This is a genomic window from Candidatus Allofournierella merdipullorum, assembly GCF_048426865.1.
Taxonomy (GTDB): Bacteria; Bacillota; Clostridia; order Oscillospirales; family Ruminococcaceae; genus Allofournierella_A; species Allofournierella_A merdipullorum.
This window is the reverse complement of record NZ_DBFNWJ010000014.1, coordinates 1-45,942: the sequence shown is the minus strand read 5'-3', so window position 1 is coordinate 45,942 and position 45,942 is coordinate 1. Positions and strand designations below refer to the sequence as shown.

Here is a 45,942-nt window from a genome sequence, read left to right as displayed (position 1 = left end):
GTGCATATATATACTACATCATAGCGGCAAAGTTTACCCTTGTCAAACGGCGCTGCGCCCCGAAAGGGGCGTTTTTGGCCCGAAAAGGCGGCGCAGAGGGCCGCAGGCGGCGCTATTTTGCAAACAAAGGGGCAAAAAGGGGCAGGAAAGTAGTTTACTTTGCACATTGGTTTTGATAAAATAATATACAGCAGAAGCTGTCCGCGTTTGCGGAAAACCGGCGCTGCCGGTTTTTCGTGCGCGCGGGCAGAGATGACGCAGACCTGCCAGCGATGGCAGCAAACGTTAAATCACATGCTATGGAGGAAGAGAAATGCCTAGAGCGAAACAGTCCATGGATGGCAACACCGCGGCGGCGCATGTAGCCTATGCGTTCACCGAAGTTGCGGCCATCTACCCCATCACCCCGTCGAGCCCCATGGCCGACTACGTCGACCAGTGGTCCGCCGCCGGCCAGAAGAACATCTTCGGCACCCAGGTCAAGGTCATGGAGATGCAGTCTGAGGCTGGTGCCGCGGGCGCTGTGCACGGCAGCCTGGCCGCCGGCGCCATGACCACCACCTTCACCGCCAGCCAGGGCCTGCTGCTGATGATCCCCAACATGTACAAGATCGCCGGCGAGCTGCTGCCCAGCGTGTTCCACGTGTCTGCCCGTACCGTGGCCAGCCACGCGCTGAACATCTTCGGCGACCACAGCGACGTCTACGCCTGCCGTCAGACCGGTTTCGCCATGCTGGCCGAGACCAATCCCCAGGAAGTCATGGACCTGTCCGCTGTTGCCCACCTGGCCGCCATCGAGGGCCGCGTTCCCTTCATCAACTTCTTCGACGGCTTCCGTACCAGCCACGAGATCCAGAAGATCGAGAAGTGGGACTACGCCGATCTGGCCGAGATGGTCAACTGGGACGCCATCCAGCAGTTCCGTGACCATGCGCTGAACCCCGAGAACCCCTCCATGCGCGGCAGCCACGAGAACGGCGATATCTTCTTCCAGCACCGCGAGGCCTGCAACAAGTACTACGAGGCTCTGCCCGCTGTGGTCGAGAAGTACATGGCCAAGGTCAACGAGAAGCTGGGCACCGACTACCAGCTGTTCAACTACTACGGCGCCGCCGACGCCGACCGCGTGATCGTTGCCATGGGCTCCATCTGCGACGTGGCCGAGGAAGTCATCGACTACCTCACCGCCCACGGCGAGAAGGTGGGCCTGGTGAAGGTGCGGCTGTACCGTCCCTTCGTGGCCGAGAAGCTGCTGGCCGCCATCCCCGCCACCGCCAAGAAGATCGCCGTGCTGGACCGCACCAAGGAGCCCGGCAGCCTGGGCGAGCCTCTGTTCCTGGACGTGGTCACCGCCCTGCGCGAGGCCGACAACGACGCCGAGGTCATCGGCGGCCGCTACGGTCTGGGCAGCAAGGACACCCCGCCCTCCAGCGTGTTCGCTGTGTATGAGGAGCTGGCCAAGGCCGAGCCCAAGGCCCGCTTCACCATCGGCATCGTGGACGACGTCACCGGCCTGTCCCTGGAGGAGAAGCCCGCGCCCAACACCGCTGCCGAAGGCACCAAGGAGTGCAAGTTCTGGGGTCTGGGCGGCGACGGCACCGTTGGCGCCAACAAGAACAGCACCAAGATCATCGGCGACCACACCGACAAGTATATCCAGGCCTACTTCCAGTACGACTCCAAGAAGACCGGCGGCGTGACCATCAGCCACCTGCGCTTCGGCGACAAGCCCATCAAGAGCCCCTACTACATCAACAAGGCTGACTTTGTGGCCTGCCACAACCCCAGCTACGTTGTGAAGGGCTTCAAGATGGTGCAGGACGTCAAGCCCGGCGGCGTGTTCATGATCAACTGCCAGTGGTCTGACGAAGAGCTGGCTCACCATATGCCCGCCGAGTCCAAGCGCTACATCGCCCAGAACAACATCCAGCTGTACACCATCAACGCCATCGACAAGGCCGTTGAGATCGGCCTGGGCAAGCGCACCAACACCATCCTGCAGTCCGCGTTCTTCGCGCTGGCCGGCGTGCTGCCCCGCGAGGACGCCATCAAGTATATGAAGCAGGCCGCCGAGAAGACCTTCGCCAAGAAGGGCCAGGCCATCGTTGAGATGAACTGGAAGGCCATCGACGCCGGCTTCGACGCCTACCACAAGGTGGAAGTTCCCGCCGACTGGGCCAACGCCGCCGACGAGGCCGCCGGCGCCGCTCTGGAGGGCAACCCCGCCACCGTGGAGATGGTGAAGAACATTCTGGAGCCCGTCTCCAAGATGGACGGCGACAGCCTGCCTGTTTCCGCCTTCGAGAAGTACGTGGACGGCCAGTTCGAGCAGGGCGCTTCCGCCTACGAGAAGCGCGGCGTCGCGGTGAACGTTCCCGAGTGGAACCCCGACACCTGCATCCAGTGCAACCAGTGTGCTTTCGTCTGCCCCCATGCCACCATCCGTCCCTTCGCTCTCACCGCCGACGAGGCCGCGGGGGCTCCCGCCGCTCTGAAGAGCAAGGCCATGAACGGCAAGGGCTGCGAGAACTACGTCTTTGCCATGACCGTCTCTCCCCTGGACTGCATGGGCTGCGGCGTTTGCGTGAACGTCTGCCCCACCGCCGCCAAGGGCACCCTGAAGATGGTGCCCCAGGAGAGCCAGGCCGCCCAGCAGGAAGTCTTCGACTACTGCGTCGAGAACATCCGCAAGAAGGACGGCATGATGCCCGAGACCAGCGTGAAGGGCAGCCAGTTCAACCAGCCCCTGCTGGAGTTCTCCGGCAGCTGCGCCGGCTGCGCCGAGACCGCTTATGCCCGTCTGGTCACCCAGCTGTTCGGTGAGCGTATGTACATCTCCAACGCCACCGGCTGCTCTTCCATCTGGGGCGGCCCCGCTGCCACCTCTCCCTACACCACCAGCAAGGTGAGCGGCCATGGTCCTGCCTGGGCGAACAGCCTGTTCGAGGACAACGCCGAGCACGGCCTGGGCATGTATCTGGGCCAGAAGGTGATCCGCGAGTCTCTGGCCGCGAAGCTGCACGAGCTGGCTGAAGTGACCACCAGCGAGAGCAAGAAGGCTGCCATCGAGGAGTACTTCGCCACCTACGAGGACGGCAAGGCCAACACCCCTGCCACCGAGAAGCTCATTGCCGAGCTGGAGGCCGATCCCGACTGCAAGTACAGCAAGGAGATCCTGCCCAAGAAGAACTACCTCTCCAAGAAGAGCGTGTGGATCTTCGGCGGCGACGGCTGGGCCTACGACATCGGCTTCGGCGGCCTGGACCATGTCCTGGCTTCCGGCGAGGACGTGAACGTCTTCGTGTTCGATACCGAGGTCTACTCCAACACCGGCGGCCAGGCTTCCAAGGCCAGCCAGATCGGCCAGGTGGCTCAGTTCGCCGCCGCCGGCAAGGCCATCGGCAAGAAGAGCCTGAGCGAGATCGCCATGAGCTACGGCTACGTCTACGTTGCCCAGATCGCCATGGGCGCTGACATGAACCAGACCATGAAGGCCATCACCGAGGCCGAGAGCTACCATGGTCCCTCCCTCATCATCGGCTACGCTCCCTGCGAGATGCACGGTGTGAAGGGCGGCATGACCAACTGCCAGGCCGAGATGAAGAAGGCCGTGGCTGCCGGCTACTGGAACATGTTCCGCTTCGATCCCCGCAAGAAGGCCGAGGGCGCCAATCCCTTCAGCCTGGATTCCAAGCCCGCCACCGCGGACTACAAGGAGTTCATCTCCAACGAGACCCGTTACAGCCGCCTGAAGCTGGCCTTCCCCGAGCGCGCCGAGGCGCTGTTCGACCTGGCCGACAAGAAGGCGAAGGAGCGCTACGAGTACCTGGAGAAGCTGGTCAAGCTCTACGAGTAATCGAAACGCCCGAACAGCATAATAAAAGGGCCCCCGCGTTTTGCGGGGGCCTTTTTTGTGCGCCCTTCATCTAAAGAAAAGCCTGCCCCATGTTTTTGTACGCCCTTCATCGAAAGGTCAACTGGTCCCATATTTTTGTACGCCCTTTATCTAATGGTCAGCCTGTCCCATATTTTTGTACGCCCTTCATTCAGCTTTTGCCCGTCCTCTGTTGAAAGGCCGGCATTTCCCAACATTCCTGCCCGCCCGTGTTGAAAACCCCGGGCGTTCGTCCGGCGCGAAAAAAGCCGTCCCCTCCCCTGCTTTGCCTGTCTCTTTAAAAACCGCTCACAGCCGGGCGCACAGGTCCCGGATGTGCTCAAAGAGATATTGCTCCTGTCTCGCGAAGGGGCTGTCCGGCAGGGTGACGAAGGTGAAGGGCCGGGTGAGGGAGAAATCCTTCTCCGCCAGCCGTGCCAGCCGCCCGCCGGCCAGAAGGGGCGCGGCGGCCACTTCATAGGCAAAGGTCACGCCCTTGTCCGCCGCCGCCAGCTCCAGCAGCACCGGCACGCTCTCGAACACGTGGCAGCCGGCAAAATCCTCCGCCGCAAGGCCCCGGGCCGCCAGCGCGCTCTCCAGAATCTCCCGGCTGCCGCTGCCCGTCTCCCGCACCAGCAGCGGCGCGGAGCACAGCGACGCCAGCGTTTTGCACCCCGCCCAGCGGCCCTCCGCCGCCCCCAGCGCCGAGAAACGGGCGGTGTAAAAGGGCCGGCAGCAGTAGCGCCGGTGGCTGGCGTTGCCCTCGATGAGGGCGAACTCAATTTCTCCCTTGTCCAGCTCCTCCAGCAGGGTGCGGGTGTTGTGCAGGCGCATCTGCAGCGACCGTTTGGGCAGCGCGTCCAGCATCGCCGGTGCCAGCCGGGGCATCAGCCCCTCGCCGATGCTCCGGGTCACCCCGAAGTGCAGCGGGGCCGCCTCCCCTTGGGCCAGCGCCGCCCGCAGCTGGGCCTCCATCGCTGGCAGCCGCCGCGCCAGCCGGTAGAACCGGGCCCCCGCCTCGGTCAGCGTCAGCCGCCGGCCCTCTTTGGCGAACAGCTTCACCCCGTACTCCGCTTCCAGCGAGCGGATGTGCTGGGTCACCGCCGGCTGGCTCAGATGCAGTGCCTCGGCGCAGCGCACCGTGGTTTTTTCCTCCACCAGCGTGAGAAAGGTGGTCAGCTTCGGGTCCACCATCTCCCGTTCCCTCCTTTTTCCATAATGTATAAGAAAACGTGATAGTTTCTCGCCTGTCTCTAAATTGATTTTATATGAAACGGGCCGTATAATCAAGGCGAGCCGCCCCGAAAAGGGGCAAAAAATCAAGAGGAACGGGGAAAAACAATGGTGAAGGAACACGTTTTGAAAAAAGCGCCGGGCTTTGCGGCCTGTCTGGTCATCGGGCTCATCGCCCAGGGCATCGCCAAGTTCGTGCCTTCGGTGGGCGCGGCGCTGTTTGCCATCGGCATCGGCATGGTGTGCGGCAACACCTTTTTGAATAAATCCTGCATGGACGAGGGCACCAAGTTCTCCGAGCGCAGCCTGCTGGAATATTCCATCGTGCTCACCGGCGCAACGCTGGTGCTCAGCGACATCATCGCCGTGGGCCTGGGCGGCGTGGGCTTCATCGCCTGCCAGATGGCCCTCACCATCACCGCCGCCTATCTCATCGGCCGGCGGTTCGGCTTCGGCCGCCGCTTCTGCCTGCTGATGGGCGCGGGCAACGCGGTGTGCGGCTCCAGCGCCATTGCTACCGTCTCCCCGGTGGTGGGCGCCGACAGCAAAGACAAGGGCATCTCCATCACCATCGTCAACGTCACCGGCACCGTGCTGATGGTGCTGCTGCCGGTCATCACCGGCCTGGTCTACGGCCACGCCATGCTGCCCACCACCGCCATGATCGGCGGCGTGATGCAGTCCATCGGCCAGGTCATCGCCTCCGCCGGCCTGGTGGGCCCCGAGTATGTGCCCGACGCCACCATCTTCAAGATCATCCGTATCGTGTTCATCGTGCTGGTGGCGCTGGCCTTCTCCCGCCTCAACCCCGAGGAGGAGGGCAGCCTCTTCGCCGGCGGCAAAGCGGCGGGCGGCGTCAAGGCCGGCGTGCCCTGGTTCATCATCGGCTTCTTCATTCTGGCGGTGGTGAACACCCTGGGCGTGGTGCCCGCTCCGGTGAGCGCGGCGGCCAAGTTCATCAGCGGCCAGTTCGAGATCATCGCCCTTGCGGCCATCGGCATGCGGGTCAAGTTCCGGGATCTGGTCAAGGAAGGCCCCCGCGCTTTGGGCTACGGCCTGTCGGTGGGCGCCTGCCAGGTGCTCTTCGCGCTGGGTCTGATCCGGCTGTTCCTGCTGTAAAACAAGCGGCGTTTCCCCACCGGGAAACGCCGCTTTTCATTTTATCCGGCATAGGATATAATGGGTCTGTATCCTGCAAATAAAGGAGGGGGCCCCATTGTCCGTGAAGCGCAGAACGTCCCGCTGGAAGGAACAAGTCACCGATCTGGCCTTTGATCTGGCCGGCAGCGTTCTCATGGGGGTGGGCGTCTACACCTTCGCCCTCAAGGGCGGCTTTGCCACCGGCGGCCTGTCGGGCATGGCCCTCATCATCAACTATCTGTGGGGCCTGCCTGTGGGCACGGTGACGCTGCTTTTGAACGTGCCGCTGGTGCTGCTCACCTGGCGCACCCTGGGCCACGTCTTTTTCCTCAAAAGCCTGCGCACCATGGTCATCAGCACCGTCATCATCGACCTGGTGCTTCCCCTCTTCCCCGTCTACGAGGGCAGCCGCCTGCTGGCGGCGGGGTTCAGCGGCGTGCTGATGGGCGCGGGGCTGTCCCTCATCTATATGCGGGGCTCCTCCACCGGCGGCACCGACTTCCTCATCCACGCCGCCAAGCGCAAAGCCCCCCACATCAGCTTCGGCAACCTCAGCCTTGCCATCGACGCGTCGGTCATCCTGCTGGGCATCCCCGCCTTCGGCGACATCGACGCCGCCCTCTACGGCATGGTCAGCGCCTTCGCCCTCACCATCGTGATGGATAAAATCATCTACGGCGCGGGCAGCGGCAAGCTGGTGCTGGTCATCACCAACGAGGGCGCGGCGGTGGCAAAGGCCATCAACGACGCGGTGGAGCGGGGCAGCACCCTGGTGGACGTGACCGGCAGCTACTCCGGCCTTGCCCGGCAGATGGTGATGTGCGCCTGCTCCAACAACGAGGTGTTCAAGGTGCGCCTGGCGGCCCACCGGCTGGACCCCGGCGCGCTGGTGATGATCTGCGAGGCCAGCGAGGTGTTCGGCGAGGGCTTCCGCCCCCCGGAAGTGAATGAAAAAAGCGGCTAAAGCCACATCAAATCTCCATTTTTCTTGCAAAACCGACCCGCTCCGTTTACAATGTGTATAAACCCCGACTTTCCACAGAGATGTTGAAAACCCTGTTGAAAGTGTTGGAAACCCCACCACAACCCATTAGTTTTCAACAATTCAGGCCGGAAATTCAAGGTCGGATAACTTTTTGTTGAATGGAAAGCCTGAAAATGCCAAAAATGCGGGTGAAAGAGACACCTGCAAAGCATACAACAAAACAACAACCCGCGGCCCCGGCCGCAGCCTAAGGAGGACAAACGCCATGAATTGGCTGGCAAAAATGCAGTACCGTTACGGCCGCAAAGCGCCGAAAAACCTGATGCTGGTGGTGGCCGGCGGCCAGATCGCCGCCTGGCTGGTCATCATGCTGGTGAACAGCAGCGTGTATTACCTGCTGCAGCTCACCCGATCGGGCCTGGCCCATCTGGAGCTGTGGCGGCTGGTGAGCTTCGTGTTCAGCCCGTCCCTCACCATGAACCCGCTGTTCTTCGCCCTGGAGGTCTACCTCGTTTACTGGATCGGCACCTCCCTGGAGCGGGCCTGGGGCGCTTTCACCTTCGACGTCTACTTCCTGTTGGGCATGGCGGGGGCCTGGGCCTCCTGCCTGATCACCGGCTGGGGCAGCAGCGAGGCGCTGTTCTATTCCCTGTTCTTCGCCTTCGCCTGGCTCTTCCCCGATATGCAGCTGATGCTCTTCTTCGTGATCCCTGTGAAGGTGAAGTGGCTGGGCTGGATCGCCGGCGGCCTGTATGTGCTGCAGGTGGCCTCTCTGCTCATCACCTTCCAGTTCGCCCAGGCGCTGGCCACGGTGCTGGGGCTTGTGAACTTCATCGTCTTCTTCGGGCCGGACATCTTCCGCCGCCTCAAGAATGACGCCGAGACCCGCCGTCGCCGCCGTGAGTGGGAAAACCAGTGGCGGGGCCGCTGAAAAAAGACAAAACGAGCGCAGGCGCGCCGGGGCAAAGGGCTTCGGCGCGCCGTTTTTTGTGGAAATCCGCGATGTTGTGTGGTATAATGAAAGAACAGAAACGGCTTTGCCGCCGCGGCAGGCCGGAAAGGGGTATGATACCATGAAACTCATCACTGCCATCGTCAACAAAGAGGACGCGAAACAGGTCTGTAACCACCTCATCCAGGAGGGCTTCTCCGTCACCCGTCTGTCCACCACCGGCGGCTTTCTGATGGCCGGCAACATGACCCTGATGATCGGCACCGACGATGAGAAGGTGGATCCCTGCATCCAGATCATCGCCCAGCACTGCAAGCAGCGCACCGAGGTTGTGCCCAGCACCGCCAGCTACGGCATCGGCGTGGCCACCGCCTATCCGCTGCAGGTCACCGTGGGCGGCGCCACCATCTTCGTCACCAACGTGGAGCGCTTCGAAAAGCTGTGATGCTGGAGCGCATCCGGGGCAACGAAGCCTTTAAAAAAAGCGTTCAGGCCGCCCTGCAGGCAGGGCGGCTTTCCAATAGTGTGCTTTTGTGCGCCGAGGAGGGCTGCGGCGCGGGCTTTGCCGCCCGCTGCCTTGCGGCCGACTTCCTCTTCCCCGAAGGGGGCGACGCCGCCGAGGCGGTGCTGGCCGGGCGCAGCAGCGAGTGCATCGAGGTGCGGGGCCAGGGCCAGCGGGGGGAGATTTTGGTGGGCCAGGCCCGCCAGGTGCGCAGCCTTGTGCACGAGACCGCCCTCTCCGCCGCGGGCCGGGTGGTCATTTTTTACGGCGCCCATCACATGAACCCCTCCGCCTCCAACGCCCTGCTGAAAGTGCTGGAGGAGCCCCCTGCCGGGGTGCTGTTCCTCCTTACCGCCCCCAGCGCCGCCGCCGTGCTTGCCACCATCCGCAGCCGCTGCGGCCTGTTCCAGCTGAGCCCGGTGAGCACGGCCCAGTGCGAGGCATATCTCAAAGAGACCTGTCCCGCCTGCCCCGACCCGGCGCTGCTGGCCCGGGTCTACGCCGGGCGCATCGGCCCCGCGAAGGCCGCCGCCTCCGACCCTGCCGCCCGCCGCACCCTGGACGAGGCGCTGGCGCTGGCCAAGGCCGTGGGCAAAGCCGACCGTTACGAGACGCTGCGGCTGCTCTCCGCCTTTGAAAAGGACCGCGCCGCCGCCGCCCGCCTACTGGAGGGCCTGGCCTGCGTGGCCGCCGCCGTGCTGGAGGGCGCCGAGGGGCTGGGCCTTTCCCTGCCTGCCGCCGCCCGCTGCGCCCGGGGCTGCACCGAGGCCCGCCGCTCGCTGGACCGCAGCCTCAACCAGAAGCTGCTGTTCACCCTTTTGGCGGCAAACCTCTGCGAAGCGGCCGGCTGAAGGCCGGCCCCGTGTTTTTGATTTTTCTTCGGGCGGACGAAGTGTCCCCCACCTTTCTTCCCTCTTTCGCTCTTGCCCAAAACCTGCCGCGGGCAAGGGACCTGACACCCACGCCCGGCGGCCGGGCAAAAGAGAGTTGACCCCATGAAAACAGTCATTTCAGTGCGCTTCAAGGCCAGCGGAAAGGCCTACTATTTCGACCCCACCGGCTTTGACGTCAAGGAGGGGGATTACGTTGTGGTGGAGACCGCCCGCGGCGTGGAATGCGGCGAGGTGGTGGCCGGCCCCCATGACCTGCCGGACAGCCAGGTGGGCCGGGAGCTGAAGCCCATCCAGCGGATGGCCGACTCGGTGGACGTGCGCCGGATGGAAAAGAACCGGGCGGACGAAAAAGCCGCCTTTGCGCTGTGCAACGAGCGCATCGCCGCCCACAAGCTGGAGATGAAGCTGGTGGAGGCGGAGTACAATCTGGACCGCGCCAAGATCGTCTTCTTCTTCACCGCCGACGGCCGTGTGGACTTCCGGGAGCTGGTGAAGGACCTGGCCAGCGCTTTGCACACCCGCATCGAGCTGCGCCAGATCGGCGTGCGGGACGAGAGCAAGATGAAAGGCGGCCTTGGCATCTGCGGCCAGCCCTTCTGCTGCAGCCGCTTTTTGAAGGACTTCCAGCCGGTGTCCATCAAGATGGCCAAGGAGCAGGGCCTGTCCCTCAACCCCACCAAGATCTCCGGGGCCTGCGGGCGGCTGATGTGCTGCCTTGCTTACGAGCACAAGGCCTATGAATACCTCAACAGCATCACCCCCATGAACGGCAGCGTGGTGCGCACGCCGGACGGCGAGGGCGTGGTCATCGAGGCAAACCCCGTCAGCGGTATGCTGAAGGTGCGCTTTGCCAGTGAGGCGCTGGCCCCCAAATACTACAAGCGCAGCGAGTGCGTCTACCTGCGGGGCGGCAAGCGTCCCCCCAAGACCCCCGACCCGGACCAGCCCTGATTTTTCAGGATTGCCCCTTGTTCTTTTTCGTTTTTATGCTACAATAATGGCATAAAGGGGGCCTGCCCCCTTTGCACCCGGGCATGCGGCTCGCCGCGCAGGCCGCCCCGTTGCCCGGGCATCCTATGGCGCGGAGAAAAAGGAGAGAATGACCATGGCCTACAAGATCACCGATTCCTGTGTTTCCTGCGGCACCTGTGAGGGCGAGTGCCCCGTCGGCGCCATCAGCCAGGGCGACGGCAAGTACGAGATCAACGCGGACGCCTGCATCGATTGCGGCACCTGCGCTGGCGCTTGCCCTGTTGGCGCCATCGAAGAGGGCTGATTTCAGCTTTTTCTTCGCCGGCAAAACACAAAAAAGAGCGGCGGGGCACCCTGTTCGGGCCCGCCGCTTTTTTGGTTGCAGACCATGGGAGGTGACGGGGTGGAGACAACGGCGGAAACGCTGGCCAACGGCACAAAGGTGTACATCAGCCGGGCCCACCGCTTCGGCACCGACGCCATGCTCCTGTCGGGCTTTGCCCGCCCCCGCCGGGAGGAAACGGCGGTGGACCTGTGCAGCGGCTGCGGCATCGTGGCCCTGCGCTGGCACGATCTGGGCCACCGGGGGCCCTGCCGTGCCGTGGAGGTGGACCCGGAGGGCACCGGCCTGCTGCGGCGGGCGGTGGCCGAAGACCCGGCGCTGGCCCACATCGCGCCGGAATGCGCCGACTTGAACGACCTTCGGGGCGACGGCCTTGCCCATCTGGTGGCGGCCAATCCCCCTTATTTCACCGGGGGCTTCGTCAGCCCCAAAGCCGCCCGGGCCACCGCCCGCCACGAGGGCGGCTGCACCCTGGAGCAGGTGGCCGCCGCCGCGGCGGCCCTGCTGCGGGACGGCGGGCGCTTTGCCCTCTGCCACCGGGCGGACCAGTTCGCCCGGGTGTGTGCGGTGCTCTCCGCCGCGCATCTGGAGCCCAAGCGGGCGGCCTTTGCAAAGCAGGAGGCGGGCGGCACGCCCTGGCTGGTGCTGGTGGAGGCCCAAAAGAACCGCCGCCCCGGCCTGCGCTTCGAGCCGGATGTGCTCATGGCGGACGAGGGCGGCCGCCCCTCGGCCCAGCTTCAAAAAATCTATCGGGAAGGGATGTGACGCCCATGGCCGGCACACTCTATATCGTGGCGACCCCCATCGGCAACCTGGAGGACATGACCCCCCGGGCCGCCGCCACCTTCGGCAGCGTGGATTTCATCGCCGCCGAGGACACCCGGGTCACCCTGAAACTGCTGAACCACCTGGGGCTGAAAAAGCCGCTGGTGAGCTATTACGAACACAACCTCAAGGAGCGGGGCCGCTACATTCTGGACCGCATCCAGGCGGGCGAAAACTGCGCCCTGTGTTCCGACGCGGGCATGCCCGCCATCTCCGACCCCGGCGAGGTCATCGTCACCGACGCCCTGGCCGAGGGCATCAAGGTGGTGCCGGTGCCGGCGGCCAGCGCCTGCGTCACCGCCCTGGCGGTGAGCGGCCAGGCCACCGGGCGCTTTGTGTTCGAGGGCTTTCTGCCCACCAATCTGCGCCAGCGCAAGGAGCGGCTGGACAAGCTCAAAGGCGAGGAGCGCACCGTCATCTTCTACGAAGCGCCCCACAAGCTGCGCATGACCCTGGGCCACCTGCTGGAGACCTTTGGCCCCGACCGCAGCATCACCCTGGCCCGGGAGCTGACCAAGCTCCACGAAGAGGTGGTCAAGACCACCCTGGGCGCGGCGGTGGAATATTACGAGAGCAACAACCCCCGGGGCGAGTATGTGCTGGTGATGGCCGGCGCGTCGCCGGAGGAGAACCGGCCCCAGCCCCCCACCCTGGACCAGGCGGCTGAAACCGCCCGCGCCCTGATGGAGGGCGGCATGAGCGCCAGCGCCGCGGCGAAACAGGCGGCGCAGAATACCCCGTTCAGCAAAAGCCAGATCTACCGGCTGCTGACGCGGCAGGAGGAAGACGAATGAAAACCATCCTTGTACTTTCCGACACCCACGGCTCGGCCAGCGCCTTCACCCGGGTGGCGGCGAAAAACCCGGGGGCCGACGCCCTGATTTTCCTGGGCGACGGCTGCAAAGATCTGGAAAAGGTGCAGGAGCAGCTGCCCATGCCGGTCTACCCGGTGCACGGCAACTGCGACTTCGGCGCCCTGGAGCCGGGCGAGGGCCTGGTGGCCTTTGAGGGCGTGCTGTTCTACTACGTCCACGGCCATCAGTACAACGTCAAATGCGGCTACGAGGACCTGGCCCGCAACGCCATCTGCCGGGGCGCGGACGTGGCCCTGTTCGGCCACTCCCACTGCCCGGACCTGGTGCAGCTGGATAAAGTGACCCTGTTCAACCCGGGCAGCGCGGCGCTGCCCCGCACCGGCCGGCCCACCTACGGCCGCATCACGGTGGAGCAGGGCAAGGCCCCGGTGTTCGAGCATCTGGAGATGCCGGACTATGAGTGAGCCGAAGCTGACAGCGCTGCCCCAGGCGGACAGCACCAATCTTTACTGCAAGGCCCATCTTTCCCAGATGGGCCATTTTGACGCGGTGTGGACCACCTGCCAGACGGCGGGCCGGGGCCGGCGGGGCCATGTGTGGCAGAATGCGCCGGGCGAGGCCCTCTATTACACCATCCTGTTCAAGGAACCGCTGGCCGACCCGGCCTGCCTGTCGCTGGCCTCGGGGCTGGCGGCAGCCCGGGCGCTGGAGGAGTGCTTCGGGGCAGAGTGCGCCCTCAAGTGGCCCAACGACCTGCTGCTGGGCGGCAAAAAGGCGGTGGGCATCCTCTGCGAGGGCTTCGGCGGCGCCTTTGTCAGCGGCATCGGGGTGAACCTGGGCCAGACGCCGGAATTTTTCGCCGCCGCCGGCCTGCCCCACGGGGTGAGCGTGGCGGGGCATCTGGGCCGTCCCCTGCCCCCCGACGCGCCCCAGCGGCTGGCCCAAAGCCTCAGCCGCCATTTCATGGAGGACGCCGACCTGCGGGCTTTTTACCGGGAAGGCTTCGGCCCCCTGCGGGCGGACTACCTGCCCCGCTGCGTGAACCTGGGCCGGCAGGTCTGGTTCGAGGGCGGTGAGGGCGTGGCCGAGACGGTGGACGAGCAGGGCCGGCTGGTGGTGGCCGCCCAGGGCGGTCTGCGGCATGTGCTCAGCGGCGAAGTGAGCGTGAAAGGCATCTACGGCCGGGTGTGACCGGCGTGTGCCCCGCATTTGCCGCCGGTCGCGCGAAAAAGGGCAAAAAACAGGATTCACAAAATGTTAACAATGGCTTCAAAATTCTTCCTTAACTTATGGGTATACTAAAATCACAGAACACGGAGCCGCAACCGCTGTTCTGTACATGATTCCTCCTCACACCAAAGCGATACCCCTTAACCGCCTCCCCGTGGTCCGCAAACACGGGGAGGCAATTTTTTTACGCTCCGCCCGGCCCATCTCCTGCTGCCGGCTGTGCCGGCCGCGGCACTGCCGCCGCGTAGTGCGCCTCGGAGCGAACACGCTGCACGGTGCGAGGGCAGCGTGTCCGAAACGCCGCGTGCGGCGGCGGACAGCGACGCGGCCACCCCCGCGCCAAATTCCTTGACCCCTGCGCCGCTCGGGCAGGAACAGGGGCGGCTTTGCGGGAAATGCTCCGCCCGGCCCTCCCCACCGCACGCGGCATCCCGGACATTTTCCACGCCGACGGAAAATGTCCGTTCTGATGCGCACTACGTGGGGAGGCCCGGGCTTCGCCTCGGCTTGCGGTGCCTTTTGCGTCCGTCCGCTCGGCCCTCTCTGCCGCCCCCCTCCCCCGCTGTTGGAATTTATGTCGAAATCTGCTACAATAAAAATACGACTTCCGTCGGCCGCGGCGGGCGCAAACCGTTTGCGCCCCCTTTCCCGGCTGGCCTGAAAACACACACCGCCGCTCCCGTGCGGGGCAGCGGCAAAAGGAGGATATGAGCTATGCAAAACTATTCCGGCGAAGAAGGCCTGCAGTACCATCTTCAGATCCGCCCCGGCGACGTGGGCCGTTATGTGCTGCTGCCCGGCGACCCCAAGCGCTGTGCCAAGATCGCGGCCTACTTTGACAACGCCCGCCTCGTGGCCGACAGCCGCGAGTACGTCACCTACACCGGCACCCTGGACGGCGTGCCCGTGAGCGTCACCTCCACCGGCATCGGCGGCGCGTCCGCCTCCATCGCCATGGAAGAGCTGCACAAGTGCGGCGCCGACACCTTCATTCGTGTGGGCACCTGCGGCGGCATGGAGATGAAGGTAAAGGGCGGCGACATCGTGGTGGCCACCGGCGCCATCCGCATGGAGGGCACCAGCAAGGAATACGCCCCCATCGAGTTCCCCGCCGTGGCCGACCTGCAGGTCACCAACGCCCTGGTGGATTCCGCCCGGGAGCAGGGCTTTACCTGCCACGCCGGCGTGGTGCAGTGCAAGGACGCCTTCTACGGCCAGCACGAGCCCGAGACCAAGCCCGTGAGCTATGAGCTTCAGAACAAGTGGCAGGCCTGGCTGCGTCTGGGCTGCCTTGCCAGCGAGATGGAATCCGCCGCCCTGTTCACCGTGGCCGCCTGGCTGCGGGCCCGGGTGGGCTCCACCTTCCTGGTGGTGGGCAATCAGGAGCGGGAGGCCGCCGGTCTGGACAACCCCATCGTCCACGACACCGACGCCGCCATCCGCGTTGCGGTGGGTGCGGTGCGCCGCCTCATCGCCCAGGACAAGGAAGCCCAGGGCTGAGAGCGGCCCCAAAGCCCTCAGAACGAACAGAACGGGCGGGAGCACCCAAGGGTGCTCCCGCCCGTTTCGTCGTTTTAAAGGCCCTCTCAGCCCTGCTGGCGAAGGGCAGCCGCCACCGGCTCCACTTCCACCTTTTTGTCCTCCAGAAAGTGATTGGTCTTCAGCCAGGCCAGGAAGGTCTTTTCGGTGTAGTGCCCGGTGGATCGGGGCAGACTCAGCGAAGCGCCGGCGTTGGTGAACACCACAACGGTCTCCACCGGCACGTTTTTCAGCTTCGCGGCGAACAGCACGTCCCGCACCGCCCGGGCGCTCTTGCCCGCCCGGGTCATGGGGTTCTCAAAGGTGCGGCGGCCCTGGGGCAGCACCTGGGTCCACTCTTCCTGGTCCAGGCTGCCGTAGACCTCGCCGCCGTAGCCCAGGCACTTCACGCCCAGCACGCCGAACCAGCCCACCAGCAGGAAGTCCAGGTCGGCGGCGTCCTTCGAGCCCTGCAGCGCCACCGGAGCGATGACGGCGTAGTCCTCGGCGGCGGCAAAGCGGCGCACCGCCCGCAGGATCTGGTCCGCGCCCTTGTGCTCGTCGTCGGGCATCGCGCCCTGTTTCTTTCCGGCGGGCGCAGCGGCGGAAACGCCCTGCTGCTTCTGGCGGAACAGGCCGATCACATACATGGTCACGGCAAAGGCCAGCAGGCCTGCGCCCACCACGATGATAACAAAGATCAAAACGTTCAGGTCCATAGAACTATCCTCCCGCCGCCTCCGGGCGGCTGCTCAAAATGCTTAATAGCACCATTGTAGCAAATCCCGGCCCCCATTGCAACCGAGCCGCTCCACCGTCCCCGGGATACAAAAAAAGAAGGACATCCTTTCGGATGTCCTTCTTGGTGCGCTGGAAGAGATTCGAACTCCCGACCTTCTGATTCGTAGTCAGACACTCTATCCAACTGAGCTACCAGCGCAGGTGCAAGATATATATTACCATTGACATAGGGGTTTGTCAACGGTTTTTTGAAAAAAATTCAAATTTTTTTTCGAAAAGCCAGAAAAGGCAGATCTGCCCGGCGGCGGGCGGGGTTGTAGGATGTCTCTTTCACCCAGCGGCGAGCGGGGTGGCCAGGTGCACTTCCGCGCGGTGGCGGGCAGTCGTCGGAGGGCCTCTTCCTCCAGCGACGGGCGAGGTTCTCGGGCGCCTCTCCCCGGCGGCGGGCGGCCGACGGCTTCCTCGTTCGCGGGAAGGCAGGCAGCTGACAGGAGGCCCTCCCCCGCCCTGCGTCGGGCCGTCCGTTATGCGTCTTTTTCGTCCTGTGCCGACGGGCAGCCGCCGCACGCCACTCCCGCCCTGCGTCCCGTTTCTTTTGCCGCCTCCGTGCCGGACGGTTTCTCCGGCCCCTGCGGCCCTCTCCCCCGCCCTGCCCGGCAGAGAAAAAGCCCGGCCGCCCCTTTCGGAGCGGCCGGATCTTGTTCATTTCGCTGTCAGGCGAGGATGCTCAGGTGAGCGATCAGGCCTGGGGACGGCCGAACTGGCAGTCGTTGTTGCCGGAATCGGAAGTCCACATCTCCAGCATGTTCAGAGGATCGTTGAAGTCCATCAGCCAGCCGTTACGGGCAACGTCGAAGTTGCCGGCCTTACGGTCGTTCAGGAACACGTTCCACTCCATCTCGGAGATCTGCATGTCGATGCCAACAGCAGCCATATCGGCCTGGATGGCCACGGCCACGTCAACGTTGCCGCCCGGGGTGTTCACCAGGTAGGTGAAGCTCAGCGGGGTCTCGGCGCTCAGCATGCCGCTCTCATCGAACTTGTAGCCGATGGACTCCATCATCTCGATGCCCTTGGCCACGTTGTCCTCAAAGGCCTCGGCGGAGGGATCGTAGTAGTCCTTGTTCTTGAACTCGCCGCCATTGCCGTCCAGGCAGCCGGCGGGGATGAAGGAACCGGCGGGCACCTGATCGGCCTGGCCCACGTTGGTGACCAGGTAGTCACGGTCGATGAACAGGGCCAGAGCCTTGCGCAGGGTGGCAGCATCCTCGGGGCTCATGCCGTCGAACATGGGGCTGTTGACGTTGAAGGACACGTAGTAGGTGCCCAGGGTGCCGATCACGCGGTACTCGGGGTTGCCCTGCAGGCCGGCGATCTCAGCGGTGGGAACACCGTCGGAGAAGTCCAGGTCGCCCGCATTGTAGGCGGCGAAGGTGGCGGTCTCGTCGCTGGAGAGCATGAACTCCTGCTTCTCGATCTTCACCTCGTCGGCGCGGTGGTAGTTGGGGTTCTTCTCGTAGGTCATGGAGCTGTTGTGGTTCCACTCGGTCAGAACGTAGGCGCCGTTGCAGACGAAGTTCTCACCGGGCTCCAGAGCCCAGGCGCCGGGGTTGTTGCCCTCGGGATCGGCAGCCTCAACGGCCTCCTGATACACAGGGAAGTAGGTGGGGAAGGCGCACAGATCCAGGAAGTACGCGCAGGGGAAGGCCAGCTCAACGGTCAGGGTCTTGCCGTCTTCAGAAGCGGTAACAGCCAGCTGGGCGTCGGGGTTGACCAGGTTGCCGTCGGCGTCCATCTTGGTCATCTCGTCGTAGCCCTTGATGGGGGAGAACATGTAAGCATAGTCGGAAGCGGTCATGGGGTTCACGGCACGGTTCCAGCTGTAAACAAAGTCAGAAGCGTCCAGAGTCTCGCCGTTGGACCACTTCAGGCCGTCCTTCAGGGTGAAGGTGTAGGTCAGGCCGTCCTCGCTGACCTCGTAGGTGTCAACCAGATCGGGGACCTGCTCGTGGTCGGCGTTGTAGGTGAACAGGCCGGAGAAGGCGTTGATGGCCAGGATAGCGCCGTCAACGGTGCTGTTCAGCGCGGGGTCCAGCTTGTCGGGCTCGGAAGCCAGATACAGGTGCAGGGTGTCGCTGCCGTTGCCCAGCTCGGCGAACATGAAGTACTTGTAGCCGAACGGAGTCCAGTACACGTTGGTCAGGTAGTCCTTCTGCAGGTAGATGTCGGTGTAGAAGTACAGGGGCAGGATGGCGCCGGTGTCCATCAGGATGTCCTCAGCCTGATGCATCAGCTCAGCGCGCTTTGCCAGGTCGGTCTCGGTGCGGATCTGGTCGATCAGCTCGTCGTAGACGCCCCAGCCATTGACGGGATCAACGAAGTTCTCGTTGGTCGCTTCGGGCTGAGAGGTGGACTCGGAAGCCGGGGTGCTGGAAGGAGCAGGGGTCGAGCCGCAGGCGACCAGACCGAAGCACATGACCAGCGCCAGAACGAGTGCGGTCAGCTTTTTCATGGGTATACCTCCATTTGTTTTTTGGGCTGAAAGCCCGTTTATCAAATCACGGCCCGGCAAGAAAAACGGGTCGGGACTTGCCAAGAGGGATATTCGCCGGAACTTACTTGTTCCAGCAGGCCACCATGTGGCCGTTGCCCCGGTCGGTCAGCGGTGGACGCTGGGCCGCGCACTGCTCGGTGGCGTAGCGGCACCGGGTGCGGAAGGGGCAGCCGGTGGGCGCCTTCAGGGGGCTGGGCACGTCGCCCTCCAGCACGATGCGCTTGCGCTCGCGGGCGATCTTGGGATCGGGCATGGGCACGGCGCTCAGCAGCGACTGGGTGTAGGGGTGGATGGGGTTGTTCATCAGCTCACCGGCCTCAGCCAGCTCCATCATCTTGCCCAGATACATCACGGCGATGCGGTCGGAGATGTGGTTCACCACCAGCAGGTCGTGGGCGATGAACAGATAGGCCACGCCCAGCTTGTGCTGCAGGTCCTCGAACATGTTGACCACCTGCGCCTGAATGGACACGTCCAGAGCGGACACAGGCTCGTCGCAGACGATGAAGCGGGGGTCCACCGCCAGGGCGCGGGCGATGCCGATGCGCTGGCGCTGGCCGCCGGAGAACTCGTGGGCGTAGCGGGTGGCGTGCTCGGCGTTCAGGCCCACCAGCTCCATCAGGTGCAGCACCTTCTCGCGGCGCTCGGCCTTGGTGGTGTAGAGCTTGTGCACGTCCAGAGGCTCACCGATGATGTCCTCAACGGTCATGCGGGGGTTCAGGGAAGAGTAGGGATCCTGGAACACCATCTGCATCTGCTTGCGGTAAGGCAGCATGTTCACGGTGGTGACCTTGCCCTTCACGGGGTTGCCCTTGGCGTCCACCTTGGGCTCGCCGTTCTCGTCCAGGTCGCCGGCGTCAAAAATGACTTCGCCGTTGTATTTGATGCGGCCGCCGGTGGGCTGGTACAGCTGCAGAAGGCTGCGGCCCACGGTGGTCTTGCCGCAGCCGGACTCGCCCACCAGGCCCAGGGTCTCGCCGGGCTTGATGGCGAAGGAAACGTCGTCCACCGCCTTCAGCGGGGTGGTGGAGGCGAAGCCGGTGCGGATGGGGAAATACTGTTTCAGGTGCTCGACTTCAACAAGATACTCGCTGCTCATGCGTCGGCGCCTCCTTCCTCGACGACGATGGGATCAAAGACCCACTCGCCGCCCTCGTTTTTCACCCATCCGGTGGCGGCCTGCACCGCGTCGGCGCTCTCGCCGGCAGCGGCCATCTCGGCGGCCTTGTCCTTCAGGGCCAGGTCGTTCAGCCAGCAGGAAGCCAGATGATCCTGGCCCACCCGGCGTTCCACGGGAACGTAGTCCAGGCACACCTTCATGGCCTTGTCGCAGCGGGTGCAGAAGGCGCAGCCCGCGGGCATATTCAAAAGGTTGATGGGGTTGCCGGCAATGGGCACCAGCCGCTCCTTCATCCGCTCGGTGCTGGGGATGGAGCGCAAAAGGCCCTTGGTGTACTCGTGGCTGGGGTTGTAGAAGATCTCGTCGGCGGTGCCGCGCTCGCACACACGGCCGCCGTACATCACGATGATCTCATCGCACATGGTGGCAATGACGCCCAGGTCGTGGGTGACCATGATGATGGCCATGCCCAGCTTCTTCTGCAGCTCCTGCATCAGTTCCAGGATCTGCGCCTGGATGGTCACGTCCAGAGCGGTGGTGGGCTCGTCGGCGATGAGGATGTCCGGCTCACAGGCCAGGGCCATGGCGATCATCACGCGCTGGCGCATACCGCCGGACAGCTCATAGGGATACTGCTTCACGCGCTTGGCGGGCTCGTTCACGCCCACCAGGGTGAGCATCTCGATGGCGCGGGCCTTGGCCTCGGCGCCCCGCTTGTCGGTGTGCAGGCGGATGGCCTCCTCCAGCTGGTTGCCGATGGTGAACACCGGGTTCAGGCTGGTCATGGGGTCCTGGAAGATGATGGAGCAGCACTTGCCCCGGAAGCCCGCCATCTGGTGGCGGTTCCACTTGGTGATGTCCTGGCCCTTGTACTCAACGCTGCCGCCGGTGATGCGGCCGTTGTCCGCCAGGATCTGCATGATGGAATAAGCGGTCACAGATTTGCCGGAGCCCGACTCACCCACGATGCCCAGCACCTTGCCGGCATCCAGGTTGAAGGAAACGCCGTTGACCGCGTGCACCTCGCCGTTGTCGGTGGTGAAGGAGGTGTGCAGGTCCTTGACCGATAAAAGATGTTCACTCATGTACCATTACCTCCTCAGCTTGGGATCGAAGGCGTCCCGCAGACCGTCGCCGAGCAGGTTCAGCGACAGAACGATCAGGCAGATCATCAGCGCGGGGAACACCAGCTGGAAGGGGTACGCCTGAAGAGCGCCGCGGGCCTCGTTGGCGAGACTGCCCAGAGAGGGCATCGGCTGGGACACGCCCAGGCCAAGGAAGCTCAGGTAGCTCTCAGTGAAGATAGCGGAAGGCACCTGCAGGGCCACGGAAATGATGATGACCGACAGGCAGTTGGGCAGGATGTGCTTGCGAAGGATGCGGCTGGGCTTGGTGCCGATGGTGCGGGCCGCCAGAACGTACTCGTTCTCCTTGATGGTCAGGATCTGGCCGCGGACCAGACGGGCCATGCCCACCCAGTAGAGCAGACCGAACACGATGAACAGCGAGAGCATGTTGGTGCCCAGTTTCGCGAACACCGTGCCGGTGATGGCGGCGCCCAGCGTTTCTCGCAAGACCACCGACAGCAATATGACCATCAGAAGGTCCGGCAGAGAATAGATGATGTCGCAGATACGCATCATCACAAGGTCCACCTTGCCGCCGGCGTAACCGGCGATGGCGCCGTAGAGCACGCCGATGATCATGACCAGGATGCTGGCGAACAGGCCGACGGACAGCGACACGCGGGTGCCGTAGATCACGCGGGCGAAGTAGTCGCGGCACATTTTATCGGTGCCGAAGATGTGGGGGAACAGCTGTTCGCCGGTCTCCTCCATGTATTTCAGTTCGTTTTCGGACCAGGTGAAGGGGGCGAGGTTCGCAGCGGTCTTGTCGCGCTTGCCGCCCACCTTCAGAATCTCGTCGTAGCCGTAGGGGATGACCATGGGGGCCACGATGATGGTGATGATCAGCAGCACCAGAACGATGATGGCGCCCACCGCCAGGGGGTTGCGCATGAGTTTCTTCATGCCGTCCCGGAAGAAGGTGGTGGATTCGCTCATGACCTCCTGCTGGCTTTTTTCTTCCTCGGAGGCGGGGTTGAATTTCGCCAGGTCGATCTGGCTGCTGAGCAGATGCTTTTTAAGCGGTTTGTTCATAATCCGTATCCGTCTCCTTAGTCGAAAGTGATGCGCGGGTCGATGAGCTTGTACACGATGTCCGTGATGAGGTTCGCAGTCACCATCAGGATGGCCAGGAAGATGGTCACGCCCATGATCAGGGTGTAGTCCCGGTTGTTGATGGAGGTCACGAAGTACGAGCCCAGGCCGCCGGTGGAGAAGATGGTCTCCACCACCATGGAGCCGGTGATGATGAACGCCACCATGGGGCCAACATAGGTGACCACAGGGATGAGGGCGTTGCGAAGGGCGTGTTTGAAGATGACTTTATAGCTGGCCACGCCCTTGGCACGGGCGGTGCGGATGTAGTCCTGATTCAAAGCGTCCAGCATGCTGGTCTTGGTCAGACGGGTGATGTAGGCCATGGGGTACATCGAAAGGCTGATGACCGGCAGGATGTAGCTGGGATCCTGAGCGCTCCAGGCGGGCACCCAGCCCAGCTGGATGGAGAACACCAGCAGCAGCAGGGTGGCCAGCACGAAGCTGGGAGCCGAGGTGGCCAGAGTGGTGAAGAACACGATGATTCGGTCGATGACCTTGCCGCGGTTCAGCGCGGCGATGGAACCCAGCACCAGGCCGAATGCCACGGCCACCACCGCGGCGGACAGGCCCAGCTTTGCGCTGACCTGCATGCCGGTCATGATGGTGCCGAACACGTCGCGGCCGGTCTTGAGGCTGACGCCGAAGTCATGGTGCAGAAGCAGCTGCTTCATGTAGTTCACATACTGCACCGGCACGGGCTGGTCCAGCCCGTAGCGGGACTCCAGCGCCGCCATAACGGCGGGGCTGAGCGCCTTTTCCGAGCTGAACGGGCCGCCCGGAATGGCGTACATCGAGAAGAAGGTGATGGCGCTGACGATGAAGATGGTCAAGATCGCCAGAAGTACGCGCTTCACCACGTATTTTGCCATAAGATCACTCCTTACCTGCTTGAGGCACCGCGTGCGGCAACCACGCGATGCACCGGCTGCGGCAACCAGCCGGGAGGCCGTCCTTTTCGCAAACACCACTGTCCGCAGAGCGCGAACAAGTGAGGTAACAAAAAAAGCGCCATTCCCCGCGGGCGGCCGCCGGCGCCCGGAACTGCCCACCCTTCGGATACAGGACCTTCGGCGCCCGCGCGCCCGCGCAAAAGCCTGGACACGCTGCAACAGCAAACAAATTGTCTCTTTATTCTACCTCTTTTGTATCGGTTTGTCAATTTTCCTGGGGGAAAAACCCAAATCTGCGGGGCATTTCACTCCTTTAGCAGAGTAATCGACCAAACTGATTTCTTATTATAATGTAATCCCCTGCTCCCGTCAAGAAAAAAACAGGATTTTTTGCTTTTAAGGGGTGATTTTTCCGCCGTGGGCGCACAGGAGTGGACAAAAAGCCGGGCTTTTTTCAAAAAAGGCTTGTTTTGTGTTCACCGTGTTACTATAATAAAGGAAAAATTTCTGAAAGAAGGCAGAGTCCCATGCTGAACATCACCGTGCAAAAGAACGCTTCGCCCAAGCAAAAACCCGCCGACGAGACGAAACTGGGCTTCGGCAAGCTGTTCACCGATCATATGTTTCTGATGGATTACACCGCAGGCGAAGGCTGGCACGACGCCCGCATCGTGCCCTACGGCCCCCTGCCCATGGACCCGGCCACCACGGTGTTCCACTACGCCCAGGAGATTTTTGAGGGCATGAAAGCCTACCGCACCGCCGAGGGCAAGGTGCAGCTGTTCCGGCCGGACTGCAACGCCGGCCGCTTCAACGACTCGGCGGACCGTCTGGGCATGCCGCCCATCCCCACCGAGGACTTTGTGCAGGCGGTGAAGGCGCTGGTGGATGTGGACCGGGACTGGGTGCCCCACTCGGACGGCGCGTCGCTGTACATCCGGCCCTTCTGCATCGCCACCGACATCGGCCTCGGGGTGCACGCGGCGAAGAACTACCTGTTCGTCATCATCTGCTCGCCCTCCGGCGCCTACTACGCCGAGGGCCTGGACCCGGTGCGCATCTATGTGGAGGACGAGTACATCCGCGCCGCGCCGGGCCTCACCGGCTTCTGCAAGTGCGGCGGCAACTATGCGGCCTCCATCAAGGCGGGCGAAAAGGCCGAGGAGCTGGGCTTCAGCCAGGTGCTGTGGCTGGACGGCGTGGAAAAGAAATATGTGGAAGAAGTCGGCTCCATGAACATCATGTTCAAGATCGACGGCAAAATCTACACCGCCGCCTGCACCGGCACGGTGCTGCCCGGCGTGACCCGCCGCTCCATCATTGAGCTGCTGAAGGACTGGGGCTATGAGGTCATCGAGGGCCCGCTGGCCATCGCGGACGTGATGAAGGCCGCCGACGAGGGCAAGCTGGAAGAAGTGTTCGGCACCGGCACCGCGGCGGTCATCAGCCCGGTGAAGGAGCTGGACTGGGAGGGCAAGGCCGCCTACATCGGCGGCGGCAAGATCGGCCCCCTCACCCAGAAGCTCTACGACACCCTCACCGGCATCCAGTGGGGCCGCCTGCCCGACGAAAAGGGCTGGACGGTGCCCGTGGAATAAAGAATCACACAGCAAAAGCCCCCCGGAAGGTTTCCGGGGGGCTTTTTTTCATGTGGGGGTTCAGCCGGGCACGCAGTCCAGCACCGCCTGGGCGATGGCGCCGCCCTCGGCCCACAGGCCCAGGTCGCCGGCGCAGCTCTGATACTCGGTGGGGCTGCTCACGAAGCCCGTTTCCAGCAGCACCGCCGGGCAGATGTTGGAGCGGGTGACGTAGAAGTAGTTGTAGAACACGCCCCGCGCCTGGCGGCCGGTGGCGTCGGTCACCCGGTCCACCAGGGCCTGGGCCAGCGGCTTGCCCTCGGTGTAGAACCAGTAGCACTCGGTGCCCACCAGTTCGTCGGCGTCCTTGTCCAGCAGGGTGCTGTTGTGGTGCACCGAGATGAAGAAGTCGGGCGCGGCGTCGTTGAGCATCTTCACCCGGTCGCCCAAAGACGGGAAGGTGTCGTCCGAGCGGGTCATCAGCACCGTGGCCCCCAGCTGTTCCAGCCGGTACTTGGCCGCCAGCGCCTGGGCCAGGTTCAGGTCCTTTTCCTGGGGAATGTCCTCGCTGGGCGAACCCACGGCGCCCATGTCGGTGCCGCCGTGGCCCGGGTCCAGCATCACCGTCACCCCGGTGAGGGGGCCGGTCTCGGCGTCCGAGCGCTGAGGCTGGTGCTTGAGCAGGATCTGGGTTCCGCCCTCGGCGGTGTAGCGCACATGATAGCCCCAGAGGGGGTCGGCGTCGTTGAACACGAAGTGCAGCGAGAAACCGCCCTCCTCGGTGGGCTGGGCAGTCACGGTGGCCCCGCCGAAGCCCAGGTCAGCGGGCATCTCGCCGCTGAACGAGGCGGACAGGAAGGTGAGGGTCAGCTCGTTGCCCTCCCAGCTGTGGGTGTAGAGGGGGGTGCCGGAGCCGCCGAAGGTGAACACTTCCATGTTGCCCTCGGTGGTGCGCTCGGCGCCGGTGAAGGCCGCGTCGGGGGTGGAAGAATCCAGCAGCTCGCAGTCCTTGGCCAGGATGTAGCCGCCGTTCTCCAGCTGATAGGCGTAGGTGCGGCGGTTCGAGCGCACAAAGGAGACGCTCTTCTTCACCGTGGCCACCGCCCCTTCGTAGGCGGTCATCTGGATGGAGTCGCTGTTGGTGTAGTCCTCCAGCAGGCTGGCCAGCGGCTCGGTGATGCGCAGCTTCTGGCCGGGGGCCGCGGCCACGCTGCCGTCCGGCCGGGCCGCTCCGGAACCGCCGCCGGAATAGGTGGAACGGGTCACCGTGATGGTGACGGTGTTCTCTCCCTGCACGGCGGTGATGTCGTTGGCGCCCATGTTCAGCGGCACCAGCAGGCCCCACACGCCCATGTCGCCGGTGCGCTCCACCGGCGTGCCGTTCACCGAAAGGGGCTGGTCCGGGTCAGAGGTGCCGATGAGGTAGACGTTCTCGGAGTAAAGGGTCACCGCCGGGTCCGGCGAGATGATGGACAGGGTGCGGGGCACCTCCTTGGCCAGCACGTCCGGCAGCGCCTCGCCGCCGGCAAAGCGCAGGGCCACCGCGGCGTCGTTGCCGTCCGCCAGCAGGCTGCCCAGCCGGCCCAGCACCATGCCGTTGCCTTCCTGCAGCTGCCAGGCCGCCGCCAGCAGGGCCGCGTCGCCGTCCTTGCGCAGCAGCGCCGGGGCCTTGCCGTCCTCGGTCAGGTCCACATAGGTCACCAGCGTGGAGCGGGGCCCCGTTTCCTCCCCCGTCTCGGCGGTCTGCGCCTCGGCCTCGGCCTTCGCCGCGCTCACGGCGGCGGCGCTGGCCTCGTCCAGCCCGTAAAGGGCCAGTTTGTAGTCCTTCGCGGCCTTTTCCAGCCATTCGGGCAGCGCGACGCCCTGGGCCAGCGGCGGGCCGCTGTCATCGGTGGCGATGAGGGCCACCTGCATGTCCCGCTCCTTCGCCTGCTTCATCAGATGCTTCACAGGGTCGAATTTGGAGAGGAACCGGTCGTTCCCGGTCACCGCGGCGGCGGTGGACACCGCCAGGTCCTTGCCCTTCACCCGGAAGAGCACCTGGGCGGGGTCGCCGTCCACCCGGCCGGAGAGCAGCACCGTGTTGGCCCCCAGCGCCGCCGCTTCGTCCAGCGTGCTTTCCAGATAGGCCTGCTGCTCCTCGGTGGTGCGGGCGGTGGAGAAATAGCTGCTCCAATCCTCGGCCAGCACAACGGCTTTCATGTCTTTCGGCGCGCGCATGTCCGGCGTGCCCAGCGAGCCGATGCCCCGCACCAGCAGCACCAGCAGCCACACAAGGCCCGCCAGCGCCGCCAGCGCCACCACGGCCAGCACTGCCGCCAGCGCCCGCCGCCGTCTGTATTTCGTTTTCATCAGGTTCTCCCCCTCCCGCCGCGCTCTGGGGCGCGAAAGATGTCGATATATAGTTCCATTATAGCACAAAGGCCCCGCCGCTGGTATGAACGTTCTGTGAAGAGCCGGTGGAACATTCTGGCGGCGGGCGGGCGCTACCTTTATATATATGGACGGGCCCGCTGTTTTTTGCCCGGGGAATGTGCTATACTGAATGGAAAACCAGCGACAAAGGAGAGTCTCATTCCATGAAGGTACCGGCAAAGGGGTTCACCCACGGAGGCAAATTCCACGCGGACGACGTGTTCGCCACGGCGCTGCTGCGCATCCTGCGCCCGGATTTTGCGGTGCAGCGGGGCTTCGAGGTGCCGGAAAACTTCGACGGCATCGTCTACGACATCGGCGGCGGCATGTTCGACCACCACGACGCCGACCGGGCCGAGCGCCCCAACGGGGTGCCCTACGCGGCCTTCGGCCTTTTGTGGAAGGTGTTCGGCCCCCAGCTGGTGGGCGAGCATCAGGCCCGCCTGCTGGACGAGAACTTCGTGCAGCCGCTGGATCTGAACGACAACACCGGCGAGGACTGCCTGCTGGCGGAGGCCATCGGCGGCTTCAACCCCCTGTGGGACTCCAAGGACGACCCCGACGCCTGCTTTGCCCGGGCGGTGGACTTTGCCCAGGTGATTTTGCAGAACAACATCGACGGAGCCAACGCGGTGAACCGTGCGGACGCGCTGGTGAAAAAGGCGCTGGACCGGATGGAGAACGGGGTGGTGGTGCTGCCCTGCTACGCCCCCTGGAAAAACGCCCTCTACCGCTCCGACGCCCGCTTTGTGGTCTACCCCAGCCAGCGGGGCGGCTGGGCGGCCCAGTGCGTCAACGACCGGCTCACCCGGCGGCCCAAGCGGCCCTTCCCCCAGGGGTGGGCGGGCCAGCCCCCGGAGGAACTGGCGAAGCGCAGCGGCATTGCCGACCTGCGCTTTTGCCACGCCAGCCGCTTCATGATCACCGCCGACACCAAAGAGAGCGCCATCGCCGCCTGCCGCATCGCCGACGGCCGCCGCTGAAAGGAGCCCCTTCCCATGCCCGTCTGCTATGTCTATATGGTGCGCTGCGAGGGCGGCGCCCTCTACACCGGCTGGACCAACGACCTGCTCCGCCGCCTGGCCGCCCACCAAAGGGGCAAGGGCGCAAAATACACCCGTGCCTTCGGGGCGGCCAGCCTCGCCTGGGCGGAGGCTCTGCCCGATAAAAGCGCCGCCCTGCGCCGGGAGGCCGCGGTGAAAAAACTGCCGAAGGCCCAAAAGGAGGCCCTGACCGCCGCCTTCGACCCCGCCCGGTTCGTGCTGCTGCGCCCGGCAAAGCCCGCCGACGCGGCCAAAGTTCTGGAAATTTTCGGCTGGTATGTGAAAAACAGCACCGCCTCTTTCCTTTACGAAGTGCCCTCCGAGGCCGAGTACCGCCGCTCCATCGCCGCCACCCGGCGGGTGCTGCCCTACATCCTCGCGGAAAACGCCTTGGGCCAGCCCCTGGGCTACGCCTGCGCCCACCCCTGGCGCTACGGCCGGGACGCCTACGCCTGGGACACCGAGACCACCATCTATCTGGCCCCCGCCGCCCGGCGGCTGGGCCTGGGCACCATGCTCTACAACGGCCTGCTGGCGGCGCTGGCCCAGCAAGGCTACCGCAATGCCTACGCCGTGCTGGCCGACCCCAACCCCGAAAGCGAGGCCTTCCACACCGCCTTCGGCTTCGTCTGCGAGGGGCGGCAGGCCCGCACCGGCTACAAGAACGGCTGGCAGGGGGTCAGCTACTGGCTGCTGGATCTTGCCGACCCCGCCGCCGACCCCGACGCACCCCCTGTTCTCCCCGCTCCCCTGCCCGCCGGCCGGCTGGAGGACATCCTCGCCGCCGCCCGCCTGGGCGCAGGCTGGCGTGCCATCGCCGGGCGCTGAATTTTTGAATCGCCCTCATTGCCGACCCAGCCCGCGCCCTCACCGCCCGCCCTGCCCGCGCGATGAATTTTTTCAAACCGCCCGCCGGCGGCGAGCGTTCGTCCGCCGCGCAAAAACAAAACGCTCCTTTTTGACAAAACGCCCAAAAGAGGCCCGTTTTTGCGGGCCTCTTTTTCTGTGTTGAAAGTACAAAACTCATACTTTTGCCCCTTGACAAACCCTGTTCCGGATGTATAATTAGCCATATTATTTGAATATTTATTCGAAAAATATGCAAAAAACATCGGGTTTGCGGCCCGAAAAGAAGGAGTTGCGGCATTATGAAAAAGCAGTATAATAAAGTCGTTCTGGCCTACTCCGGCGGGCTGGACACCTCCATCATCATCCCCTGGCTGAAGGAGAACTACGGCTGCGAGGTCATCGCCGTCGCGGGCGACGTGGGCCAGGGCGACGAGCTGGAGGGCCTGGAAGCCAAGGTCATGGCCACCGGCGCGTCCAAGCTCTATGTGGCGGACCTGAAAAAGACCTTCGTGGAGGACTACATCTGGCCCACCCTGAAGGCAGGCGCGAAGTACGAGACCTACCTGCTGGGCACCAGCTTTGCCCGCCCCCCGCTGGCAAAGCGGCTGGTGGAGATCGCCCTGGCGGAGGGCGCCGAGGCCATCTGCCACGGCTGCACCGGCAAGGGCAACGACCAGGTGCGTTTTGAGCTGGCCATCAAGGCCTTCGCGCCCCAGCTGGCGGTCATCGCCCCCTGGCGCGAGTGGAGCATCAAGAGCCGCGAAGAGGAGATCGAGTACGCCGAGGCCCACAACATCCCCCTGAAGATCAGCCGCGAGACCAACTACTCCAAGGACAAGAACCTGTGGCATCTGTCCCACGAGGGCCTGGATTTGGAGAGCCCCGCCAACGAGGCCCCGCTGCTGAAAGAGGGCTTTCTGGAGCTGGGCGTGGCTCCCGAGCAGGCGCCCGACACCCCCACCTATGTGACCATCCACTTTGAAAAGGGCATCCCCACCGCGCTGGACGGCGTGGAGATGGAGTCGGTGGCGCTGGTGGAAAAGCTCAACGAGCTGGGCGGCAAAAACGGTGTGGGCATTCTGGACATCGTGGAGAACCGTCTGGTGGGCATGAAGAGCCGCGGCGTCTACGAGACCCCCGGCGGCACCATCCTCTACACCGCCCACGACCTGCTGGAGAGCATCACCCTGGACAAGGAGACCGGCCACTTCAAGGCCATCGCCGCCCAGAAGTACGCCGACCTGGTCTATAACGGCCAGTGGTTCACCCCCCTGCGCGAGGCGCTGGACGCCTTCGTGGACTCTACTCAAGCCACGGTGACCGGCGACGTGAAGGTCAAGCTCTACAAGGGCAACGTGACCCCCGCCTCCATCACCTCCCCCTACACCCTCTACGACGAGCAGACCGCCAGCTTCGGCGAGGACGACGACTACAACCAGGCGGACGCGGCCGGCTTCATCAATCTGTTCGGCCTGTCCATCAAGGAGCGGGCGAAGCTGTCGAAAAACTGGAACAAATAAGATAAGGAGCGTTCGACCATGCAGCTGTGGCAGGGACGGTTCACCAAAGCGGTGGACAGCCGCGTAAACGACTTCAATTCCTCCATCCGGTTCGACCGGCGCATGGCCGTGCAGGACATCACCGGCAGCATGGCCCACGCGGCCATGCTCACCGGCCAGGGCATCATCTCCGAGGCGGACGGCGCGGCCATTCAGCAGGGGCTGGAAGGCATCCTGGCCGACCTTGAGAGCGGGGCCCTTTCCATCGACCCCGCCGCCGAGGACATCCACACCTTTGTGGAGGGCGAGCTGACCAAGCGCATCGGCGACGCGGGCAAGCGGCTGCACACCGGCCGCAGCCGCAACGACCAGGTGGCGGTGGACCTGCGCCTGTTTCTGCGGGACGCGGCAGGCACCCTCAATGAAAAGATGGCCGCCCTCTGCGACGCGCTTTTAAAACAGGCCGCCGCCCACGCGGCGGACGTGATGCCCGGCTACACCCATCTGCAGCGGGCCCAGCCGGTCACCTTCGGCCACCACCTGCTGGCCTATGTGCAGATGCTGCTGCGGGACATGGACCGCCTTGCCGACTGGAAAAAGCGGATGAACCTGTGCCCTCTCGGGTGCGGCGCGCTGGCGGGCACCACCTACCCCATCGACCGCCACGCCACCGCCGCGGCGCTGGGCTTTGACGGCCCCTGCGAGAACAGCCTGGACGGCGTGTCCGACCGGGATTTCTGCATCGAGCTGGCGGCGGACATCGCCACCTGCATGGTGCACCTGTCCCGCCTTTCGGAGGAGATCATCCTCTGGTGCAGCTGGGAGTTCAAGTTCATCGAGCTGGACGACGCCTTTACCACCGGCTCCTCCATCATGCCCCAGAAGAAGAACCCCGACGTGAACGAGCTCATCCGGGGCAAAACGGGGCGGGTCTGCGGCGATTTGACCACCCTGCTGGTGATGATGAAGGGCCTGCCCCTGGCCTACAACAAGGACATGCAGGAGGACAAAGAGGCCATTTTCGACGCGGTGGACACCCTCGACCTCTGTCTCACCACCCTGGCCCCCCTCATCGACACCATGAAGGTGCTGCCCCAGAACCTGCGGGCGGCGGCCTCCAAAGGCTTCATCAATGCCACCGACTGCGCCGACTATCTCACCAAAAAGGGAATGCCCTTCCGGGACGCCTACAAGCTCACCGGTCAGCTGGTGGCCCTGTGCATCAAGGGCGGCCTCACGCTGGACACCCTGCCTCTGGCCCAGTACAAGGCCATGAGCGACCTCTTTGAGGAGGACGTCTACGCCGCCATCGACCTTGGCGCCTGCTGCGCGCTGCGCCGCAGCTTCGGCGGCCCCGCCCCCGAGAGCGTGCAGGCCCAGCTGGAAAGCGCGAAAGCGAAGCTGGCGCAGTACCGCGAGTTCTAAACAAAACGACCGCCGGCCGGGGAAAACCCACGGCCGGCGGTCGTTGTATATGCTTGCTGTTTTTGGGGGAAACAGAGAGGATGTCATTCGTGGTCGTGGGCGTGGCAGCAGCCGCAGTCCCCGGTGCAGAAGGCGGCGGCGTCATAGGAAACGCCGTGCTTGTCGTAGTAGTCCTTCACGGCGGCCTTCACCGCCTCCTCCGCCAGCACCGAACAGTGGATCTTGTGGGCGGGCAGGCCGTCCAGCGCCTCCACCACCGCTTTGTTGGAGAGCTCCAGCGCCTCACTGAGGGGCTTGCCCTTGATCATCTCGGTGGCCATGCTGCTGGTGGCGATGGCCGACCCGCAGCCGAAGGTGATGAAGGAAACGTCCTCGATGACGCCGTCCTTCACTTTGATGTACATCCGCATGATGTCGCCGCACTTGGCGTTGCCCACCTCGCCGATGCCGTCGGCGTCCTCCATCTTGCCCATGTTCCGCGGGTTGCGGAAGTGGTCCATCACCTTGTCAGAGTATAACATAGTTTCTCTCTCCTTTTTCCAGTTCGTCCCACACGGGGCTGCAGGCCCGCAGGTAGTCCACCACCCGGGGCACTTCCTTCAGAATGTGCTCCACGTCGGCGTCGGTGTTCAATTCGCTCAAAGAAAGCCGCAGCGAGCCGTGGGCCACCTCGTGGGGCCGGCCGATGGCCAGCAGCACGTGGCTGGGGTCCAGCGACCCGGAGGTGCAGGCCGACCCGCTGGAAGCGGCGATGCCCGCTTCGTCCAGCATCAGCAGCAGGCTCTCGCCCTCGATGCCCTCAAAGCAGAAGTTCACGTTGCCCGGCAGGCGCGGCTCGGCCGCGCCGTTCAGCGCCGCGTGGGGAATGGCCGAAAGCCCGGCGATGAGCTTGTCCCGCAGGGCGCTCACTTTGGCGGCGTTCTCCTCCAGATGGGCGCAGGCTTCCTCCAGCGCGGCGGCCATGCCCGCGATGGCGGGCAGATTCTCGGTGCCCGCCCGACGGCGGCGCTCCTGGGCCCCGCCGTGGATGAGGGGGACCACCGGCACGCCCTTGCGCACATACAAAGCGCCCACGCCCTTGGGGCCGTGGAACTTGTGGCCGGAAAGGCTGAGCATGTCGATGTGCATCGCCTTCACGTCGATGGCGATGTGCCCCGCCGCCTGCACCGCGTCGGTGTGGAACAGCACCCCCGCCTGCCGGCAGATCTCGCCCAGCCGGGCGATGGGCTGGATGGTTCCGATCTCGTTGTTGGCGAACATGATGCTCACCAGCGCCGTGTCCGGCCGCAGGGCCGCCGCCAGGTCCTCCGGGCGCACCAGGCCGTCGGAGTGCACCGGCAGCAGCGTCACCTCAAAGCCCTCGGTCCGCAGCGCGTCCAGCGTGTGCAGGATGGCGTGGTGCTCAAAGGCGGTGCTGATGATGTGGCGTTTGCCCTTCTTCGCGCCAAAGGCCGCCGCGCTGCGCAAGGCCTGGTTGTCCGCCTCGCTGCCGCCGGAGGTGAAGATGATCTCCCCCGCCTCGGCCCCCAGACACCCGGCCACCCGGGCGCGGGCGTCGCTCAGCGCCTCCTCGGCCAGCTGGCCGAAGGTGTACAGGCTGGAGGGGTTGCCCCACAGCTTGTCCATGGCGTCGATCATGGCCGCCCGCGCCGCCGGCGAGACGGGCGTGGTGGCCGCGTTGTCTGCATAAATCATAGGATGAAACTCCTTTTTCTCATTAAAACCTATAAACCTTGTGGGTTTATGCCTCTATCATACGCGCAAATTCCTATAATGTCAATAGGGAATTTGCGAAAACGGCTTGCCAAAGCCATAAAAGGTGTGGCATAATAGTGCAAAAGAAAGGCCGAAGGAGGCGAAGAGCGATGGTGGTATCCAGCAAAGGGCGGTATGCGCTGCGGGTGATGGTGGAGCTTGCGGCGGCGCCCGAGGGGGAGTATCTGCCCCTGGCGCGCATCAGCGAGGAGCAGGGCATCTCGGAAAAATATCTGGAGGCCATCTTTGCGCCGCTGGCGAAGGCGGGCTTTGTGGAGGGTCAGCGGGGCAAGAACGGCGGCTACCGGCTCACCCGCCCGCCCCGGGAGTACACGGTGGACAGCATCCTGCGCCTGACGGAAAAAACGCTGGCGCCGGTGGCCTGCATGGCCGAGGGCGCGCCGGCCTGCGGCCGGGCGGGGGTGTGCACCACCCGGGCACTGTGGCACGGGCTGGACAAGCTCATCGCGGACTATCTGTGCAGCGTGACCCTGCAGGACCTGGCGGAGGGCAAGGTGCCTCCGGCGGCGAAGGGCTGACGCGCAGCGAAAAAAAGGCGGAGCGCGTCCCAAAAGCCTCAAGGAAAAAAGGCGGCCGCCCCCTGCCCCGCCGCGGGCATTTTACCCCGTGTTTCGCGTTGACGCGGCCCGCCAAACCTGTTATAATACAAATTGGCTTGTTCGCAAGCCAGCGAACACGGAGATGTACCCAAGTGGCCAGCGGGTCCGCACTCGAAAGACTCTCACCTTTTGGTCAATTTGTCCGCAAGGAATGGCTTAACAGTGGGCTTTTCCTTGGGTGCGCATCCGATTTTTCCTGCGTTATCTTGCATCGAAATCTTGCATTTTTCCAAATATCTTGCAAGGCGGTGCTTGAAAATTAAATATGGAGACGTATCGAAGTGGTCGTAACGAGAACGACTCGAAATCGTTTTGTCCAGAGATGGGCACGTGGGTTCGAATCCCACCGTCTCCGCCAGAAAACGGCGCTATGTCGAGGTTTATCGGCATAGCGCCGCTTTTTATTGTCCTGACGCCGACAGCATTTTTTCTTGCCTCACCACCGGCTTTCGGGCAGTTCCTCGGGCAGCGCCAGGGCCTTCTCCATCGTGGCGGCACTCAGCTGCTTCGACTGGGAATCCAGATGGGCGTAGATGTTCGCCGTGGTGGAGATGTCGCTGTGGCCCAGCCATTCCTGGATCTGCTTCATGGGTACTCCCTGTTTCAGCAGCAGGCTGGCGCAGGAGTGCCGCAGATCGTGGAAGCGGATCTTCCGCAGGCCATGTGCTTTGAGGAGCTTTCCAAAGCTCTCGGAAACTGTGTTGGGCAGGATGAGGTTGCCCATCTCGTCCACAAACAGGTATCCTTTGTATTTTTTGTTATAGCAGTTTCCGCAGAGCCTCACGTTGTATTCCTGCTGCTCCTTCAACTCCTTCAGCCGTTGGGCAAAGCCTGCCACCAGTGGCAAAGTCCGCAGGCTGGACTTAGTCTTGGCCCGGTCAGCCTGTATCAGGATGTGCTTGCCTTCAATATTCGCACTGGTGACAATGTGCCGGATGGTCAGCGTGCCAGCCTCAAAGTCGACGGCGTCCCACCGCAGGCCCAGTACTTCGCTGCGGCGCAGGCCATAAAATGCCGCAAACTGGATGATCAGTTCCAGACGACTGCCTCGGGCTGCCTGAAACAACTCCTCCATCTCTTGGGCGGTATAGTAAGATGCCATATACTTCTGCAGTTTTGGCCGCTCTACCTTGTCCACCGGGTTGCCGGGGATGAGGTCCAGCTTTACCGCATACTTCAAAGCCTTGTGCATATTAGCATGTTGCTTGATTACGCTTGTGGCTTTGAGGGTCTCCAATTCGTGAAGGTAGAATCTTTGGATGTGGCTGGCTTTCAATCCGCCCAGCGTGATGCCGGTGGGTTCGAAGTAGGGCACGATATGGTCCTTCACGTTGAAACAGTAGCCAGACCAAGTGGTTGGCTCCACAGAAGCACGGATGATTTTCAACCAGTAGAGCATGTAATCGCTGAACAGCATATCCGGGCTCAGATCGTCCGACCGGTTCGGCACCGGCGGCGTGAAAGCCCGGCGGGCCTGCCGCAGCAGTTCGTCCGCCTTTTTCTTGTTACCCTTCACCGGCAGCCCGGTGCCCTGCCATTTCTGCACCCGTTTGCCGTCCGGGCCGTTGTAACTGAGTACGATGTAAAAGTAGCCGTTCTTTTCGGTCAGTCGACCAGCTACCATGGACATTCCTCCTTTGGATTATTGGTGTTCTCCGGGTCCGACACAAGAATACCCGGAAGTTGCCTCGAAAGCTATTCACAAAACTGCACAAGGTTACGCGCCTGGAATGGGTACATATCCACCAGACTGCCCGCGCCGGTTTTCTCGGCGCGGGCGTTTTAGTTAGCGGATTTGTGTGCGGTCGTGGGGTTGGTGGCGGGGCTTGTCCCGCTCTTGTTGGCGGCGATATTCCTCTCGGCAGGCAGCAGTTTTTTCCACCTTCTCGATGATGCGTTTGGTGGCCGCATCTTCTTTGCGCAGGGCGGTGATTTGGCGGGTCAGCTCTGTCCGCTGGTGGACTACGCCGGGCGGCGGTTTCCGCCACCGCAGCTGCCGGGCACAGTCCGCCCGTTCTTGGCAAAGGGCGGTGATTTGTCCCGCCAGTGTTTCCCGGTGGGCTTTTACCTCCGCCACCGTGGAAAAGCCCCGCTTGCTGGTCAGGCGCAGCTCCTCCAGCGTCTTGTCAATGTCCCGCCACAGGGCGTTGATCTCCGGCCAGTTCACCCGGGGCGCGGGTCGCTTCGGGTAGATGCCCAGCTGGTAGCAGTAGTAGAGGTACAGCCTGAACAGGCTGCTCTTTTGATGGGTGAACAGCCCTCGGTACCGATATCGCCGTGCGGGCGGATGATATGCGGGCCGGGGCTTCAGGCTGTACTTGGGGTTGAAGTTCAGATGATAGAAGTGGGGACCGTACCGGAGATGGTTTTTGGTCAGCGCCTGCTCCAGAGCGGGCCAGTCGTATTCCGCCCCCAGCCGGTACACCCGCACCGACCGTCCGCCGTCCAGCGGACGGAGCGTGGCGTACTTGCGGCCTTCCTCCCGCCGCCAGAGATACCCCTGCTGCCGCAACACCCGGGCAAAGTCCCGCTCGGTGCTGGTCTGGGTCAGGGCCTTGCGGATGGCCCGGCGCATCGCCTCGTACCGGGTCTGTCCCTCGCCCTCATAGAGCGGCCGGGGCTTTTTGCCGCCGGGCGGCTGAATCACCGAGAGGGCGTGTTCCCGGCACAGCTGGTCGGACGCTCGGCGCATCTCCCGGTATTGGTCCCGGCGCTGTTCGTACTTCTTGCCGTCCACATAGGACACCGCATTGATGACGAAGTGGTTGTGCAAACATCCCGTGTTCAGATGGGTGGCCACCAGCACCTGGAACCGCCTGCCCCACACCCGGCGGGCCAGTTCCACCCCGATGGAGTGGCACTGCTCCGGGGTCACCTCTCCAGGCTTGAAACTCTGGTAGGCGTGCATCGCCACCACCCCCTCGGTCTTGCCGAACTGCTCCTGCACCGCCCGCATCTCCGCCCAGGCGGTCTCGGGGTGGCAGTAGACGCCGCTCACCAGCTGGGCCGTTTCCTGCAAAGTGGTCTTGGTGTCGTTCTCCGCGTAGTGCAGTGCCTGGGCCAGGCCGCTGTATTCGGTCTTGTCCGGGTTGGCAGCGTAGTCCACCACCCGACGCAGACTGTCCCGCACCGGCCAGATTTTAGTGGTCGCCAGAGGCATCCTCCTTCCGCAAGAGGCTGTCCAGCAGCCCTTCCCGGCAGCGGCGGTACTGTTCCGCCAGAGGCGGGTCCAAGCGGGCCAGCTGATCGTTCAGGTTTTCCATCCAGGTTAGGTAACTGAAAAACGCCTGAGGCGGATGGAACCGAGGCTCATACCCCAGCGCCCGCTGGCGCAGATATTCCGACAGGGTCAGCCCGCACCGGCCGGCCGCTGTTTGGATTCGATATTTCTCGGCGGGGCTCACCCGCACATTGAGGCCCACGTTTCTTGTTCTCACAGGGCCACCTCCGGGAGCGCGGGGCTTGGGGCTGGCCCCATGTTGGCGAAGTGTTGCCCGGTGGCAACACAAAGCCCATGCTTGTTACCCCGAAGCGCCTTGTTACCCCGAAGCGCCTTGAGTGACGACGATGACGGTGCTGACGATGTTTCCGGGATATCCCCGCCGTCCGGGGGTGTGCCGGATTTATCGTCATTCGCGTCATCATCGTCATACCAGAGCCGAAGCTGCCGGGCGCTGGCGGTGCGGCGGCTCTCGCAGCGGATGCCCAGGGGCGCCAGGTTGGTGGGATAGAACTCCACCAGCTTGCGGGTCAGCTGGTTGGGCTGCAGATCGGCGATACCAGCGGCGGCCAGCAGTTCGGTGGCGGTGCCCTGCCAGAATTTCTGCCGCTGAACAAAGTCGGCCACCGCCCACACGCAGGCGGGCACGGCTCGCTGAGCCATCTGCTCGGCACTTTCTTCCTCAATCAGCTCCCAGATGCAACCCTCGCTTTGCAGGTGCAGGGTGCGACTGTCCATGTCCCGACCGGTCACCAGCAGACGGGCAGCGTTGCTCATCCGCTGGCGCTGCAGTAGCCAGATGGTATCGGCGGCGCCCATTAGGCCGTTGGAGCCGGAAATCTGCTGGAACGGGTCGGCGGCCCCCTGTTTGCGCAGATGATGCACAAGCAGCAGGGCAATGTTGTGGCGGTCAGCCAGGGCTTTTAGCACGCTCATATCCTGGTAGTCACTGGCGTAGATCCCGGTGGTCGGATCGGCCTCACGGACTTTTTGAAGCGTGTCGATGATAATCAGACCCGTTTCGGGATGTTGGTTCAGAAAAGTTTCAATTTGCCGTTCCAGCCCCTGCCCGATGGTCTCACAGGCGGTCTGAAAGTAGAGCCGGTCGGGAACGATATCTTCGGTTAGGCGGAACAGGCGGTTCTGGATGCGGGCATATGTATCTTCCAAACACAGATACAACACCGTCTGGGCAGGGATGGTACGTCCCCAGAATTCGCTGCCCTGGGCCAGCTGCAGGCTCAGCCACAGGCAGAGCCAACTTTTGCCGCTTTTGCTGGCACCGGCCAGCAGCGCCAGTCCGGCAGGCAGCAGATTGGGAATGAGCCACCGTACCGGAGGCAGCGGGGTGGACAGTAAGGTTTGTGCATCAATGGGTTCAAATTTCGTCAAAAGCATTTCTCCTTTTCAGTTGGTTTGATTGGATGAGGCGGGCGCGGCCACAACGGCCCCAAACAGGCCCGCAAAACGGCCTTGGCCCCGGCGCGTGGGAAAACGCCCGCACCGCCTGTCAGGCCCCGCACAGGACGAACACCGGGCGGACAGCGGCGAGGGGCGTTTTGGGCATTTGGGGTTAGGAGCCGGCGGCCCGGGCAGCGGGCTGCACGCCGTTCTCCACCACATAGCGTATCACGTTGATTTTGGGGATTTTGTAGGCGTTGCCCAGCTTGAGCCCCCGGATGCTGCCGTCAGTCAGCAGGTCATAGGCTGCGTGGCGGCTGATGCCCAGCATGACCTGCAGCTGGCGCACCGTCACGATGTCGGGATAGTCGGCGAATAACAGTTTGTAAAGGGTCTGGATGTCAAAATTCTTCATCGATCACCTGCTCTCAAAAGATTTTCGCGGCGCGAGATGCGCCTGGACGGATAAACGGACAGCGGACGCCGACCGGAAGCGGCGGTACCCCTCCTTTCTGTGGGTTTGATGGGTGGCGGCAAAGGGTTCCTTATGCAGGATTCCTTGTTTTGCGTGGGATAGGATTTCAGGATTCCTTATGTGGGATTCCTTGTTTCGAACGCGGCGGTATTCCAGGGTTCCTTATGTAGGGTTCCTCGTGCGATGAATGGATAAATTTGACCTATCATGTGGCTTATGCGAACAATTTATCTTCGGCCAAAAGAACAGGTGCATCTGACTAGCAAACCTCGCAAAACCGCCATAAACAGCGATTGAAGCAGTAAAGCTGCGGACTTAAACTCCTGCAAAGATACAGTTTGTGATACATCCAGCATACAGTGCAGAGAATGAACTGAAATGCTGGCAGAAACTTTCGCTCTTGCGCTTTTGGCGCATCCGGCGTATGCTTTTATTACAGTTCCGTTGTTTGTAATCTGTAGTCGTGTTGCGTTTTTTGTAAAGCAAATTCGAATATGGTGAAAGCCCCCCTTTCTCCTGCGTGAACGAGCAAACATAACCCAAATAGCTTGTTTCAGATCACTCCCTCACTAATAGGAGAAATCCAGGGTGCAAAACGGAACCATTTTTGAAAAAACGCAAAATATTTTATGAAAAGAGGTGGGGTCATGGTGTATCTGTTTGATGATGAGCTTCTGGATACCAAAGATGACTTCACCGGGTGGGATAATAAGACAGGCACTGAAGCAGCGGAAGAAGCGTTGGAAGAGGCGCTTGCGAAAGAACGTTTGGCCGAGCTGGAAAGTGAGCTGGAGCAGGACGAACGTCCCATTGATTACGAAGCGGAGCTGGAGAGCGAGGAAGAAGAAACAGCCCTGGCCAGCGGAAAGCGACTAAAACGGGAGATGCAGGCCGAGGCCATACGGCGGCTGGAGGAAGCTGCCCGTACCGAGAAGGATTTTCGGGACGTGGTGGAGGAATGGAACAAGCTGGACCGAAACCGGGAGCGCCGGGAACGGGACCACGAAAATCTCCGTGGAGATGTGCCGCTGGAGTATCAGGCGGTGCTGGAACCCAAACTCATTCCCCACTGGATGAACAACCCCGCATACCGCCAGCTGATGGATGGGAACTTTCTGGACATTCTGTTTGACTGTCCCAATGAGATGCACAACCTGACCGCTGATTCCTTTATTTCCTGCATGGTCGAGGAACTGAGCGAGGAACACAAGGAAGTGCTGTATTTTCTCTCTTTGCGGTTGTACAGTACCACCCGGCTTGCCGCTGTGCGAGGGCAGTCTGACCGTAATATCCGCAAACTGCGAAAAACCATCCGCAAGAAATTGCAGCGCCAGATGTATGACCATCTATGCACAAAACCGGAAAATACCCTGACTTTGAAAGAACGTCGTTTTTGGGAGGAATACTCAAAAATCGCAAAGAAACAGGGCAAGGACGCTATGATCCGGCGGGAGAACAAGACCAAGCACCGAAAAAAGAAAAATCGCCCCTGATAACAGGGGCGATGGAGCAGAGTGGGTGTGTATGATGAAAAATTTGTTTGAACAGTCCCGTTCCTATTGGGTACGGTACAATTATTACGAGCTGAAAACAGGAGAAGATGGCAAGCGGTACATCACCCCTGGCAAAAACGCAAAGCCGAATGTCTACAATCCGCTGAAAGAAGCACCAAGCATTGTGCTAGATGCGCTGAATGTGGGGATGCTGATGATGGGGCGCAAGCCGGAAGCAGAGGTGGAAAAGGCGGTGATGGAGTTTATCACCCGGTACGGCCTGCTGGGACTGATGACTGCCCTGCCCACCACATCGTCCTTTATGGACTACGAGGCGGTATATCTGCCGAAAAACCACTTTGTCAAGGAAGAATCCATGGCGACAGACAAATATTTGTCCCTGTTTTATCCCTTCGACCAGTTTGACTTGGTGAAGAATGGAATTACATCTAAGTGGAGTGTGTCCGGTGACCGTACGATGGTTGCCCTGACCATGACCTTTATGGACGAGCCGATGGCAAAGAACATGAGCTTCCAGCGGGAATATGCGGAACCCTACGACTGGGTGACCCAGCAGTTCAAGGACTGGGCCTTTACGCTGACCACCGCCATTTTGTACTACAATGACTATGATTCCATTGACGAGGACGCACGGGGATTGTACCGCAAGGCCATGGCTGCGTTCGGCGGAATCACTCCCAGCTACCACATTGAGCTGCTGGATAAGCCCACCATCTATTGGGATTTTCACTCCCTTTTATTGGGTATCCAAATGATGTTCAGCTTTATACTGGTGGACGATGACCAGCCCCTACGCCTGTGCAAGCACTGTCAGAAGGTGTTCTTGGGCAACAGGTCTAACGCCGCCTTTTGCAGCCCACAGTGTAAAAATCAGTACAATCTTTACAAGAGTCGGGGAAAGAACCGGACGGATGGAGGTAACGAGTAATGAGTAAGGAACAGGAACCGCCTCGAATGAAACCAGAGAAATCTTCTTTTATAAAATCAATCCTGACCGGGAGAAGGACTGTCAAAGGCCATGTGTGCAGAAAAAAATAAGCCTCATGAACAAAGGCTTTGGAAAAATCGATTATTCTACTTTTTCTGCTGTTTCACGATAAAAACCATCGGTAAACCGTGTTGTAACTTCAATATATCTGAGATTTTGTTCAATTAATGTTCTTTCTATTGCTTTACTGACCTGCAGTTTTATCTGCACATAGCGAGACGGATTAAAATAGTGAGCTCATAAAGGTAAAATGGTGCATATCCTATTCCTGGATATGCACCATTTCTCAATGTTTAAACTATCTTCCTCGGTTTCGTGGTTTTCAGCGCTACCGCTGCGATCATGGCGTAGTGCCATTTGCTCTTTCCCGTAATGATGTTGTAGTCCTCAAAGGAGAGGAACTCCAGCAGGCATTCTTTGGGCACTTTATAGGCGTGCTGCTGCGGGAAGGATTTTATTAAAAGCGAAAGACTTTTAGGAAATTTATCATGTTTTTTCTCGATGCAAGATGTCAAGTCGCAGCGCCCCCAGTGTCCGAGCCGCACGATTAAAATCATTCATCCTCCATTCCCAGTTAGGGGAGCCCACCGTGCCGGGGGTATTCATGCGGGCATCGTCGTCCAGCTCCATGATATCCTGCAAAGGCAGAATGGCCCACTCCGCCGGGCTTGCCAGGGCGCAGCGGTTCAGCCGCTCCACCACGCTGCCAGTGCCGAAGCCCTGCCTCTTGAGCCAGCGGCGCAGCTTGCGGCGTTGCGCCGTGGAAAGGCTGTGGTACCATTCCAGCAAGGTGGCATTGTCGTGGGTGCCCGTATAGTAGATCTGCTGCTGCCGGTTCGGCTCGATATCCTGTACATACTTGCCCGATGTGTCCAGCGCGAATTCCAGCACCTTCATGCCCTTGAGGTGGTAGTGATCCCGCAGTTCCAGCACCTGGGGGCGCAGATCCCCCAGGTCCTCCGCCACCAGCTCCAGACCCGGAATCTTCTCATACAGGGTATCCAGCACCGCATAGCCCGGGGCTTCCAGCCATTCCCCTTCCATGGCGGTGGGGCAGGAGGCCGGGATTTTCCAATAGGTGTCGAAGGCGCGGAAATGGTCGATGCGGATGATGTCGAAAAGTTTCTGATTGTAGCCGATGCGCTCCACCCAGAAGGCAAACCCGTCCTGCTGCATCTTGTCCCAGTTGTAGATGGGGTTGCCCCACCGCTGGCCGGTGGCGCTGAAATAGTCCGGCGGTACCCCTGCGATAAAGGTGGGGCGTCCGTCCTCGTCCAGCAGGAAATTCTCCCGCCCGGCCCATACATCTACCGAGTCCACACCCACATAGAAGGGCACATCGCCCATAATGCGCACACCTTTTTGATGGGCATATTCCCGCACAGACTTCCACTGGTTCAGAAACTGATACTGTAAAAAGCTGTGGTAGGCGATTTCTTCGGCAAACTTGCCCAAGTCTCCCTGACGGGTCTTCGGCCAATCCCGCTGCCACTGAGGCCACTCCAGCCAGCAGCGGCCCTCGTTCGCCTTTTTGAAGGCCCGGAACACGCTGTAGTTTTTCACCCACTCCTGCCCGGCGAAAGCGTTGTAGTCCTCGTCCGGCTGAAAGGCGGCACAGGCGGCGCGCAGAAGAGGCTCTTTCCAGGCGCGCACCGCTTCATAGTCCACACGGCCCGGGTGGTCCGTCGGGAATTCCGGTGCTTCGGGCAAAAGGCCCTGTTCCACCAGCAACTCCAAGCTTAGATAAAGTTCGTCCCCTGCGCAGGAGGAGTAGGGCTGGTAAGGAGAGTTGCCGTAGCCCGTGGGATTTAGAGGCAGAATCTGCCAGATGCTCACCCCGTTTTCGGCCAGGAGGTCGATCCATTCATATGCCGGCCGGCCCAGCTCCCCCACCCCGGTGCGGGATGGGAGAGAGGATACCGCCAGCAGAATTCCTGTTTCTTTCATTCGATCATCCTCACAGATGCCAGATATCCTGATTGTACTCCGCGATGGTGCGGTCGGAGGAGAAGAAGCCCGCCTTGGCGATGTTCACCAGGGTCTTGCGGCTCCAGGCCAGTTCGTCCTCGTAATCCGCCAGCATCGCTTCCTTTTTCTGGATGTATTCCTTCACATCCAGCAAGGTCATGAACCAGTCCTTGCTTACGATTTCCTTATACAGGCGGCACAGGCTTTCCACATCGCCGATGCGGATCAGCTTTTTGTCGATGATAAAGTCCACCAGACGGGCGATCTCCTCGTCGCCGTCGTAGAGGGCGGCGGAGGAATAGGCCTGCTCGTCGTACAGACGGATGACCTCCTCGGAGCTTTTGCCGAAGGAATAGATGTTCTCTTCCCCCACCAGCTCCGCGATCTCCACGTTTGCGCCGTCCCGGGTGCCCAGAGTGAGCGCACCGTTGTGCATGAACTTCATGTTGCCGGTGCCGGAAGCTTCCTTAGAGGCCAAGCTGATCTGCTCGGAGATATCGCAGGCAGGAATCAGCTTTTCCGCTTTGGTCACGTTGTAGTTCTCCACCATGATCACCTTCAGATAGGGGCTGACCTGCGGGTCGCTTTCGATCAGCTGAGAAAGGCAGAGGATCAGGTGGATGATGTCCTTGGCGATGGTGTAGGCAGGGGCCGCCTTTGCGCCGAAGATCATGGTGATGGGCCGGGCGGGAATCTTGCCGGCCTTGATCTCCAGATACTTGTAGATAGCGTACAGGGCGTTCATCTGCTGGCGCTTGTACTCGTGCAGACGCTTGACCTGAATGTCGAAGATGGAATCCGCATTCAGCTCCACACCCTGGGTTGTTTTGAGGTAACGGGCCAGCGCCTGCTTGTTTTCGGTCTTGATACGGCGCAGCTGGTGCAGCACCTCTTCATCGTTCTGGAAGGCCAGCAGCTTTTCCAGTTCTGCCGCGTCCTTTTTGAAGCCGGAGCCGATTAGGCTTTCAATAAAAGCGGCCAAAGGCTGGTTGCAATGGAGCAGCCAGCGACGGAAGGTGATGCCGTTGGTCTTGTTGTTGAACTTTTCCGGGTACAGCTCGTAGAAGGGCCGCAGCTCGGATTCCTTCAGGATCTCGGTGTGCAGCGCGGCCACGCCGTTCACGCTGTAGCCGTAGTGGATGTCGATGTGGGCCATGTGCACCCGATCCTGATCGTCCAGAATGGCGACCCGGGGATCGGCACTCACCTGCTTTGCCCGCTTGTCCAGCTCCTCAATGATGGGCACCAGCTGGGGCACTGCCTTGCGCATAAAGTCCATGGGCCACTTTTCCAGCGCCTCGGCCAGAATGGTGTGGTTGGTGTAGGCGCAGGTCAGGCTCACCTCGCGGATGGCGTCATCCATGCTCATGCCCTCGGCGGTGAGCAGGCGGATCAGCTCGGGGATAATCATGGTGGGATGGGTGTCGTTGATCTGCACCGCCACGAACTCGTGCAACTTCTCAATGCTGCCACCCCGCTCCCGGGTCTCCTTCAAAATCAGCTGGGCGGTGCTGCTCACCAGGAAGTACTGCTGATACACCCGCAGCAGGCGGCCCGCCTCGTCGCTGTCGTCCGGGTAGAGGAACAGGGTCAGGTTGCGGGCGATGTCGCTCTTGTCAAAGGAGATGCCATCGCCGATGATGGATTCGTCCACGGTCTCCACATCGAACAGGTGCAGGCTGTTGCGCTGGCCGTTGTAGCCGGGTACGCCCACGTCGTACATCACCGAGCGCAACGAAAAACCGCCGAAGGGCACGGTGAAGCGAACGCCGGTGTCGGTGAGCCAGCTTTCCGGGGTGATCCAGGGGTTCTTTTCTTCCTTCTGCTTGTTGTTCTCCAGCTTCTGGTAGAACAGGCCGTCGTGATAGTTCAGGCCCGCACCGTCGCCGCACAGGTTCAGCGTAGCGATGGAATCCAAAAAGCAGGCCGCCAGGCGGCCTAGACCACCGTTGCCCAGCGAAGGCTCATTTTCCGCTTCCTCAACGGCGGTGAGCTCATGACCGTGTTTGGCCAGCAGCTCTTTTGCCTCGTCGAACAGGCCCAGATTGATCAGATTGTTGCTGAGCAGCTTGCCGATCAGAAATTCTGCCGACACATAGTACAGCTTGCGCTTGCCATCGGTGCGGGGCATGGCGGCCAGCTGCTCCTTGGTGTAGAGCATCAGGGCGGTATAGACCTGCTGGTCGGTGGCGGTGTCCAGATTTTTTCCGTAATGCTTATTCAAAATGCTCTGCAGTCTCTGTTCCATATACCTTTCCCTCTCATTTCTCTCAGTGTTTCGGTTGGGAACGTTCCAGGGCTTCGTATACCCGCAACAGCTCGCCCACGCTCCACGCCTGGGCAAAGCAGCCCCGGGAGGCGGTGGGGATTTCCCCGACGTCAAT

General features: G+C 62.3%; 37 protein-coding genes, 2 tRNA genes and 1 pseudogene. 22 read left to right on the top strand and 18 right to left on the bottom strand.

Annotation, left to right across the window (positions count from 1 at the left end):
• Window positions 1–313 precede the first annotated feature (313 nt).
• Window positions 314–3,856 (top strand): pyruvate:ferredoxin (flavodoxin) oxidoreductase, encoded by a 3,543-nt coding sequence (nifJ, locus tag ACMNAY_RS02775; RefSeq protein ID WP_418718304.1) that lies wholly within the window; start codon window positions 314–316, stop codon window positions 3,854–3,856.
• A gap of 327 nt (window positions 3,857–4,183) precedes the next feature.
• Here the strand turns inward: nifJ and ACMNAY_RS02770 are convergent, their stop codons facing one another.
• Complete coding sequence (locus ACMNAY_RS02770) at window positions 4,184–5,068, bottom strand: LysR family transcriptional regulator (RefSeq protein WP_394977477.1); 885 nt, start codon at window positions 5,066–5,068, stop codon at window positions 4,184–4,186.
• Window positions 5,069–5,218: 150 nt separating this feature from the next.
• On the opposite strand from ACMNAY_RS02770, the gene ACMNAY_RS02765 reads away from it, so the two are divergent.
• The 12 genes and pseudogenes from ACMNAY_RS02765 to udp all read left to right on the top strand — a co-directional run bounded on the left by ACMNAY_RS02765 (window position 5,219) and on the right by udp (window position 15,264).
• Window positions 5,219–6,226, top strand: coding sequence for a YeiH family protein (locus ACMNAY_RS02765; RefSeq protein WP_418718305.1), 1,008 nt, complete (start codon window positions 5,219–5,221; stop codon window positions 6,224–6,226).
• A gap of 103 nt (window positions 6,227–6,329) precedes the next feature.
• Window positions 6,330–7,211, top strand: a complete 882-nt coding sequence (locus ACMNAY_RS02760) for a YitT family protein (protein ID WP_394977528.1) — start codon at window positions 6,330–6,332, stop codon at window positions 7,209–7,211.
• A gap of 286 nt (window positions 7,212–7,497) precedes the next feature.
• Complete coding sequence (locus ACMNAY_RS02755; protein WP_418718303.1) at window positions 7,498–8,163, top strand: hypothetical protein; 666 nt, start codon at window positions 7,498–7,500, stop codon at window positions 8,161–8,163.
• Window positions 8,164–8,305: 142 nt separating this feature from the next.
• The gene (locus ACMNAY_RS02750) at window positions 8,306–8,629 is read left to right on the top strand and encodes a cyclic-di-AMP receptor (protein WP_177522833.1); all 324 of its coding nucleotides are present in this window, start codon (window positions 8,306–8,308) and stop codon (window positions 8,627–8,629) included.
• A complete protein-coding gene (locus ACMNAY_RS02745) occupies window positions 8,629–9,537 on the top strand; it encodes a hypothetical protein (RefSeq protein WP_418718302.1) in 909 nt (302 codons plus the stop codon). The genes ACMNAY_RS02750 and ACMNAY_RS02745 overlap by 1 nt, the downstream gene beginning before the upstream one ends.
• A 144-nt stretch (window positions 9,538–9,681) precedes the next feature.
• The gene (locus ACMNAY_RS02740) at window positions 9,682–10,530 is read left to right on the top strand and encodes a PSP1 domain-containing protein (RefSeq protein WP_418718301.1); all 849 of its coding nucleotides are present in this window, start codon (window positions 9,682–9,684) and stop codon (window positions 10,528–10,530) included.
• Between the two features lie 118 nt (window positions 10,531–10,648).
• Window positions 10,649–10,855 (top strand): annotated as a pseudogene (locus ACMNAY_RS02735) (DUF362 domain-containing protein); the annotation flags it as partial.
• A gap of 99 nt (window positions 10,856–10,954) precedes the next feature.
• Window positions 10,955–11,659, top strand: a complete 705-nt coding sequence (locus tag ACMNAY_RS02730; RefSeq protein ID WP_418718300.1) for a tRNA1(Val) (adenine(37)-N6)-methyltransferase — start codon at window positions 10,955–10,957, stop codon at window positions 11,657–11,659.
• Between the two features lie 5 nt (window positions 11,660–11,664).
• Complete coding sequence (gene rsmI / locus ACMNAY_RS02725; RefSeq protein WP_418718299.1) at window positions 11,665–12,513, top strand: 16S rRNA (cytidine(1402)-2'-O)-methyltransferase; 849 nt, start codon at window positions 11,665–11,667, stop codon at window positions 12,511–12,513.
• Window positions 12,510–12,998, top strand: a complete 489-nt coding sequence (locus ACMNAY_RS02720; protein ID WP_418718298.1) for a YfcE family phosphodiesterase — start codon at window positions 12,510–12,512, stop codon at window positions 12,996–12,998. Before rsmI ends, ACMNAY_RS02720 begins: the two co-directional genes overlap by 4 nt.
• On the top strand, window positions 12,991–13,725 hold the full coding sequence (locus ACMNAY_RS02715; RefSeq protein ID WP_394977490.1) for a biotin--[acetyl-CoA-carboxylase] ligase: 735 nt from the start codon (window positions 12,991–12,993) through the stop codon (window positions 13,723–13,725). The genes ACMNAY_RS02720 and ACMNAY_RS02715 overlap by 8 nt, the downstream gene beginning before the upstream one ends.
• 753 nt (window positions 13,726–14,478) lie before the next feature.
• The gene (udp, locus tag ACMNAY_RS02710) at window positions 14,479–15,264 is read left to right on the top strand and encodes a uridine phosphorylase (protein ID WP_418718297.1); all 786 of its coding nucleotides are present in this window, start codon (window positions 14,479–14,481) and stop codon (window positions 15,262–15,264) included.
• 86 nt (window positions 15,265–15,350) lie between these two features.
• Here udp and ACMNAY_RS02705 read toward each other — a convergent pair whose 3' ends face one another.
• From ACMNAY_RS02705 to ACMNAY_RS02675, 7 genes are all read right to left on the bottom strand, one after another.
• Window positions 15,351–16,001, bottom strand: a complete 651-nt coding sequence (locus ACMNAY_RS02705; RefSeq protein WP_418718296.1) for a nuclease-related domain-containing protein — start codon at window positions 15,999–16,001, stop codon at window positions 15,351–15,353.
• A gap of 144 nt (window positions 16,002–16,145) precedes the next feature.
• Window positions 16,146–16,222 (bottom strand) — tRNA-Arg (locus ACMNAY_RS02700).
• 540 nt (window positions 16,223–16,762) lie between these two features.
• On the bottom strand, window positions 16,763–18,535 hold the full coding sequence (locus ACMNAY_RS02695; protein ID WP_418718295.1) for an ABC transporter substrate-binding protein: 1,773 nt from the start codon (window positions 18,533–18,535) through the stop codon (window positions 16,763–16,765).
• A 103-nt stretch (window positions 18,536–18,638) separates the two neighbouring features.
• A complete protein-coding gene (locus tag ACMNAY_RS02690; RefSeq protein ID WP_394977498.1) occupies window positions 18,639–19,676 on the bottom strand; it encodes an ABC transporter ATP-binding protein in 1,038 nt (345 codons plus the stop codon).
• A complete protein-coding gene (locus ACMNAY_RS02685) occupies window positions 19,673–20,782 on the bottom strand; it encodes an oligopeptide/dipeptide ABC transporter ATP-binding protein (protein WP_418718294.1) in 1,110 nt (369 codons plus the stop codon). Before ACMNAY_RS02685 ends, ACMNAY_RS02690 begins: the two co-directional genes overlap by 4 nt.
• 6 nt (window positions 20,783–20,788) lie before the next feature.
• Window positions 20,789–21,856: an ABC transporter permease gene (locus tag ACMNAY_RS02680; protein WP_418718293.1), complete on the bottom strand. Its 1,068-nt coding sequence runs from the start codon at window positions 21,854–21,856 to the stop codon at window positions 20,789–20,791.
• Window positions 21,857–21,873: 17 nt separating this feature from the next.
• Window positions 21,874–22,788: an ABC transporter permease gene (locus ACMNAY_RS02675; RefSeq protein ID WP_394977504.1), complete on the bottom strand. Its 915-nt coding sequence runs from the start codon at window positions 22,786–22,788 to the stop codon at window positions 21,874–21,876.
• Window positions 22,789–23,336: 548 nt separating this feature from the next.
• Here ACMNAY_RS02675 and ACMNAY_RS02670 point away from each other — a divergent pair.
• On the top strand, window positions 23,337–24,407 hold the full coding sequence (locus tag ACMNAY_RS02670; RefSeq protein ID WP_418718292.1) for a branched-chain amino acid aminotransferase: 1,071 nt from the start codon (window positions 23,337–23,339) through the stop codon (window positions 24,405–24,407).
• Window positions 24,408–24,467: 60 nt separating this feature from the next.
• On the opposite strand, the gene ACMNAY_RS02665 is transcribed toward ACMNAY_RS02670, so the two are convergent.
• Window positions 24,468–26,738: an N-acetylmuramoyl-L-alanine amidase gene (locus ACMNAY_RS02665; RefSeq protein ID WP_418718291.1), complete on the bottom strand. Its 2,271-nt coding sequence runs from the start codon at window positions 26,736–26,738 to the stop codon at window positions 24,468–24,470.
• Between the two features lie 227 nt (window positions 26,739–26,965).
• Between ACMNAY_RS02665 and ACMNAY_RS02660 the strand changes: the two genes are divergently transcribed.
• The 4 genes from ACMNAY_RS02660 (at window position 26,966) to argH (ending at window position 31,617) form a co-directional block, all read left to right on the top strand.
• Window positions 26,966–27,784: an MYG1 family protein gene (locus tag ACMNAY_RS02660; protein WP_418718290.1), complete on the top strand. Its 819-nt coding sequence runs from the start codon at window positions 26,966–26,968 to the stop codon at window positions 27,782–27,784.
• 15 nt (window positions 27,785–27,799) lie between these two features.
• Window positions 27,800–28,672 carry a GNAT family N-acetyltransferase gene (locus ACMNAY_RS02655; RefSeq protein WP_418718289.1) on the top strand — a complete coding sequence of 291 codons (873 nt, stop codon included), beginning with the start codon at window positions 27,800–27,802 and terminating at the stop codon, window positions 28,670–28,672.
• A 320-nt stretch (window positions 28,673–28,992) separates the two neighbouring features.
• A complete protein-coding gene (locus ACMNAY_RS02650; RefSeq protein WP_418718288.1) occupies window positions 28,993–30,213 on the top strand; it encodes an argininosuccinate synthase in 1,221 nt (406 codons plus the stop codon).
• 18 nt (window positions 30,214–30,231) lie between these two features.
• The gene (gene argH / locus ACMNAY_RS02645; protein WP_418718287.1) at window positions 30,232–31,617 is read left to right on the top strand and encodes an argininosuccinate lyase; all 1,386 of its coding nucleotides are present in this window, start codon (window positions 30,232–30,234) and stop codon (window positions 31,615–31,617) included.
• Window positions 31,618–31,700: 83 nt separating this feature from the next.
• Here the strand turns inward: argH and nifU are convergent, their stop codons facing one another.
• Window positions 31,701–32,138: a Fe-S cluster assembly scaffold protein NifU gene (gene nifU, locus ACMNAY_RS02640; protein WP_394969434.1), complete on the bottom strand. Its 438-nt coding sequence runs from the start codon at window positions 32,136–32,138 to the stop codon at window positions 31,701–31,703.
• Window positions 32,125–33,312: a cysteine desulfurase NifS gene (nifS, locus tag ACMNAY_RS02635; RefSeq protein ID WP_418718286.1), complete on the bottom strand. Its 1,188-nt coding sequence runs from the start codon at window positions 33,310–33,312 to the stop codon at window positions 32,125–32,127. The genes nifU and nifS overlap by 14 nt, the downstream gene beginning before the upstream one ends.
• Before the next feature lie 170 nt (window positions 33,313–33,482).
• Between nifS and ACMNAY_RS02630 the strand changes: the two genes are divergently transcribed.
• Together ACMNAY_RS02630 and ACMNAY_RS02625 are read left to right on the top strand one after the other, a co-directional pair.
• Window positions 33,483–33,911 carry an RrF2 family transcriptional regulator gene (locus ACMNAY_RS02630; protein ID WP_394977522.1) on the top strand — a complete coding sequence of 143 codons (429 nt, stop codon included), beginning with the start codon at window positions 33,483–33,485 and terminating at the stop codon, window positions 33,909–33,911.
• Window positions 33,912–34,259: 348 nt separating this feature from the next.
• Window positions 34,260–34,350: transfer RNA gene (locus ACMNAY_RS02625), tRNA-Ser, on the top strand.
• 78 nt (window positions 34,351–34,428) lie between these two features.
• Here ACMNAY_RS02625 and ACMNAY_RS02620 read toward each other — a convergent pair.
• From ACMNAY_RS02620 to ACMNAY_RS02600, 5 genes are all read right to left on the bottom strand, one after another.
• Entirely contained in the window at window positions 34,429–35,616 is a 1,188-nt protein-coding gene (locus ACMNAY_RS02620) for a tyrosine-type recombinase/integrase (protein WP_418718285.1), read from the bottom strand.
• 162 nt (window positions 35,617–35,778) lie between these two features.
• Window positions 35,779–37,152, bottom strand: a complete 1,374-nt coding sequence (locus ACMNAY_RS02615) for a relaxase/mobilization nuclease domain-containing protein (RefSeq protein WP_418718284.1) — start codon at window positions 37,150–37,152, stop codon at window positions 35,779–35,781.
• On the bottom strand, window positions 37,133–37,429 hold the full coding sequence (locus tag ACMNAY_RS02610; protein WP_418718283.1) for a plasmid mobilization protein: 297 nt from the start codon (window positions 37,427–37,429) through the stop codon (window positions 37,133–37,135). Before ACMNAY_RS02610 ends, ACMNAY_RS02615 begins: the two co-directional genes overlap by 20 nt.
• Window positions 37,426–38,604 (bottom strand): AAA family ATPase, encoded by a 1,179-nt coding sequence (locus ACMNAY_RS02605; protein WP_418718282.1) that lies wholly within the window; start codon window positions 38,602–38,604, stop codon window positions 37,426–37,428. The genes ACMNAY_RS02610 and ACMNAY_RS02605 overlap by 4 nt, the downstream gene beginning before the upstream one ends.
• 181 nt (window positions 38,605–38,785) lie before the next feature.
• Window positions 38,786–39,028, bottom strand: a complete 243-nt coding sequence (locus tag ACMNAY_RS02600) for a helix-turn-helix domain-containing protein (RefSeq protein ID WP_204656985.1) — start codon at window positions 39,026–39,028, stop codon at window positions 38,786–38,788.
• Between the two features lie 707 nt (window positions 39,029–39,735).
• Here ACMNAY_RS02600 and ACMNAY_RS02595 point away from each other — a divergent pair.
• Together ACMNAY_RS02595 and ACMNAY_RS02590 are read left to right on the top strand one after the other, a co-directional pair.
• On the top strand, window positions 39,736–40,581 hold the full coding sequence (locus ACMNAY_RS02595) for a sigma-70 family RNA polymerase sigma factor (RefSeq protein ID WP_418718281.1): 846 nt from the start codon (window positions 39,736–39,738) through the stop codon (window positions 40,579–40,581).
• Between the two features lie 31 nt (window positions 40,582–40,612).
• Entirely contained in the window at window positions 40,613–41,530 is a 918-nt protein-coding gene (locus ACMNAY_RS02590; protein ID WP_418718280.1) for a hypothetical protein, read from the top strand.
• A gap of 546 nt (window positions 41,531–42,076) precedes the next feature.
• Here the strand turns inward: ACMNAY_RS02590 and malQ are convergent.
• Together malQ and ACMNAY_RS02580 are read right to left on the bottom strand one after the other, a co-directional pair.
• Window positions 42,077–43,537, bottom strand: coding sequence for a 4-alpha-glucanotransferase (gene malQ, locus ACMNAY_RS02585; RefSeq protein ID WP_418718279.1), 1,461 nt, complete (start codon window positions 43,535–43,537; stop codon window positions 42,077–42,079).
• A 10-nt stretch (window positions 43,538–43,547) separates the two neighbouring features.
• On the bottom strand, window positions 43,548–45,806 hold the full coding sequence (locus tag ACMNAY_RS02580) for a glycogen/starch/alpha-glucan phosphorylase (protein ID WP_418718278.1): 2,259 nt from the start codon (window positions 45,804–45,806) through the stop codon (window positions 43,548–43,550).
• Window positions 45,807–45,942 lie beyond the last annotated feature (136 nt).

What these genes read in the sequence shown, in the direction of transcription:
- ACMNAY_RS02740 (WP_418718301.1), top strand. Translation starts at nt 9,682, where the DNA reads ATGAAAACAGTCATTTCAGTGCGCTTCAAGGCCAGCGGAAAGGCCTAC.
- ACMNAY_RS02615 (WP_418718284.1), bottom strand. Translation starts at nt 37,152, where the DNA reads ATGCCTCTGGCGACCACTAAAATCTGGCCGGTGCGGGACAGTCTGCGT.
- nifJ (WP_418718304.1), top strand. Translation starts at nt 314, where the DNA reads ATGCCTAGAGCGAAACAGTCCATGGATGGCAACACCGCGGCGGCGCAT.
- ACMNAY_RS02745 (WP_418718302.1), top strand. Translation starts at nt 8,629, where the DNA reads ATGCTGGAGCGCATCCGGGGCAACGAAGCCTTTAAAAAAAGCGTTCAG.
- ACMNAY_RS02660 (WP_418718290.1), top strand. Translation starts at nt 26,966, where the DNA reads ATGAAGGTACCGGCAAAGGGGTTCACCCACGGAGGCAAATTCCACGCG.
- ACMNAY_RS02620 (WP_418718285.1), bottom strand. Translation starts at nt 35,616, where the DNA reads ATGGTAGCTGGTCGACTGACCGAAAAGAACGGCTACTTTTACATCGTA.
- argH (WP_418718287.1), top strand. Translation starts at nt 30,232, where the DNA reads ATGCAGCTGTGGCAGGGACGGTTCACCAAAGCGGTGGACAGCCGCGTA.
- ACMNAY_RS02675 (WP_394977504.1), bottom strand. Translation starts at nt 22,788, where the DNA reads ATGGCAAAATACGTGGTGAAGCGCGTACTTCTGGCGATCTTGACCATC.
- udp (WP_418718297.1), top strand. Translation starts at nt 14,479, where the DNA reads ATGCAAAACTATTCCGGCGAAGAAGGCCTGCAGTACCATCTTCAGATC.
- ACMNAY_RS02665 (WP_418718291.1), bottom strand. Translation starts at nt 26,738, where the DNA reads ATGAAAACGAAATACAGACGGCGGCGGGCGCTGGCGGCAGTGCTGGCC.
- nifS (WP_418718286.1), bottom strand. Translation starts at nt 33,312, where the DNA reads ATGATTTATGCAGACAACGCGGCCACCACGCCCGTCTCGCCGGCGGCG.
- ACMNAY_RS02750 (WP_177522833.1), top strand. Translation starts at nt 8,306, where the DNA reads ATGAAACTCATCACTGCCATCGTCAACAAAGAGGACGCGAAACAGGTC.
- ACMNAY_RS02685 (WP_418718294.1), bottom strand. Translation starts at nt 20,782, where the DNA reads ATGAGTGAACATCTTTTATCGGTCAAGGACCTGCACACCTCCTTCACC.
- ACMNAY_RS02670 (WP_418718292.1), top strand. Translation starts at nt 23,337, where the DNA reads ATGCTGAACATCACCGTGCAAAAGAACGCTTCGCCCAAGCAAAAACCC.
- ACMNAY_RS02705 (WP_418718296.1), bottom strand. Translation starts at nt 16,001, where the DNA reads ATGGACCTGAACGTTTTGATCTTTGTTATCATCGTGGTGGGCGCAGGC.
- ACMNAY_RS02630 (WP_394977522.1), top strand. Translation starts at nt 33,483, where the DNA reads ATGGTGGTATCCAGCAAAGGGCGGTATGCGCTGCGGGTGATGGTGGAG.
- ACMNAY_RS02650 (WP_418718288.1), top strand. Translation starts at nt 28,993, where the DNA reads ATGAAAAAGCAGTATAATAAAGTCGTTCTGGCCTACTCCGGCGGGCTG.
- ACMNAY_RS02590 (WP_418718280.1), top strand. Translation starts at nt 40,613, where the DNA reads ATGATGAAAAATTTGTTTGAACAGTCCCGTTCCTATTGGGTACGGTAC.
- malQ (WP_418718279.1), bottom strand. Translation starts at nt 43,537, where the DNA reads ATGAAAGAAACAGGAATTCTGCTGGCGGTATCCTCTCTCCCATCCCGC.
- ACMNAY_RS02695 (WP_418718295.1), bottom strand. Translation starts at nt 18,535, where the DNA reads ATGAAAAAGCTGACCGCACTCGTTCTGGCGCTGGTCATGTGCTTCGGT.
- ACMNAY_RS02580 (WP_418718278.1), bottom strand. Translation starts at nt 45,806, where the DNA reads ATGGAACAGAGACTGCAGAGCATTTTGAATAAGCATTACGGAAAAAAT.
- ACMNAY_RS02680 (WP_418718293.1), bottom strand. Translation starts at nt 21,856, where the DNA reads ATGAACAAACCGCTTAAAAAGCATCTGCTCAGCAGCCAGATCGACCTG.
- ACMNAY_RS02600 (WP_204656985.1), bottom strand. Translation starts at nt 39,028, where the DNA reads ATGAAGAATTTTGACATCCAGACCCTTTACAAACTGTTATTCGCCGAC.
- ACMNAY_RS02770 (WP_394977477.1), bottom strand. Translation starts at nt 5,068, where the DNA reads ATGGTGGACCCGAAGCTGACCACCTTTCTCACGCTGGTGGAGGAAAAA.
- ACMNAY_RS02755 (WP_418718303.1), top strand. Translation starts at nt 7,498, where the DNA reads ATGAATTGGCTGGCAAAAATGCAGTACCGTTACGGCCGCAAAGCGCCG.
- ACMNAY_RS02595 (WP_418718281.1), top strand. Translation starts at nt 39,736, where the DNA reads ATGGTGTATCTGTTTGATGATGAGCTTCTGGATACCAAAGATGACTTC.
- ACMNAY_RS02715 (WP_394977490.1), top strand. Translation starts at nt 12,991, where the DNA reads ATGAGTGAGCCGAAGCTGACAGCGCTGCCCCAGGCGGACAGCACCAAT.
- ACMNAY_RS02720 (WP_418718298.1), top strand. Translation starts at nt 12,510, where the DNA reads ATGAAAACCATCCTTGTACTTTCCGACACCCACGGCTCGGCCAGCGCC.
- rsmI (WP_418718299.1), top strand. Translation starts at nt 11,665, where the DNA reads ATGGCCGGCACACTCTATATCGTGGCGACCCCCATCGGCAACCTGGAG.
- ACMNAY_RS02655 (WP_418718289.1), top strand. Translation starts at nt 27,800, where the DNA reads ATGCCCGTCTGCTATGTCTATATGGTGCGCTGCGAGGGCGGCGCCCTC.
- nifU (WP_394969434.1), bottom strand. Translation starts at nt 32,138, where the DNA reads ATGTTATACTCTGACAAGGTGATGGACCACTTCCGCAACCCGCGGAAC.
- ACMNAY_RS02690 (WP_394977498.1), bottom strand. Translation starts at nt 19,676, where the DNA reads ATGAGCAGCGAGTATCTTGTTGAAGTCGAGCACCTGAAACAGTATTTC.